Origin of the sequence: Streptomyces sp. NPDC101165 (genome assembly GCF_044768135.1) — a bacterium.
In the GTDB taxonomy this organism is placed as follows: Bacteria; Actinomycetota; Actinomycetes; order Streptomycetales; family Streptomycetaceae; genus Streptomyces.
Genome location: NZ_JBIWPG010000005.1, coordinates 441,012 through 488,526 on the forward strand (window position 1 = coordinate 441,012; position 47,515 = coordinate 488,526).

At 72.6% G+C, this 47,515-nt stretch carries 36 protein-coding genes (1 of these 36 running past the window's edge); 18 read left to right on the forward strand and 18 right to left on the reverse strand.

What is annotated here, in order from left to right; translation table 11 throughout:
- Positions 1-496 carry the 5' portion of a glycerophosphodiester phosphodiesterase gene (locus tag ACIRVH_RS13545; RefSeq protein WP_403951878.1) on the reverse strand. 272 nt of this gene lie to the left of the window's left edge, so the window shows 496 of its 768 coding nt (coding positions 1-496); the start codon lies at positions 494-496; its stop codon lies off the left edge, out of view.
- A complete protein-coding gene (locus tag ACIRVH_RS13550; protein ID WP_403951880.1) occupies positions 493-1,146 on the reverse strand; it encodes a YitT family protein in 654 nt (217 codons plus the stop codon). Before ACIRVH_RS13550 ends, ACIRVH_RS13545 begins: the two co-directional genes overlap by 4 nt.
- 102 nt (positions 1,147-1,248) lie before the next feature.
- Here ACIRVH_RS13550 and ACIRVH_RS13555 point away from each other — a divergent pair, with 102 nt between their 5' ends.
- The gene (locus tag ACIRVH_RS13555) at positions 1,249-2,757 is read left to right on the forward strand and encodes a PLP-dependent aminotransferase family protein (RefSeq protein WP_403951883.1); all 1,509 of its coding nucleotides are present in this window, start codon (positions 1,249-1,251) and stop codon (positions 2,755-2,757) included.
- A gap of 133 nt (positions 2,758-2,890) precedes the next feature.
- Here ACIRVH_RS13555 and ACIRVH_RS13560 read toward each other — a convergent pair whose 3' ends face one another.
- Together ACIRVH_RS13560 and ACIRVH_RS13565 are read right to left on the reverse strand one after the other, a co-directional pair.
- A complete protein-coding gene (locus ACIRVH_RS13560; protein ID WP_403951886.1) occupies positions 2,891-4,480 on the reverse strand; it encodes a hypothetical protein in 1,590 nt (529 codons plus the stop codon).
- Positions 4,481-4,520: 40 nt separating this feature from the next.
- The gene (locus ACIRVH_RS13565; protein ID WP_094220804.1) at positions 4,521-4,715 is read right to left on the reverse strand and encodes a hypothetical protein; all 195 of its coding nucleotides are present in this window, start codon (positions 4,713-4,715) and stop codon (positions 4,521-4,523) included.
- Positions 4,716-4,978: 263 nt separating this feature from the next.
- On the opposite strand from ACIRVH_RS13565, the gene ACIRVH_RS13570 reads away from it, so the two are divergent.
- From ACIRVH_RS13570 to ACIRVH_RS13590, 5 genes are all read left to right on the forward strand, one after another.
- Positions 4,979-5,371, forward strand: a complete 393-nt coding sequence (locus ACIRVH_RS13570) for an ankyrin repeat domain-containing protein (protein ID WP_403951889.1) — start codon at positions 4,979-4,981, stop codon at positions 5,369-5,371.
- A gap of 300 nt (positions 5,372-5,671) precedes the next feature.
- The gene (locus ACIRVH_RS13575; RefSeq protein ID WP_403951892.1) at positions 5,672-7,090 is read left to right on the forward strand and encodes a HEAT repeat domain-containing protein; all 1,419 of its coding nucleotides are present in this window, start codon (positions 5,672-5,674) and stop codon (positions 7,088-7,090) included.
- Positions 7,091-7,287: 197 nt separating this feature from the next.
- Entirely contained in the window at positions 7,288-8,421 is a 1,134-nt protein-coding gene (locus ACIRVH_RS13580) for a glycosyltransferase family 4 protein (protein WP_403951895.1), read from the forward strand.
- Positions 8,418-9,599 (forward strand): glycosyltransferase, encoded by a 1,182-nt coding sequence (locus tag ACIRVH_RS13585; RefSeq protein ID WP_403951898.1) that lies wholly within the window; start codon positions 8,418-8,420, stop codon positions 9,597-9,599. Before ACIRVH_RS13580 ends, ACIRVH_RS13585 begins: the two co-directional genes overlap by 4 nt.
- Positions 9,596-10,564: an SGNH/GDSL hydrolase family protein gene (locus ACIRVH_RS13590; RefSeq protein ID WP_403951901.1), complete on the forward strand. Its 969-nt coding sequence runs from the start codon at positions 9,596-9,598 to the stop codon at positions 10,562-10,564. The genes ACIRVH_RS13585 and ACIRVH_RS13590 overlap by 4 nt, the downstream gene beginning before the upstream one ends.
- On the opposite strand, the gene ACIRVH_RS13595 is transcribed toward ACIRVH_RS13590, so the two are convergent.
- The 5 genes from ACIRVH_RS13595 to ACIRVH_RS13615 all read right to left on the reverse strand — a co-directional run bounded on the left by ACIRVH_RS13595 (position 10,465) and on the right by ACIRVH_RS13615 (position 14,967).
- The gene (locus ACIRVH_RS13595) at positions 10,465-11,334 is read right to left on the reverse strand and encodes a biotin-dependent carboxyltransferase family protein (protein WP_403951903.1); all 870 of its coding nucleotides are present in this window, start codon (positions 11,332-11,334) and stop codon (positions 10,465-10,467) included. The genes ACIRVH_RS13590 and ACIRVH_RS13595 overlap by 100 nt on opposite strands.
- A 40-nt stretch (positions 11,335-11,374) precedes the next feature.
- Complete coding sequence (locus ACIRVH_RS13600; RefSeq protein WP_403951906.1) at positions 11,375-11,992, reverse strand: allophanate hydrolase subunit 1; 618 nt, start codon at positions 11,990-11,992, stop codon at positions 11,375-11,377.
- Positions 11,989-12,747, reverse strand: a complete 759-nt coding sequence (locus tag ACIRVH_RS13605) for a LamB/YcsF family protein (protein WP_403951910.1) — start codon at positions 12,745-12,747, stop codon at positions 11,989-11,991. The genes ACIRVH_RS13600 and ACIRVH_RS13605 overlap by 4 nt, the downstream gene beginning before the upstream one ends.
- Positions 12,748-12,811: 64 nt before the next feature.
- Positions 12,812-13,651 (reverse strand): putative hydro-lyase, encoded by an 840-nt coding sequence (locus tag ACIRVH_RS13610; protein WP_403951913.1) that lies wholly within the window; start codon positions 13,649-13,651, stop codon positions 12,812-12,814.
- Positions 13,648-14,967, reverse strand: coding sequence for an MFS transporter (locus tag ACIRVH_RS13615; protein ID WP_403951915.1), 1,320 nt, complete (start codon positions 14,965-14,967; stop codon positions 13,648-13,650). The genes ACIRVH_RS13610 and ACIRVH_RS13615 overlap by 4 nt, the downstream gene beginning before the upstream one ends.
- 163 nt (positions 14,968-15,130) lie before the next feature.
- Between ACIRVH_RS13615 and ACIRVH_RS13620 the strand changes: the two genes are divergently transcribed.
- The 4 genes from ACIRVH_RS13620 (at position 15,131) to ACIRVH_RS13635 (ending at position 23,200) form a co-directional block, all read left to right on the forward strand.
- Entirely contained in the window at positions 15,131-15,838 is a 708-nt protein-coding gene (locus ACIRVH_RS13620) for a GntR family transcriptional regulator (protein ID WP_403951918.1), read from the forward strand.
- A gap of 96 nt (positions 15,839-15,934) precedes the next feature.
- Positions 15,935-17,464 carry a hypothetical protein gene (locus ACIRVH_RS13625; RefSeq protein WP_403951921.1) on the forward strand — a complete coding sequence of 510 codons (1,530 nt, stop codon included), beginning with the start codon at positions 15,935-15,937 and terminating at the stop codon, positions 17,462-17,464.
- A gap of 133 nt (positions 17,465-17,597) precedes the next feature.
- Positions 17,598-18,488 (forward strand): hypothetical protein, encoded by an 891-nt coding sequence (locus tag ACIRVH_RS13630; protein WP_403951923.1) that lies wholly within the window; start codon positions 17,598-17,600, stop codon positions 18,486-18,488.
- A gap of 41 nt (positions 18,489-18,529) precedes the next feature.
- Positions 18,530-23,200, forward strand: coding sequence for a hypothetical protein (locus tag ACIRVH_RS13635; protein ID WP_403951926.1), 4,671 nt, complete (start codon positions 18,530-18,532; stop codon positions 23,198-23,200).
- 33 nt (positions 23,201-23,233) lie between these two features.
- On the opposite strand, the gene ACIRVH_RS13640 is transcribed toward ACIRVH_RS13635, so the two are convergent.
- Positions 23,234-23,767 carry a hypothetical protein gene (locus ACIRVH_RS13640; protein ID WP_403952006.1) on the reverse strand — a complete coding sequence of 178 codons (534 nt, stop codon included), beginning with the start codon at positions 23,765-23,767 and terminating at the stop codon, positions 23,234-23,236.
- 420 nt (positions 23,768-24,187) lie between these two features.
- On the opposite strand from ACIRVH_RS13640, the gene ACIRVH_RS13645 reads away from it, so the two are divergent.
- The 5 genes from ACIRVH_RS13645 to ACIRVH_RS13665 are packed head-to-tail and all read left to right on the forward strand — an operon-like array spanning position 24,188 to position 32,077.
- Positions 24,188-26,992 (forward strand): nitrate- and nitrite sensing domain-containing protein, encoded by a 2,805-nt coding sequence (locus tag ACIRVH_RS13645; protein ID WP_403951929.1) that lies wholly within the window; start codon positions 24,188-24,190, stop codon positions 26,990-26,992.
- Entirely contained in the window at positions 26,989-27,423 is a 435-nt protein-coding gene (locus ACIRVH_RS13650) for a roadblock/LC7 domain-containing protein (RefSeq protein ID WP_403951933.1), read from the forward strand. Before ACIRVH_RS13645 ends, ACIRVH_RS13650 begins: the two co-directional genes overlap by 4 nt.
- 9 nt (positions 27,424-27,432) lie before the next feature.
- On the forward strand, positions 27,433-27,828 hold the full coding sequence (locus tag ACIRVH_RS13655; protein WP_403951936.1) for a DUF742 domain-containing protein: 396 nt from the start codon (positions 27,433-27,435) through the stop codon (positions 27,826-27,828).
- A gap of 24 nt (positions 27,829-27,852) precedes the next feature.
- Positions 27,853-31,491 (forward strand): hydantoinase B/oxoprolinase family protein, encoded by a 3,639-nt coding sequence (locus tag ACIRVH_RS13660; RefSeq protein ID WP_403951939.1) that lies wholly within the window; start codon positions 27,853-27,855, stop codon positions 31,489-31,491.
- Positions 31,472-32,077 carry a GTP-binding protein gene (locus tag ACIRVH_RS13665; RefSeq protein ID WP_403951942.1) on the forward strand — a complete coding sequence of 202 codons (606 nt, stop codon included), beginning with the start codon at positions 31,472-31,474 and terminating at the stop codon, positions 32,075-32,077. Before ACIRVH_RS13660 ends, ACIRVH_RS13665 begins: the two co-directional genes overlap by 20 nt.
- 87 nt (positions 32,078-32,164) lie before the next feature.
- Here the strand turns inward: ACIRVH_RS13665 and glpK are convergent, their stop codons facing one another.
- From glpK to ACIRVH_RS13690, 5 genes are all read right to left on the reverse strand, one after another.
- A complete protein-coding gene (gene glpK / locus ACIRVH_RS13670) occupies positions 32,165-33,685 on the reverse strand; it encodes a glycerol kinase GlpK (RefSeq protein WP_403951945.1) in 1,521 nt (506 codons plus the stop codon).
- Between the two features lie 34 nt (positions 33,686-33,719).
- Positions 33,720-34,469, reverse strand: coding sequence for an MIP/aquaporin family protein (locus ACIRVH_RS13675; RefSeq protein WP_403951947.1), 750 nt, complete (start codon positions 34,467-34,469; stop codon positions 33,720-33,722).
- 361 nt (positions 34,470-34,830) lie between these two features.
- A complete protein-coding gene (locus ACIRVH_RS13680) occupies positions 34,831-36,480 on the reverse strand; it encodes an EAL domain-containing protein (protein ID WP_403951949.1) in 1,650 nt (549 codons plus the stop codon).
- Positions 36,481-36,614: 134 nt separating this feature from the next.
- A complete protein-coding gene (locus ACIRVH_RS13685) occupies positions 36,615-37,805 on the reverse strand; it encodes a lipid-transfer protein (protein ID WP_403952009.1) in 1,191 nt (396 codons plus the stop codon).
- Complete coding sequence (locus ACIRVH_RS13690) at positions 37,802-38,251, reverse strand: Zn-ribbon domain-containing OB-fold protein (RefSeq protein ID WP_403951951.1); 450 nt, start codon at positions 38,249-38,251, stop codon at positions 37,802-37,804. The genes ACIRVH_RS13685 and ACIRVH_RS13690 overlap by 4 nt, the downstream gene beginning before the upstream one ends.
- A gap of 224 nt (positions 38,252-38,475) precedes the next feature.
- Between ACIRVH_RS13690 and ACIRVH_RS13695 the strand changes: the two genes are divergently transcribed.
- On the forward strand, positions 38,476-39,012 hold the full coding sequence (locus ACIRVH_RS13695) for an NUDIX domain-containing protein (RefSeq protein ID WP_403951953.1): 537 nt from the start codon (positions 38,476-38,478) through the stop codon (positions 39,010-39,012).
- 9 nt (positions 39,013-39,021) lie between these two features.
- Here the strand turns inward: ACIRVH_RS13695 and ACIRVH_RS13700 are convergent, their stop codons facing one another.
- Positions 39,022-41,382, reverse strand: a complete 2,361-nt coding sequence (locus ACIRVH_RS13700) for a glycoside hydrolase family 31 protein (protein WP_403951956.1) — start codon at positions 41,380-41,382, stop codon at positions 39,022-39,024.
- A gap of 214 nt (positions 41,383-41,596) precedes the next feature.
- On the opposite strand from ACIRVH_RS13700, the gene ACIRVH_RS13705 reads away from it, so the two are divergent.
- Both ACIRVH_RS13705 and ACIRVH_RS13710 read left to right on the forward strand, forming a co-directional pair.
- Positions 41,597-43,564 carry an acetoacetate--CoA ligase gene (locus ACIRVH_RS13705; RefSeq protein ID WP_403951958.1) on the forward strand — a complete coding sequence of 656 codons (1,968 nt, stop codon included), beginning with the start codon at positions 41,597-41,599 and terminating at the stop codon, positions 43,562-43,564.
- Between the two features lie 198 nt (positions 43,565-43,762).
- Complete coding sequence (locus ACIRVH_RS13710; protein WP_403951961.1) at positions 43,763-44,659, forward strand: hypothetical protein; 897 nt, start codon at positions 43,763-43,765, stop codon at positions 44,657-44,659.
- Positions 44,660-44,729: 70 nt separating this feature from the next.
- Here ACIRVH_RS13710 and ptsP read toward each other — a convergent pair whose 3' ends face one another.
- Both ptsP and ACIRVH_RS13720 read right to left on the reverse strand, forming a co-directional pair.
- Complete coding sequence (ptsP, locus tag ACIRVH_RS13715) at positions 44,730-46,400, reverse strand: phosphoenolpyruvate--protein phosphotransferase (protein ID WP_403951963.1); 1,671 nt, start codon at positions 46,398-46,400, stop codon at positions 44,730-44,732.
- Positions 46,401-46,477: 77 nt separating this feature from the next.
- Positions 46,478-46,927 carry a PTS glucose transporter subunit IIA gene (locus ACIRVH_RS13720; protein ID WP_403951965.1) on the reverse strand — a complete coding sequence of 150 codons (450 nt, stop codon included), beginning with the start codon at positions 46,925-46,927 and terminating at the stop codon, positions 46,478-46,480.
- Between the last annotated feature and the right edge of the window lie 588 nt (positions 46,928-47,515).

The window sequence follows — 47,515 nt, forward strand, 5'->3', positions numbered from 1 at the left end:
CCCCGCGCGTGCCGAACGAGGTGGCCAGCCGCGGCCCGGCCAGCCGCTGCGCCCGCAGCACCCGCGCCTCGGAGAAGGAGCCCACGCAGACCCGGTCCCAGGCGTTCGTGCGCTCGATCAGCTCCAGGAAGGGCCGCAGCGCCGGCTCCGCCTTGAGGTCCACGTTCCAGCGGACCTCGGGGAAGGTCTCCAGCAGCTCTTCGAACAGCGGTACGGGTTCCCGTCCTCCCACGCGCGCGTGGGACACGTCCTGCCACGGCAGGTCGGCGATGCGGCCCGCGCCGTCGGTTACCCGGTCGAGCGTGCTGTCGTGGAAGGCGACGAGCTTGCCGTCCGCCGTCGTGTGGACGTCGGTCTCGATGTACCGGTAGCCCAGGTCTACCGCGCGCCGGAACTGCGCCACGGTGTTCTCCAGCCCGTCGGCCGCCCCGCCGCGGTGAGCGAAGGCGATAGGGCCCGGGTGGTCGAGATAGGGGTGGCGTATCGCGGTGGTCACGGACGCAGTATCGCCCCTTCGGGTTGCCCGGTGGCAACGACTGTGCTTCGCCCCGGTGCCGAAGGGGCGGCGAAGACGCGCAGGAAGAACTGGGCGAGCGGGCCGATGGACAGCGCGTACAGGACGGTGCCGATGCCGACGGTGCCGTCGAGGGCGAAGCCGGTCGCGACGACGGTGACCTCCACGACGGTGCGGATCAGCCGGATCGAGCGGCCCGTGCGTCGGTTCAGCCCGGTCATCAGGCCGTCGCGCGGGCCCGGCCCGAAGTCGGCGGAGATGTAGAGGCCGGTCGCCATGCCGTTGAGCACGACGCCCGCGAGGAGAAGGGGCACCCGGACCGCCAGGGAGTGCACGTCCGGGAGCACGTCCAGGGTGGCGTCCATGGCGAAACCGATCACCAGGACGTTGGAGACGGTGCCGAGTCCGGGGCGCTGCCGCAGCGGGATCCACAGCAGCAGGACGGCCGCGCCCACGATCGTCAGGACCAGCCCCATGCTGAGTCCGGTGTGCTCGGCGAGCCCTTGGTGCAGGACGTTCCAGGGCTCCAGCCCGAGACCCGCCTTCACCAGGAGCGCGGAACTCGCGCCGTACAGCGCGAGCCCCGCGTACAGCATGAACAGACGTCGGCCGAGACGACTGGGAGTGGACACGAAATACCCCCCTGGGTGGTGGCGGTGGCCTGATGCATGTCACTCTGTGGCTTGGGATGCAAACCCATCCATGGCCAATTCGGGGAAGGTGGACTGATCGTCATGGCGCAGTGGACCTCAGCGGTGGGGGCCGCGCAGCTCGCCCGGCTGCTGACCTCCCAGCAGGACCGCCCGGCCGGCCCCGGCACGCGCCGGCCGCCCGCCTACCGCGCCCTCGCCGACGGCATCCGGCTCCTCGTGCTGGAAGGCCGCGTGCCCGTGGCCGCCCGGCTCCCCGCCGAGCGCGAACTGGCCCTGTCCCTCTCCGTCAGCCGGACGACGGTCGCGGCGGCCTACGAGGCCCTGCGGGCCGAGGGCTTCCTGGAGTCCCGGCGCGGCGCCGGCAGCTGGACCGCCGTACCGGCGGGCAACCCGCTTCCCGCGCGCGGACTCGAACCGCTGCCCCCGGAGGCCCTCGGCTCGGTGATCGACCTGGGCTGCGCCTCGCTGCCGGCCCCGGAGCCGTGGCTCACCCGTGCCGTGCAGGGGGCGCTGGAGGAACTACCGCCCTACGCCCACACACACGGCGACTACCCGGCCGGACTGCCGGCCCTGCGCGCGATGATCGCCGAGCGCTACACCGCGCGCGGGATCCCCACCATGCCCGAGCAGATCATGGTGACGACCGGCGCGATGGGCGCCATCGACGCGATCTGCCATCTCTTCGCGGGCCGCGGTGAGCGCATCGCCGTCGAGTCACCGTCCTACGCCAACATCCTCCAGCTGATGCGGGAGGCGGGCGCGCGACTCGTGCCCGTCGCCATGGCCGAGGGGCTGACCGGCTGGGACATGGACCGCTGGCGCCAGGTCCTGCGCGAGGCCGCGCCCCGGCTCGCGTACGTCGTGGCCGACTTCCACAACCCGACGGGCGCGCTCGCCGACGAGGACCAGCGGCGTCGGCTGGTGGACGCGGCCCGCTCGGCCGGGACCGTTCTCGTGGCCGACGAGACGATGACCGAGCTGTGGCTCGACGAGTCGTTCGGCCAGGGTGCGATGCCGCGCCCGGTCTGCAGCTTCGACCCGGCGGGCTCGACCGTCGTCACGGTCGGCTCGGCCAGCAAGGCGTTCTGGGCCGGCATGCGGATCGGCTGGGTGCGTGCCGCCCCGGACGTGATCCGCAGCCTGGTCGCGGCGCGTGCGTACGCCGACCTCGGCACCCCCGTGCTGGAGCAGCTGGCCGTGAACTGGCTGTTCAGCACGGGCGGCTGGGAGCAGGCCGTCGCCCTGCGGCGGAGCCAGGCGCGCGAGAACCGGGACGCCCTGGTGGCCGCGGTGCGCCGCGAACTGCCCGACTGGGAGTTCGAGATCCCCCAGGGTGGCCTGACCCTGTGGGTCCGTGCCGGCGGCCTCTCGGGCTCGCGGCTCGCCGAAGCGGGGGAGCGGGTCGGCGTCCGTGTCCCCTCCGGCCCCCGCTTCGGCGTCGACGGCGCCTTCGAGGGTTACCTCCGCCTCCCGTTCACGGTCGGCGGAGCGGTGGCGGAGGAGGCGGCTGCGCGCCTTGCGGCGGCGGCGCGGCTGGTGGAGACGGGGGCGACCGGTGGCGGCGAGGCGCCCCGCACGTTCGTGGCGTAGGTGAGACGGTCGCTGCGAGTTCGGCATCGGGTGTGTGGGGCGGGTCGCGCCCACGCGGCGGAGCCGGATGTCGATGCGGCCGGGGGTGGGCGCGGCGGCACCTTGCCGGCGCCCAGCCGCAGCCGACGCTCGCCTACGAACTCTCGGCGGCCAGTGCCTCCGCAGCCAACGGTTCCGTCTCCGGTACGGCCTCGACGGGAGTCGTACGCGGCGGCAGCAACTCCAGCACCGCCTGCCGGTCGGCATCGGTGGTGGCGTCGTCGTAAGGATCAGGAGTCGACGGCACCTGGAGCCGGTGCACCGGCCCCGATCCCAGCCGCGCATACCCCCGCCCCGGTGGCACCTGCGCCGGTGTCGTCGTGCGCGCGCGCATCCCCAGTACCGCCTCCACCTGCTCAGGCGTCGCAGGCCCCAGTACGACACGCGCGCGTGTGTGCTGCCGTACGCCCTCGCTCAACGCATCCACGCTGTCGAACTGTTCGGCCACGGCCACGGTCACGTTCGCCGCGCGGCCGTGCCGCAACGGCATCTGGAGGAAGGTCTGCGGATCCTTGCGGCCGTCCGCCGCCATGAGGTGGGTGAAGACGCTCGGCCGGTCCAGCAGGATCCACAGCGGGCGCCGGGTGTCCTCGGGCGGCGCGTCGCCCGCCTGCCGGGCCCGGTTGATGGCGATGAGCCGCCGCTCGGTCTCCTGCGCGGCCCACTCCAGGCTGGCCAGCGCCCCGGCCGGAGCGCATTCCACGGCCAGCACACCGTCCCGTCCGATCAGACAGGCGTACTCGCCGGTGCCCCCGCCGTCGACGATCAGTACGTCGCCGTACTGGAGGGCCTGCAGGGCGATCGAGCGCAGCAGGGTCGAGGTGCCGCTGCCGGGGTGGCCCATGGCCAGCAGGTGCGGCTCGGTCGAGCGGATGCCGGTGCGCCAGACGACCGGTGGGACGTCGCGCTGTTCCTCTCCGTAGGAGAGGGGAAGCGTCCGTTGGACCTCGCTCGGATCGGTGAACCCGAGCACGGTCTCGCCCGGCGCGGTGACGAAGCGCTGGGCGGCGATGTCGGTGGGCAGCGGGGCGAGGACGGTCACCGTCAGCCGGTTGCCCTCCTCGTCCCACTCGAAGTGGTACTCACGGCCTCGCCCGGCCTTCGCGGTGAGCAGTTGCTCGATCCGCGCGCGGGCCGCGGGCTCGCCGTCCGGGAAGTAGGCGGGGTAGCGGATCACGAGATGACCGAAGCGCCCGCCGTCGTCGAACTCGTGTGTGTCGAAGGCCTTCTCCCACTCCCCGCCGTGCGCGTACAGCGGCGCCGGGTCCTCGGTGGTGGAGAAGTACGGCACCAGTGCCTCGTACAGGGACTGGAGCCGCTCGGTCTGGGACTCGTCCGGCCCTTCGGGGGCCGGCGGGGTGCGGTCGCGGCCCTGCCAGGCCGCCGCCGCCATCAGGGTGATGGCGGCGAGCAGCGGTCCGTACGGCACCAGCGCCACGAACAGGACCACGGAGGCCGCCAGGAACAGCAGCGGCCCACGCTTGTCCTTGGGTGTCTCGGCCCACCTGCGCCGTCCGGCCGAGGCCAGCCGGCGCAGCCCGCGCGAGATGGTGATCAGCGGGTGGAGGACATCGGTGGCACTGTCGGCCGCCGTCCGGGCCAGCTCCCGACTCCGGGCGATCTGCGTCCGGGCGATCTGTGCGCTGTCTTTGCTCAGAATGCGGGGGAGAGGGCGCCGGGCCACTGCTGTCTCCTGTTGGTGCGTACGGGCGGGAGGTGGGGCGTCAGAACTTGATGCCGCCGAGGAGGCTCGCCAGGCTCTCGCCGCCGGCCTTGATGCTGGGGGCGATGGCCGTGCTCGACAGGTAGAAGCCGAACAGGGCCGAGACGGCGGCGTGCGAACCCTTGAGTCCGTCCTTCCTGAAGAAGAGGAAGACGATGATGCCGAGCAGGAGCACGCCTGACAGGGAGAGGATCATTTGAGGTCTCCTGGTGTCGAGAGGGGACAGTCACCATGAGTACTTCCAGGATCACAGGATGTATCTATACGATAAAAGGTGCAACCGGGTGAAATTCGGTTGATTTCCCCCGGGTGGCGGAGCCACCATGGGCCGGTTGAGCAGGGCGCTTGCGTCCGGCGGGGTCTGCAGTGATCTTTACCTCGGGCACTTCGGGTCATGTGAGGCGCGAGCCAGTACCCTTGCGATTCACCTGAACGGTTGTAAGAGAGGCGGTCCGGCCGATGAGTGAAGCCCCCGACCCCGAGGTCGTGGAGCTGGCGACCAAGATCTTCGATCTGGCCCGGCAGGGGCAGACCGAGGAGCTGGTGGCGTACGTCGACAAGGGCGTTCCGGCCAACCTCACCAACGACCGTGGCGACTCCCTCGTGATGCTCGCCGCCTATCACGGTCACGCCGACGCGGTGCGCGCCCTGCTCGCCCGGGGCGGGGACGTGGACCGGATCAACGACCGAGGCCAGACCCCGCTCGCGGGAGCTGTCTTCAAGGGTGAGACGGAAGTGATCAGGGCCCTCCTGGAGGGCGGCGCCGATCCCGCCGCGGGTACTCCCTCGGCCGTGGAAACGGCACGTATGTTCGGTAAGGCGGAACTCCTGGAACTGTTCGGCGCACACTGATGCGGACGTCCTGACCAGGTACGACACAGAAAACGGGGGAGGCGGTACGGGGCCGCCGGAAATACGGTCGCGGCAGCACACACCGCGGGTCATCATGACGACGTGATTCACGGACGCGATGGCTGGGCAGGTGTTGCCGCACCGCGCGGACCGTGATGCGGTCCGCATGGGCCACCAACGAGAGGCAGAGAGAAATGGTCTACAGCAAGCAAGAGACGGCGGGCGCTCCGACGTTGTGTCACGCGGCCAGGTAGTGCGTGTTTCCCGGTTGCGTCGACGCTTGATGTGAGGCTGTTTCCCATGTTCGATCCGGTCATAGCGCCCAGCGGTACGCTGCTCGGCCTGCTCCAGCGCGGCCGTGGCGACGGCACGCTGCACGCGCTCACCGCCCCGCGAGCCGAGGCGCTCGCGGCCCTGAACCACTGTGTGCTGCGGGACCCCCGCCACGACTGGCAGGTGGAGAACCGCTCCCTCTACTACGCCCGGCTCTACCTCGACCTGAACGGTGAGCTGGACGCCATCGAGGCGCACCTCTTCGACCCCGAGGACGTCCTCGACACCGACGAGTCCCGCACCGGCCTGGCCCTGGCGGTCCTCGGGCACCTCGCCTCCTACGGCAGGCGGGACGCACTCGAACTGCTGCGCAGGTACGCCGCCCACGGGTCCAGCTGGGCCTGGGCCCTGGACGAGCTGGCCCTCAGGGACGACGACGCGGGCCTGCGCGCTCTCGCCGCCCCGGTGCTGGCCCGCTTCTCCACCGACCCCGAGGGCGAGGCCGAGCTGGCCGCCGCCGTGCGCGACGCCTTCGAGCCGAGGCCCTGGCGGCTGTGGGCCGAGGATCCGCGCGAATCGATCGCCACGCGCGTGCGTGCCGCCCAGGAGGCCGGCTGCTTCGACCGCTGGCAGCGCCAGATGCGGCCCACCGGGCCCCGCCCCGGGTGGAGCGTGCGAGCCGTCTTCGAGTGGGCCCAGCAGGGCATCGAGCGCGGCGCCGCACTGCATGTCCCGGCTGCCCGCTGTCTGGTCGCCGTGGCCGGCCCCGAGGACCGGCCGGAGATCCTCCAGGCCGCGAGGAACGGCATCGACGGCGCCCGCTGCACGGCGTTGCGCTACCTGGCCGACAGCAACGATCCCGCGGCCCTCGACCTGATCGAGGCCGCCGTCGCCGACGGAGCGACGGTCGTCGTGGAGGCCGCCGTCGACGCCTTCGAACGGATGCGCAGCATCGCCGCCGTGGACCGCGCGCGGCGCTGGGCCCAGCGCCCCGACGCCCTCGGCGCCTCCGCCGGACGTGTGCTCGCCTGCCGCGGCGGAGCCCAGGACAGCGACCTCGTCCTCGGCGCCCTGCGTGAGGCCGTACGGGGTGAGGGTCCCGACGCGCCCACCCTGTGGACCCTGGTGGACGGCACCGGACGCCTCGGCATCGCCTGCGCGGCCCCCGTCCTGCGCCACATCTACCGGGAGACGGCCTCCTCCCATCTCCGCGGCCGCGCCGCCCGGGCCCTGGCCGCCACCGATCCCTCCTTCGCCACCGGCTTCGCCGTCGAGTGCCTGTGGGACTGCGAGGAGACCACCCGGGAGATCGCCGCCCGGCACGCCGAGACCGGCGACGCCCGGGTCGTCGAACGACTCCGCCGCCTCGCCGCCGACCCGGCCGAGGAGGACGAGGTACAGACAGCGGTCCGCAGCCGTTTCGGACCGGACGCACAGGCCATGTGACCCTCGCCGAGCACCGTCACACGCATACGGGACGGGCGGGAGACCGCCCGTCGGGTGAACACCGGATGACCCGCGGGTCAGGCGGACATGGCGGCCGGCTGACCCGCTCGGGTGTGCAGTCCAACGCTCATGGGACGTTCCCCGTTCGGAAAGATCGACGTTGACGCCGCCACGTCCGGCGCGGCGACAACACCCGTATGCGTGTCGTCATAGTGACCGAATCCTTTCCCCCCGATGTGAACGGCGTCGCCCACTGCGCGCTCCAGACCGCCCGGCACCTCGTGGATCGCGGCCACCACCCGCTCGTCGTCGCGCCGGCCACCGCACCTGGCACCAAGGCCGACGCCCTCGAGGCTCCGTGCCCCGTCGTCCGTGTCCCCTCCCTCCCCCTTCCCGGCTACCCCCAGGTCCGCGTCGCGCTCCCCAGCCGGCGCCTCGCCGCGGCGCTCGCCGAGCACCGCCCCGATGTGGTCCACCTGGCCAGTCCCTTCGTCCTCGGCGTCCGTGGCATGGCCGCCGCCGCCCGCTTCGGCATCCCCGCCGTCGCGGTCTACCAGACCGACCTGGCCGGATACGCCCGTACCTACATGGGCGCCGGCGAGGCGGCCGCCTGGCGTCGGATCCGTTCCGTGCACTCCGCCGCCGACCGCACCCTCGCCCCGTCCAGCGCCGCCCTGCACGACCTGGAGACGCACGGCGTACCGCGGGTACGGCTGTGGCCGCGCGGTGTCGACACCGTCCGTTTCCGGCCAGAGCACCGTGACGAGGCACTGCGCCGCGAACTGGCCCCGAACGGCGAGCTGATCGTCGGCTACGTCGGCCGGCTCGCTCCCGAGAAGCAGGTCGAACTCCTGGCCGGTGTGTGCGGCCTCGAGGGCGTCCGGGTCGTGGTCGTCGGCGACGGCCCGAGCCGGGACCACCTGGACGAGGCCCTGCCCGGGGCCGTCTTCCTGGGCCGCCGCACCGGCGACGAACTCGCCCGGATCTTCGCCTCGCTGGACCTGTTCGTGCACACCGGCCCGTTCGAGACCTTCTGCCAGACCGTCCAGGAGGCCATGGCCAGCGGCGTTCCGGTGGTCGCACCCGCCGCGGGCGGCCCGCTGGACCTGGTCGCCCACGGCCGCACCGGACTGCTCGTCCCGCCGCGCGACGCGAACGCGGTCACGGAGGCCGTACGCACCCTGACCGCCGATCCGAACCTGCTGGCCACGTACGGCGCCGCCGGGCGGGCCATGGTCGAGGGCCGCACCTGGGCCGCCGTCGGCGACCGGTTGATCGCGCACTACGAGGACGTGCTCGCCGCGCGCCAGAAGACGGTGGTGACGGTATGACCGGCTCACCCCTGCGCATCGTCCGGCTGGCCAACTTCGTCACCCCGGCCTCCGGCGGCCTGCGCACGGCCCTGCACGAACTGGGCAAGGGCTTCCGGGCCGCGGGCCACGAGCCGGTGCTCATCGTGCCGGGCGAGCGGCACACCGACCGCGACACGGAGCAGGGCCGGGTCATCACCCTGCCCGGACCGGTGCTGCCCGGCACCGGCGGCTACCGCGTCCTGACCGACAAGCGGCGCGTGGCCGCCCTCCTGGAGAACCTGGCCCCGGACCGTCTGGAGGTCTCCGACCGCACCACCCTGCGGTGGACCGGCCGCTGGGCGCGCCGCGCGCGCGTGCCCGCCGTGATGGTCTCCCACGAGACCGCCGACGGCGTGCTGCGCACCTGGGGCCTGTCCGAGAAGCTCGCCGCCCGGACGGCCGACTCCCTCAACACCCGCACCGCGCACGTCTACTCGCGGATCGTGTGCACCACGGAGTTCGCCGAGCGCGAGTTCGTACGGATCGGCGCGCGCAACGTCGTACGCGCCCCCCTGGGCGTCGACCTGATGGAACGCCACCCCGCCCTGCGGGACCCCGCGCTGCGCGCCCTGCACGCGCGCGGGAACGAGGCGCTGCTCGTGATGTGCTCCCGGCTGTCCGTGGAGAAGCGGCCCGGCACCGCCCTGGACGCCCTGGAGGCACTGCTGCGGCGCGGCCGGCGGGCGGTGCTCGTGGTGGCAGGGGACGGCCCGCTGCGGACACGGCTCGAACAGCGCGCGCGGGAGCGCGGGCTGCCGGTGACGTTCCTGGGGTACGTCGCCGACCGGGCCGCGCTCGGCGCGCTCCAGGCGTCCGCCGACGTGTGCCTGGCGCCCGGACCCGCCGAGACCTTCGGGCTGGCCGCACTGGAGGCCATGGCGTGCGGGACACCCGTGGTGGCCAGTGCCTCGTCGGCGCTGCCCGAGGTGATCGGGGCCGCGGGGGCCGCCGCTGCCGACCGCGCGGACGCGTTCGCGGACGCCGTGGAACTGCTCCTGTCGCGCACCGAGCCCGAGCGACGGGAGGCGGCACGCGCGCGTGCGGAGTGTTTCGGCTGGGGAACGGCGGTGGAGGCGTTCCTCGCGGCGCACGACGCGGAAGTACTGAAGCGCGCCGACGCCCCGGCCCGGCCCGGTGCCCGGGAGGGCGTGGCATGAGATCCGTCCGCTTCGTGGCCCTCGGGGACTCGCTCACCGAGGGCGTCGGCGACCCCGCCGGGGACGGCTGGCGGGGCTGGGCGGCGTTGCTCGCCGGCGGCCTCGCCGAGGACGCCGGACAGGTGGAGTTCACGAACCTCGCCGTCAGCGGGGCGCAGACACGGGACGTGCTCGAACGGCAGACCCCGGCCGGTCTCGAACTGCTCCCGGACGTGGTGTCCGTGGTCATCGGCGTCAACGACACGTTGCGCCACACCTTCGACATCCACGCCGTGGCCGACCGGCTCGACCAGGTGTACGCGGCCTTCACCGCCCAGGGCGCCACGCTGCTCACCGCCTGTCTGCCCGACCCCGGCGCGATGCTGGGCCTCCCGGGCGCCCTCGCCCGCCCGCTGGCCCGCCGGCAGCGGGCGGTCAACGCGGTCGTCCACGAGCTGTCCGACCGCTACGGCGCCGTCCACCTGCACGCCGCGGAGGGCACCTGGCTCACCGACCGCGCCCTGTGGAGCGCGGACCGGCTGCACCCGGGCGAGCGCGGGCACCGGCAGCTCGCCGTGCACTTCCACGGCCTGCTCACCGTGGCGGGCCGGGCCACCGGCGCGCCGCCGTCATCCGAACCGGAGTTCCCCGCGCCCACCCGCTCGGCGAGCCTGCTGTGGCTCGCCACCGCCGGCACCGCCTGGGTGATCCGGCGCTGCAACGATCTGCTGCCGCAGCTGCTGCGGCTGGCCGCCGACGAAGTGCGCCACCGGGCGTGGGGCACCAGCGCCCGCCTGGACCTGAACGCCTCCGCCGCGGTGTCCGAGGCGCTGGCCGCGCTGACGAGGACGGAGCAGCCGGACGCCGCCGGTGCCGACGCCGAGGCTCAGCGGCGCCGCACCGCCACGAACCGCACCGTGGTGCCCGGGACCGCCTGCGCGGCCGCCGGGAGATCGGCGCCGCGGACCACCGCGATCACCGGGTAGCCCCCGGTGGTCGGGTGGTCGGCCAGGAACACCACCGGACGGCCGTCCGGCGGAACCTGGACCGCGCCGAGCACCATGCCCTCGCTGGGGAGTTCGCCGGTCCGGGCCCGCTCCAGGGCGGGCCCCTCGGTGCGCAGGCCGATCCGGTTGCTCGCCGAGGACACCCGGTACACGCGCGTGGTCAGATCCCGGACCGCGCGTGCGGTGAACCAGTCGTCGCGCGGGCCCGGCGTCACCCGGAGCACGAGTTCGGCCTGCGGACCCGGCTGCGGGACGGCGTCCACGCGCGCGGGAGGGCCGGCCGGGGTGCCCAGCGGCAGCACCGTGCCGTCCGTGAGCGGTGCGGGGCCGAGTCCGGACAGCAGGTCGGTGGCACGGCTGCCGAGGACCGGCTCGACGGCGATGCCGCCGGACACGGCCACATAGGCGCGCACACCGGCCACGGCCGCGCCCACCTCCAGCAGCGCATCGGCGGGCACGACGACCGGGGCGCCCCAGGCCGCCGGGCGGCCGCCCACGGTGACCGGGCAGGGCGCGCCCCCGACCGCCACGGTCACCGTCGAACGGGGGCGCAGGGCACAGCCGTTGAGGGTGGTCTCCAGGACGGCCGACTCCGGCGGATTGCCGGCCAGCCGGTTGACGAGGGCCGCCGTCTGCGGGTCGAGGGCTCCGGAGCGGGGCACGCCGAGGTGCGCGTACCCGGGCCGGCCGCGGTCCTGCACGGTGGTCAGCGCCCCGGCCCGCACGACGACGAGAGCTCGGTCGGTCATACGGCCCCCAAGGGCGTGAAGCTGTTGCGAGGGCGGCCGGTCATGGCTCTCCCACCGGTACGAAGCGCACGCGCGCGCCCGGTGAGAGCAGCGCGGCCGGTACGCGCGCGTGGTCCCACAGCACCGCCTCCGTCGTGCCGATCAGCTGCCAGCCGCCCGGCGAGGAACGCGGGTACACGCCCGTGTACGGTCCGGCCAGCGCCACGGCACCGGCCGGCACCGCCGTGCGCGGGGTGGCCCGGCGGGGGACGTCGTAGCGGGCGGGCAGCCCGGTGAGGTAGCCGAAGCCGGGCGCGAACCCGCAGAAGGCCACGGTGAATTCGGTACCCGCGTGGATCCGGGCCACCTCGTGCTCGGACACCCGCCAGTGGGCGGCGACCTCGGCGAGGTCCGGGCCGTCGTAGCGCACGGGCAGCTCGATCGGCTCCCGCGCGCGCGGGGGAGCCGGAGGTACCCCGGAGGAGGTCAGTTCGGATGCCCAACGGAGCGGGTCGGCCAGGCCGTCGAGCAGGACCGTACGGGCCGCCGGGACGATCTCTCGGACGGCCAGCGAGCCCTCCGCGCGACGCCGCAGCAACTCCGCGTGCAGGGCCTGCGCCTGCTCGCCCGAGGCGGTCTCCACCAGCAGGGCGTCGTCACCGACGGGAAGTGCCCTCATGCGAAGGCCTCCACCCGCAGGCCCGCCGTCACCAGCCGCTCGCGCACCCGGCGCGCCAGCTCGACCGCGCCGGGCGTGTCACCGTGCAGACACAGTGAGCGGGCGTGTACCTGGATGTGTGCACCGGAGTGCGCCACCACCGCGCCGGAGCGCGCGAGGCTCACCGAGCGCTCCACGACGGCGTCCGGATCGGTCACCACGGCGCCGTCCCGGCCACGCGGCACCAGCGTGCCCTCGTCGGTGTAGGCGCGGTCGGCGAACGCCTCCGTGACGGCCGGCAGGCCCGCCTGCGCGGCCAGCTCGAGGACCCGCGAGCCGGGCAGCCCCAGCACCGGCAGCGAACCGTCGGCCAGGAGGACGCCGTCGACCACGGCCGCGGCCTGCTCCTCGTCGTGCACGACCCGGTTGTAGAGCGCCCCGTGCGGCTTGACGTACGCCACGCGCGCGCCCGCCGCCCGCGCGAACACCTCCAGGGCACCGATCTGGTAGGCCACTTCGGCCGCCAGCTCGGCGGGCGGCACGTCCATCGCGCGCCGCCCGAACCCGGCGAGGTCCCGGTAGGAGACCTGCGCGCCGATCGTCACCCCGCGCTCGGCCGCCAGCTCGCACACCCGGCGCATGGTGGCCGCGTCCCCGGCGTGGAACCCGCAGGCCACGTTGGCGCTGGTGACGACGGACAGCAGCTGCTCGTCGTCGGTCAGCCGCCAGCGGCCGAAGCCCTCGCCGAGGTCGGCGTTCAGATCGATCGCGGTCATGGTCTTCCGTGTCTCCGGTTCTCGTGTCGGGTGCTGCTCGCCGGCGTCGGCCGACGCGCCGGTGTCAGTCGACGCCCACCACGCGGTACTGCTCGTCACGGGCGTCGGTCAGGAACATCCGGCCCGGCGCGTGGGTGATGGCGAACGGCGGTCGCGAAGCCATCACGGCCGCCTGCGGGGTCACCCCGCACGCCCAGAACACCGGGATGTCGTCGGGAGCGGCGTCCACCGGGTCGCCGAAGTCGGGCCGGCCGAGGTCCGCGATGCCCAGGGTCGCGGGATCGCCGCAGTGCACCGGGCCGCCGTGCACGGCCGGCAGCAGGCCGCTCTCCCGGATCGCGGCGCGCAGGTGCTCCGGCGGTACCGGGCGCATGGACACGACCATCGGGCCGCGCAGCCGGCCCGCCGGGCGGCACTGCCTGCCGGTCACGTACATCGGCACGTTGCGGCCCTGCTCGACGTGCCGGATCGGGACGCCCGCCCCGGCCAGCGCCCACTCGAAGGTGAAGCTGCAGCCGAGCAGGAACGACACCAGGTCGTCCCGCCAGTACGCGCGCACGTCCGTCGGCTCCTCGACCAGCTCGCCGTCCTGCCACACCCGGTAGCGCGGCAGGTCGGTGCGCAGGTCCGCGCCCTCCGCGAGGACGGTGGTGGTCGACCCCGCGTCCGTGACGTCCAGCACCGGACACGGCTTCGGGTTGCGCTGGCAGAACAGCAGCATGTCGTAGGCCCAGTCGGCCGGCACCGCGATCAGGTTCGCCTGTGTGCTGCCGGCCGCGACGCCCGCCGTGGGGCCCGCAAGGCCCTCCCGGAAGCGGGCCCGTGCCGTTTTCGCGCTCCACGCGTGCGCGTGCTCGTCGACGAGGGTCACGGGCCGGTCCTCGATACGGTTCACCCGCGTCATGCCAGCTCCTTCCCGCGCGTCTCCGGCAGCCCGAGCAGCGCCAGTGCCGCGAGGCCGTAGCCGATCGCGCCGAACACCAGCGCACCGCCCACGCCCCAGCTGTCGGCCAGGAAGCCCACCAGGGTCGGGAACACCGCGCCCACCGCGCGGCCCGTGTTGTACGTGAAGCCCTGCCCGGTGCCGCGCACCGCCGTCGGGTACAGCTCGCTCAGGTAGGAGCCGAAGCCGCTGAAGATCGCCGACATGCAGAAGCCGAGCGGGAAACCGAGCACCAGCAGCAGGGTGTCGGCGCCCTGCGGGATGTTCGCGTACGCCAGGATGCACACGGCCGAGAGCAGGGCGAACAGCCAGATGTTGCGGCGCCGGCCGAGCCGGTCGGTGAGGTGGCCGCCGGTCAGGTAGCCGAGGAAGGCACCCGAGATCAGGAAGGTCAGATAGCCGCCGGTGCCGACGACGGACAGGCCCCGTTCGGTCTTCAGGTACGTCGGCACCCAGGTCGCCAGTGTGTAGTAGCCGCCCTGCACACCGGTGGACAGCAGGCTCGCGAAGACCGTCGTGCGCAGCAGACCGGGCTCGCCGTCCCTGCCGGGCCGGAAGATCGCCGCGAACGAGCCGCGCCGCGGGTTCTGTTCACGGGCCGCCGTCGCCGCGGGCGCGTCGTGCACCCGGCGGCGCAGCCACACCACGAGCAGCGCGGGCAGCGCCCCGGTCCAGAACATGATGCGCCAGGCCAGATCGTCGCCGGCGAAGGAGAACACCAACGTGTAGACGATCGCGGCCAGCGCCCAGCCGACCGCCCAGGAACTCTGGATCGCGCCGAGCGTACGACCCCGGTGCTTCGCGCTCGCGTACTCGGCGACCAGGATCGCCCCGACCGCCCACTCGCCGCCGAAGCCGAGCCCCTGCAGGGCCCGGAAGACGAGCAGGGTCTCGTAGTCGGGCGCGAAGCCGCAGGCCACGGTGAAGACCGCGTACGTGATCACAGTGATCATCAGGGCCCGGACGCGGCCCACGCGGTCCGCGATCACGCCCGCCACGGCACCGCCGATCGCGGAGACCACCAGCGTGACGGTGGTGAACAGGGCGGTCTGGCCGCTGTCCAGGCCGAAGTACGCGGCGAGTGCCACCATGCTCAGCGGCAGTGTGAAGTAGTCGTATGAATCCAGGGCGTATCCGCCGAAAGCTCCGGCGAAGGCGCGTCGGCCGCGCGGGCCGAGGGCGTGCAGCCAGCCGAACGCGCCGTCCTCGGCGGCGCGTTCACCCGGTTCCGGTCGTACGCCCGCGGTCGCCGACCGGGGCGGAGGGGTCGTGCTCATGGGCACCTCGCAGAGAGAGGACGGAGGGTGCGGGAAGTGAGCAGTGCCGTGCGGAAGCTGTGCCGTGCTGAAGCTGTTGCGTGCGGAGCACCGTAGAGGATCGTTCAACGATCCTTCAATACCCACGTTGTCTCGTTCCGGGGTCTGCGATTGAATTCCGGGCATGGCAGAGCAGCTGACGGGACTGGCCGACGACCGTGCCCTCCTGGGGCGCACCAGCACCGCCGAACGGGTCTCCGACATCCTCCGGAGCCGGATCGCCGAGGGCTATTTCCCGCCGGGCACCCGCCTGTCCGAGGACGCCATCGGCGGCGCGCTCGGGGTCTCCCGCAACACCCTGCGCGAGGCGTTCCGGCTGCTCACCCACGAGCGTCTGCTCGTCCACGAACTCAACCGCGGGGTCTTCGTCCGGGTCCTGACCGTGGAGGACGTCGAGGACATCTACCGCACCCGGGCCCTGGTCGAGTGCGCGGTCGTCCGGGGCCTCGGGGAGCCGCCCCACCGGCTCGACGGCCTGGCCGCCGCCGTCACCGAGGGACAGCTGGCGACCCACGAGAATGACTGGAAAGCACTGGGTACGGCCAACATCCACTTCCACCGGGAACTGGTCGCCCTTGCCGGCAGCGAGCGCACCGACGAGCTGATGCGCAGCGTCTTCGCCGAGCTGCGGCTCGCCTTCCACGTCGTGGACGACCCGCGCCGGCTGCACGAGCCCTACCTCGCCCGCAACCGCCAGATCCTGCAGGCGCTGCAGGACGGGGACCGGCGCGGTGCGGAGCGGCTGCTGGAGACCTATCTCGCGGACTCGCTGGATCGGGTCGTCGAGGTGTACCTGCGGCGGGTCGGCGAGGACGGCACCGGCGCCTCCTGAGCGGCGGACCGGGCCGGCGCCTCTTGAGTGTCTGTGACGGCCGTCGTTTCTGCGCCGTTTTAGTCGTTGTCAGACCGAGGACCTAGTCTGTGCACCGTGACTTCGCCTGCATCGACGGACAGCGTTCCGGCCCAGCTCAGCGCGGGGCCGCGCCCGGCGCCGGGCCCGGCCGCCGACGAGGGGCTGGCCCGTCGGCTGCGCGCGCTCGCCTGCACCGCGCCGCTGCACGACCTCGACGCACGCAAGGCCAATCTTGCCGGCGAGTACTCGGTGTACGGCATGGCCGAGGTGGCCCTGGCCGCCATCGACCTGGTCACGCTGAACATGGACTTCGACACGGGCGCCGACCACGAGCAGATCGTGGCCCGGCTCGCCCCGCGCATCGCCGCCCAGGCCCCGCGCCGCCCCGTCGCCGAGCACGAGCGCGTGGCCCGCTGGGTCCTGGAGAACCTGATCAACGTCGGCAGCGTGGACCGCGGCTTCCGCGCGGTGTACGGCACGTTCGCGCCGGACGGCACCTATGTCCGCCGTGACTACGACTTCAAGCTGATCGAGGAGGTCCCCGGCCCCGGCGGCACGGTCTACCTCCGCACGACGGACGAGGCGGTCAACGTCCTGGTCGGCGCCCTGGACACCGATGTCACCAGCGCGCAGATCGCCGCCGAGGTCAAGCTGGAGGTGCTGATCAATCGCGGCCGCCTCGCCGACGCCCAGCTCGCCGCCGAGCAGGCCCGCTACCGCACCGTGCAGTACTCGGAGACCCTGCGCCGCGCCCTGGAGGCCACCCGGCGCAACGTCCGCGCGGTCGACTGGCTGGGCGCCGTGCCCGACATGATCGCCGAGGCCCTGGACCACGTGGCCGACCGGTACCGCCACGAGAACGCGATCCTCACCAACATCCGCAAGGCCCGCGACGAGACCGAGGACTCCGAGCACAAGCGGCGCGCCGCCGAGCTGGTGGACATCGTCAAGGACTGCATCCGGCGGCACACCCTGCTCCAGTCGCGCCTGCTGGAGGCCGGCCCCCTGTTCCGCGCCGAACAGGACCGGCAGGCCTTCGCCACACCCGCCGCGACCTCCGGGACGGACCTGTACGGCCATGTGGTCGCGCCCGTGCTGCCGTTGCCCCTGGAGCAGGCGATCCGGGTCACGGACGCGTTCTTCGCCAACGGCACGGGGTTGCGTACGCCGGTGTCGGTGCGGGTCGCCGACCTCGTCGACATACTGCTGACGCCGCCGGTGGAGCGGGAGCACCTGGGCGCGGAGATGCCCGAGCCCGACCTGATCGCGACGCCGGACGACAGCCGGTTCAGCGAGGAACAGCTGGCAGCGGCCAAGGAGTTGCTGGACCTGCCGGCGGATGCGCCGCGGAGGTTGTCCGGGCTGCTGGCGGAGGCCAGGGACTCCGGTGGGTTCGATCTGGCGTACCTGGTGGCCCTGTTGGCGGTCCACGCGGCCAGCCCCGCCGTGGGTACGGCGTATCGCCAGGGCGAGGAGACGCTGTTGTTCGCCGTGGACGACGGGACCGAGCTGGACGATCCGGACTTCGGTGGGGCCGATCTGATCGTCGGGACCGCCTTGCTGGATGCGGCGGGGATGGCGGCGGATCGAACGGAAGCGGCGTGATGGTCCAGCCGGTGGGCGAGCACGGATCCGTTGTCGCCGGCCGCGCCCCGCGGCGAAGCCACACATGGATGCAACCCCACGCCCCTCGGGGAGTTGCACCCTCCCTCAGTTTCAAGAACAAGGAGTTGTGTCCGTGAGCGAGCACGTCGAGTGGAGTGAGGCGGAGAGCCCCGCCGCGCCGGCGACCACCGCCGTCACCCCCGCCGACGCCGCCGACGCGGCGCGGCTCGTCGCCTTCGGGCTGCAGCCCAGGCTGCAGCCGGCGCGTGACCAGGAGTACACGGAGCTGCTGCGCCGCTACCGTGACGATCCGGCGTTCGCGCGGCTCGCGGACGCCGTCGCCGCCGGTCTCGGGCTCGTCGTACTGGAGGTGTCCCCGCGCGCGGGGATGGCCGTGACGGCCGCCGAGGACTCGGTGTTCGCCGTCCGCATGGGCGACTACGCGCGTCGCACCGCCGCCGACTCGGGGGACCGGTTTCTGCACGGACTGGCCCATCTCGCCGTGGCCGCACTGGCGTTCCCGCGCCCGGAGGACCTGGCCGACGACTCCTACATCGGCCGGGTGACCGTCAACGGCGTCGACGCCTTCGTACGGCAGGCGTGCCGCCGTCTCGAGGAGCGCGCCGAGGAGCAGGGCGACAACACCGACCCGGCGACCGACGCGCCCGGGCTGGAGGCCGCCTGGCGGATCTGGGCCAGACGCAGCGCGACCGGCGCCACCAAGGACGCCCGCCGGCTCGCCGGTTCCACCACGGGCATCGTCGGCAAGGCGGCGGCCTTCCTCACCGACTCGGGGTTCCTGCAGCGCACCGGCGACGACCACGGCGGCACCTACCGCACCACGGCCCGCTACCAGCTCCAGGTGCGCGACATGGCGGGCAGCGCCGCGATGGCCGAACTGCTGGAGCTGGGCGTCGTCCCGGTCACCGACGGCACGGCCAGCCTGCTGCCCGCCGACGACACCGACGACCTGGACCTGGTGGCCGGCGCCGGGCTGCCGTTCCACGCGCCTTCGCACCCCTGACCTACCTCCCCGATCTGCCAGAAGACTGACGAGAGTCCGCCATGTACGAGCTGTCCCGGGTCCGCCTCTACTCCATCGGGCCGGCCGGTGCGCGCTACGCCGACACCGTTCTCGACCTGCGAGGTGTGGGCGGGCCCGTGCCCGACCCCGCGCCCATGCAGGCGGAGTTCTTTGAGGAGGAGCCGGCCGGACCGCCGCGCCGCCCCGCGCCCGCCGGCGTGCTGTTCCTGGAGAACGGCGGCGGCAAGTCCGTGCTGCTCAAGCTGATCTTCTCGGTGATGCTGCCCGGACACCGCAACACCCTCGGCGGCGCCAGCTCCGGCGTGCTGCGCAAGTTCCTGCTCGCCGACGACTGCGGGCACGTGGCGCTGGAGTGGCAGCACGTGCTGACCGGTGAGTGCGTGGTCGTCGGCAAGGTCAGCGAGTGGCGCGGACGCCAGGTCTCCAACGATCCGCGGAAGTTCGCCGAGGCCTGGTACTCCTTCCGGCCCGGCCCCGGCCTGAGCCTGGACAACCTGCCCGTCGCCGAGTCCACCGCCGTACGGCCGCCCGTCGAGGGCGCCTCGGGCGCCCAGGGCCGCCGCCGCACCATGAAGGGCTTCCGCGACGCCCTCACCGAGGCGGGCAAGGCCTACCCGCATCTGGAGGTGCACTGGGAGGAGATCCACGACCGCTGGATCGAGCACCTCGGCGACCTCGGCCTCGACCCCGAACTCTTCCGCTACCAGCGGGAGATGAACGCCGACGAGGGCGAGGCGGCCGGACTCTTCGCGGTCAAGAAGGACTCCGACTTCACCGACCTGCTGCTGCGCGCGGTCACCGACACCCGCGACACCGACGGCCTCGCCGACCTCGTCAGCGGCTTCGGCAACAAGCTGGGCCGACGCGCCGAGCTGATCGCCGAACGGGACTTCACGGCCGGTTCCGTGGACCTGCTCGGGCGGATCGTCGAGGCCGCCGAGGCACGCTCACGTGCGCGTGACATCCACGCCGGCGCCGAGCGCCGAACCCGCACGCTGGCCCGGCGCCTTTCCGCGCGGGCCCTGCAGGAACGGGTGCGGGCCGCCGACCTCGCGCAGCGCGTCACGGCCGCCGCCTACTCCGTCACGCACTCCGAGGGCGCCCGGGAGCGCAGCGCCCTGATCGCCGCCGAACTCGCCTTCCGGCACGCCTCCCTGGCGCTCGCCGCCGCCGAGAAGTCCGCCGCCGCGCAGAAGCGCGAACTGGCCGACGCGCGCACGCTGCACTCCGCCTGGCAGGCCGCCGAGGCCGTGCTGCGGCACCGCGCCGCCGCCGACCGCGTCGCGCGCGTGTCCGCCGCGATCCAGGAGGCCGAGCGGGACGCGGCGCCCGCGCTCGCCGCCCGCGCCAAGGCCGCCGTGGACCTCGTACGGGCCCTGCACGCGGCCGCCGAGAGCGCCGAGGCCCTCGCCAACGAGGAGGAGGAGCGCTCCGCCGCGCTCCAGGAGGTCAGCGACTCCGCCTACCGGGACTCCACCTCGGCCGCCACCGAGGCGCAGCGCGCCCGCAGTGAGGCCGGGCACCTGCGCCAGCGTCTCGCCGAGGTCGAGCAGGAGACGGCCGAGGCCGTCCGCGCGGGCTGGCTCGACGACAGCGCACCGGACGCCGACCCGGCCCGTGCCGCCCTCGCCGCCAGCGACGCCGAGAAGACCGCCGTGGCCGCCTGGGACACGGCTCGTGAGGCCGCCCGCAAGGCGACCGAGCACGCGCGCGAGGCGGCCACCGCCGAGTCCCGTGCGGAGCTGACCGCGGCCCGCGCGGCGGACGCGGCGACGGCGGCCGAGCGGAGCCACGAGGCCGAGCGGCGCCTCGCCGAGGCCCTCGCCGCCGAGGAACGGCTCGCGGAGCTGCTGAGTCTGCCGGGCGCACCCGGGGCGGCGCGGGCCGGAGTGCCCGGCCCCAGGTCGGGAGCGGCCGACGGCTCGCCCGCACGCGGGGACGACTCGTCCGAGGGCTCGCGTTCCCTCGCCGAGAGCCCGCTCAGCCCCGAGGAACTCGACCGCTTCGCGGACGAGTTGCGCGGGCTTCTCGACGACGCCTTGACGACCGCCGAACGGCACCTCTTCGAACTGCGCACCGCCGCGGCCGACGACGCCCGCATCCTCGGAGCCCTCGGCGACGGCGGACTGCTGCCGCCCGGGCCGGACGTGCTGGCCACCGTGGAGTTCCTGGGCGAGCACGGCATCCCCGCGCTGCCCGGCTGGCGCTACCTCGCGCAGGCCGTCGACCCCGCCGACCATGCGCGCGTGCTCGCCGCCCGCCCCGAACTGGTCGACGGCGTCATCATCACCGACCCGGACACGCACGCGCGTGCCCGCGAGGCGCTCAGCGACGCCGCCCTGCTGCCGCGCTCCGCCGTGGCCGTCGGCACGGCCGCCGCCCTGCTCGCCCCGACCCCGGCGCTCGACGCCACCCCGGGCGACGTCTTCCTGGTGCCGCCGAACCCGGCCATGCACGACGAGCACGCGGCCGACGAGGAGCGGCAGGCGCTGCGCGCGCGGGCCACCGAGCGGGACGAGGAGATCCGCGCCCTCGCCGCCCGCCTCGGCAAGGACCGCGAACTGGCCGCACGGCTCGCGTCCTGGCGCACCGGCTGCCCGGCCGGACGCCTCACCGAACTCGCCGAGGCCGCCGGGGAGGCACGCGCGTTCGCGGAGGAGACCGAGGCCGAGCTGGCCGAGGCGCGCACCACGCGTGCGGAGACCGACGAGGCCGCCGCCGAGGCCACGCAGGTCCGTGACGAGCGGCAGGAGGCCGCGCAGAAGGCCCGCCGTGCCGCCGACGCCCTCGCCGGACTCGCCTACCGGCTGCGCGAGCGCGCCGGCTGGCAGGTCAAGCTCCGCGAACTCGCCGACGAGGCCGCCGAGTCGGAGGCCCGCGCCCAGACCTGCCTGGACCGCGCCCGCGCCGCCGACGAGGACCGCCGCGCCGCCCAGCGCGCCGCCGACGACGCCCGCCGCACCGCGCGCGCCCTGCGTGCCGAGCGCTCGGAGATCGCCGGCGCCCCCGACGACGTACCGGCGGCGGACGAGGACGCCCCGAAGGCGTCCCTGCCGGCCCTGCGCGAGGCCTACCGGGCCGCCTCCCAGGTCTACGAGAAGGTCGGCGTCGGCGCCGACCTGCGCGCCGAGCAGGCCCGCGCGGAGAGCGACGAAAGCTCCTCCCTCGCCGAACTGGACCGGCTCAGCAACAAGGTCCGCACCCGCGCCGAACAACTGCTCCAGTCGCCCGACGGCTCCGACGGCCCGTCCCGGCAGGCCGCCGCCGCGCGTGCCGAGGAGCTGGTGCAGCTCCTGGAGACCCGGATGTCGACCGCGAGCGAACAACTCGGCCGACTGCGCGGTGAGGCGGAACGGCACGCCCCCGAGGACGGCGAGGTGCACACCGACCTGGCCGAGGAACTCGTCCCGCGGGACGCCGAGCACGCCCAGGCCCTCCTGCGCACCGCCACGGCCGAACTCGCCACGCGCACCGAGGCACTGGCCGAGGCCCGGGAGGCCCACGCCGAGCTGCTCGACACCCACCGGGCCGCCGAGGACGCGGCCGGCGGCTTCGACGAGATCGCCGCGATGCTCCGCGACCTGCTGCGCGAGCACACCCCCGAGGAGGACCAGGAGGAGCCGGAGCCGTACCCCGGCAGCCTGGAGGAGGCCCGGCACTCGGCCGCCGAGGCCCGCCGCTCGCTGCGCGGCTGCTCCGCCGACCTGTCCGCCGCCGAGTCGGCCGTGCGCGAGGCGAGTGACGTGCTCGTCCGGCACGCCAACTCCACGCGCTACGAACAGGTCCGGACCCCGGCGCGGCAGCAGATCCGGGAGTTGCCCGCCTCCGCGCTGCCCGAGCACGCCCAGCGGTGGGCGGACGCGTTCGCGCCCCGACTGCGCGTCCTCACCGACGAGCTGGCACAGCTGGAGCGCAACCGGGACTCGATCGTGGACCGGCTCAGGGGTCTGGTCGAGTCGGCCCTCGCCACCCTGCGCTCCGCCCAGCGGCTCTCCCGTCTCCCGGAGGGGCTCGGCGAGTGGTCCGGCCAGGAGTTCCTGCGCATCCGCTTCGAGGAGCCCGACCAGGCCACGCTCACCGAGCGGCTCGGCGAGGTCATCGACGAGGCCACACGCGCAGCCGTCAAGAAGAACTCCGACCTGCGCCGGGACGGCATGTCCCTGCTGCTGCGCGGAGTCGCGGCGGCGCTGCAGCCGAAGGGCGTGGCCGTCGAGATCCTCAAGCCCGACGCCGTGCTGCGCGCCGAGCGCGTGCCCGTCGGGCAGATGGGCGACGTGTTCTCGGGTGGTCAGCTGCTGACGGCCGCCATCGCCCTGTACTGCACGATGGCCGCCCTGCGCTCGAACGACCGGGGCCGCGACAAGCACCGGCACGCCGGCACGCTGTTCCTGGACAACCCCATCGGCCGCGCCAACGCGACATACCTGCTGGAGCTCCAGCGGGCCGTCTCGGACGCGCTGGGCGTCCAGCTGCTGTACACCACCGGCCTGTTCGACACGACCGCGCTCGCCGAGTTCCCGCTGGTCATCCGGCTGCGCAACGACGCCGACCTGAGGGCGGGCCTGAAGTACATCAGCGTGGAGGAACACCTCCGGCCCGGACTGCCCCAGCAGCCCCGGGCCGGAGAGACGGTGCACAGCGAGATCACGGCGACGCGGATGTTCAAGAAGCCGGCAGCCACGACGCCCTGAGGGGCGCGGGGCTGCGGGCCGGCCGCCCGCAGGTCAGGAGTGCGACAGCTGCCCGGAGCCGCCCCGCCGGCGTATCCGCTCCTGCTCCCGCAGGGCGGCCCGCTCCTGACGCCGGCGGGCCCGGCGCTCGCGGCGCAGTGACCGGGCCGTGCTGCTCGGCTCGGAGACCACGCCGTTGCGCTGGTTCCACACCTGGCGGGTCACCCACACGTCGACCACGGCCCACGTGGCCACCACCGTGCCGGCCACGCTGCTGATGACCATCGGGAACGCCAGCCAGGACCCGGCCAGCGTGCAGAGGAACGCCACCATGGCCTGGATCAGCGTCACCGCGATGATCAGCACCGCCCGCACCGCCGCCGTACGCACCGGGTCGGGCATCCGGCGCCGGCGGGCCGGCTCCTCGATCCACAGCGGCGGGTGATACTCCTGCTCCTGCCCGTCGGTGGACTCCCCGGCACGCCCACGCGACGGAATGTCGCGATCCGGCGCCTCGTGCTCCTGCCGCGCCGCCGAGCGCACCGCCACGCTCTCCTCGGACGCCTCGCGCCGCTCCGCCGTGCCCATCACCGTGTCACTCCCCACCGCCGGCACACCGCTCACCCGGTGTCCGCGGACACCGACTCCCCAGTGGCTGCCCGGCTTGCGCTGTTTTACGCCGCCGGGGTGCGGGATGCGACTCCTGTGGCCGATTCCGCCCCCATTTCCCGTAGAGAAAGACGAACAACCACCGGCGAAGATTCCCCACTTGCGAAAAATTCCAGCCAACTGACTGTCCGTGCAGCTTCGGCCCGTCCCGTCGCGGGCACCCAGATCCCGGGTGCAATCTCCCGCAATGCCCGGACAACTCGCCATGTCTCGCCGCCGGTGCGGAAGTTCACCCTCCGGACATGTCTTCGAGTTACCTGTGGGGCGGTAGTAGGCTCGCGCACGTTTGCTGACGGACATGTGTACCCCCGACCGGCGGGGGTCGAGCTGGGGGAGGCCATGCGCTTTCGCGGGAAGTCGATCCGCCGGAAGATCGTGGCGCTGCTTCTCGTGCCGCTGGTGTCCCTGACTGCCATCTGGGGCTTCGCCACGGTGCTCACGGGGCGTGAGGTCGCCCGGCTCTTCCATGTGTCCGACATCGTCCAGAACGTCGCCTATCCCACCGAGGACACCGTCCGCGGCTTGCAGCAGGAACGCCGGCAGACCCTCGTCTACCTCGCCGACCCGCGTGCGGCCGACGCCCTCACGGCGCTGCACCGCACCCGCACCGCCACCGACCGGGCCGTCGCCGAGATCCGCAGGAACGCCAAGGACCACGACGTCCGCGACGCCATGGACGCGGACGACGACGAGCGCCTCACCACGGTTCTGGACGCCTTCGACAGCCTCGACTCCCTGCGCCGCAGCGTCGAGCAGCGCACGGTCAACCGCGCCCAGGCCCTCGATCGCTACAACCGGCTCGTCGACCCCTGCTACACCCTGCTGGACGCCCTCGGCGGCCTCGACGACGTCGACATGGACAAGCAGGCCCGGGCCCTGGTCAATGTGAACCGCGCCCGCGAACTGCTGTCCCGCGAGGACGCCCTGCTCGGCTCGGCACTGGTCGTCGGCACGCTCTCCCACGACGAGACCCGCGACATCTCCGACCTCGTCGCCCAGCGCGCCCTCCTGTACGACATCAGCCTGCCGCTGCTGCCCGCCTCGGAGCGCGAACGGTACGAACGCTTCTGGAAGAACGCCACCACCGCCCCGCTGCGCGTGGCAGAACAGAGCGCCATCGGCACCGATTCCGGAGCCCCGCGCGGTGTCACGGCCCAGAGCTGGGACTCGACCGCGGCGAGCGTGCTCGACGAACTCGGCACCCTGGACGACCAGGTCGGCGACCGCTTCCAGGACCGCACGGAGCCCGTGGCCATGGGCGTGATCGTGCAGGCGGCCGTCGCAGGCGTCCTCGGCCTCGTCGCCGTCCTGCTCTCCCTCGTCCTGTCCGTGCGCGTCGGCCGCAGCCTCATCCGTGACCTGCGGCAGCTGCGCCTGGAGGCGCACGAGGCGTCCGGTGTGCGGCTGCCCAGCGTGATGCGCAGACTCTCCGCCGGGGAACAGGTCGACGTCGAGACCGAGGTGCCCCGGCTGGAGTACGACAAGAACGAGATGGGCGAGGTCGGCCAGGCCCTCAACACCCTCCAGCGCGCAGCCGTCGAGGCCGCCGTCAAACAGGCCGAACTGCGGGCCGGTGTCTCCGAGGTCTTCGTCAACCTCGCCCGCCGCAGCCAGGTCCTCCTGCACAAGCAGCTCACCCTGCTCGACACCATGGAGCGCAGGACCGAGGACACCGACGAACTCGCCGACCTGTTCCGCCTGGACCATCTCACCACCCGTATGCGCCGGCACGCCGAGGGCCTGGTGATCCTCTCCGGCGCCGCGCCGTCTCGGCAGTGGCGCCGCCCGGTGCAGCTGATGGACATCGTCCGGGCCGCCGTCGCCGAGGTAGAGGACTACGAGCGCATCGAGGTGCGGCGCCTGGCACGGGTCGCGGTCACCGGTCCGGCCGTCGCCGACGTCACCCACCTCGTGGCCGAACTCCTGGAGAACGCCACGGTCTTCTCGCCGCCGCACACGGCCGTCCAGGTCCTCGGCGAGCGGGTGGCCAACGGCTTCACCCTGGAGATCCACGACCGGGGACTCGGCATGACGGCCGAGGCACTGCTCGACGCCAACCTCCGGCTCGCCGAGACCCCCGAGTTCGAACTCTCGGACACGGACCGGCTCGGCCTGTTCGTGGTCAGCCGTCTCGCCCAGCGCCAGAACGTCCGCGTCTCCCTGCAGCCGTCCCCCTACGGTGGCACCACCGCTGTCGTGTTCATCCCCGACGCGCTGCTGACCGACGACGTCCCGGACACCAACGGCATCGGCTTCCGCCTCGACCGCCCCTCGAAGGACGCCGAGCCGGCGGCGAGCCTCACCCCCGCCCGCTCGCAGGCCCCGGTGCAGCTGCCCGGCCTGCCGGCCTCCCTGCTGGACGGCCCGGTCGAGCTGGAGGCTCCCGTGGACCTGGACGCCATCGACGACTTCCCGGGTGCCCTGACCGACGAGGAGAGCGAGCGCGGCGGCCTGTTCCGCCCCCGCCGCCCCCGTGGCCGCGCCGAGGACGAGGGGGCCGCCCGGCTGATCGAGCCCCATCAGCCCGCCTCCCCGCGCGCCGACGACACCCCGGCCGGCGACCGCTCCGGCGGACCCGTACCGCTGCCCCGGCGGCAGACGCCGAAACTGGTCAGCTCGCACGGCAGGCCCGTGACCGAACAGCGGTCCCGCCGGGGCGAACCGGAGGAGCAGCCCGTGGCCGGCCCGCGCCGCCCCGACACCGGGGGACTGGCTCCCCTGCCCGCCCGCCGCCGCGGTGAGGCGGCCCGGCGCACCGGACTCGCCGACCGCGTCGACGAGCGCACGGCCACCGCGGCCGGCGGCGGGGACCAGACCTCCGAGGCCCCGGCGCTGCCCAGACGGACCCGGCCCGCGGCGGCCGCTTCCGGTGCCGGCCAGGACGACGGCGTCCCGCCCACCGGCGACGCGGCCTCCGGGCCGCTGCCCCGGCGGGTACGGCAGGCCAACCTGGCCCCGCAGCTGAAGCAGGAAGCCGAACGGCGCCCGGAAGGCGCGGCCCAGCCCGCCGACCGCGACGCCGACGAGGTCCGCAGCCGGATGGCCTCGCTCCAGCGGGGCTGGCAGCGTGGCCGTGAGGAGAACGCCGCGGGCGACGCCCGGAACGGCACAGCACAAGGAACGACTAAGGGGGACGGTCGATGACCGCACCGAAGGCCACCGGCCACACGGAGACCAACAAGGGCGAGCTGAACTGGCTCCTGGACGAGCTCGTCGACCGGGTCGCCAGCATCCGCAAGGCCGTCGTGCTCTCCGGCGACGGTCTGCCCACGGGTGTGTCCAAGGACCTGACCAGGGAGGACAGCGAGCACCTGGCCGCCGTCGCGTCCGGCTTCCACAGCCTCGCCAAGGGCGTGGGCCGGCACTTCGACGCGGGCAGCGTCCGGCAGACCGTGGTCGAGCTCGACGACGCGTTCCTGTTCGTCACCGCCGCCGGGGACGGCAGCTGCCTCGCGGTCCTCTCGGAGGCCGACTCCGACGTCGGGCAGGTCGCCTACGAGATGACGCTGCTGGTCAAGCGGGTAGGTGTGCATCTGGGCGCGGCTCCGCGCACCGATCTGCCCGCAGGCGGGTAGTGGAATGACATGAGCGTAGACGGTCAGGGAAGAAGCCACTGGTTCGACGACGAGGCCGGCCCGGTCGTCCGTCCGTACGCCATGACGCGCGGCCGCACCACCAGTCCGGCCCAGCACCGCCTCGATCTGATCGCGGTGGTCGTCCCGGAACCCGACGCCGGGGATCCGGAGACGGACCCGACGCTCTCCCCGGAGCACGTGGAGATCGTCGGGCTCTGCCGTACGGCACCGCAGTCGCTCGCGGAACTCGCCGCGGAGCTCGACCTGCCCATCGGGGTGGTGCGCGTCCTCATCGGGGACCTCGTGCACGCGCAACTCGTCCATGTGACGCGTCCGGTACCCCCGGCGGAGCTGCCGGACGAGAGTATTCTGCGCGACGTGATCAACGGCCTCCGGGCGCTGTGACCGGCGCGGAAGCGGAGTAGTGACGTGACAGGCTGGCAGTTCTGGGTCGACCGAGGCGGGACCTTCACCGACATCGTCGCGCGTCGCCCGGACGGCCGCCTGCTCACGCACAAACTGCTCTCCGACAACCCCGCCCGGTACGCGGACGCGGCCGTCGCCGGCGTGCGCGAACTGCTCGACGACGCCCCGGAGCCCATCGACGCCGTCCGCATGGGCACCACGGTCGCCACCAACGCCCTGCTGGAACGCAAGGGTGAGCGCACCCTCCTGGTGATCACCGGCGGCTTCCGCGACGCCCTGCGCATCGCCTACCAGAACCGCCCCAGCATCTTCGCCCGCCGCATCGAACTGCCCGAGCTGCTCTACGAACGCGTGATCGAGGCCGACGAGCGCATCGCCGCCGACGGCACCGTCCTGCGAGCCCCCGACCTCGACGCCCTCGCGGGCCCCCTCCAGCAGGCGTACGACGACGGGATCCGCGCGGTCGCCGTCGTCTGCCTCCACAGCCACCTCCATCCCGCCCACGAACACGCCATCGGCGACCTCGCCGCCCGCACCGGCTTCCCGCAGATCTCGCTGTCCAGCGAGACCAGCCCCTTGATGAAGCTCGTCCCGCGCGGGGACACCGCCGTCGTCGACGCCTACCTGTCGCCCGTGCTGCACCGCTACGTCCGGCACGTCGCCGACGAACTCCGCGGTGTGCGGCTGATGTTCATGCAGTCCAACGGCGGGCTCACCGAAGCGGGGCAGTTCCGCGGCAAGGACGCCATCCTCTCCGGGCCGGCCGGCGGCATCGTCGGCATGGCCCGGATGTCGCAGCGTGCCGGCTTCGACCGCGTCATCGGCTTCGACATGGGCGGGACCTCCACCGACGTCTCGCACTTCGCCGGCGAGTACGAGCGCGTCTTCACCACCCGGATCGCCGGCGTCCGGCTGCGCGCCCCCATGCTGGACATCCATACCGTCGCCGCGGGCGGCGGCTCCGTGCTCCACTTCGACGGCTCCCGCTACCGCGTCGGACCCGACTCGGCCGGCGCCGACCCCGGCCCCGCCTGCTACCGTGCCGGCGGCCCGCTCACGGTCACCGACGCCAACGTGATCCTCGGCCGCATCCAGCCCGCCCACTTCCCGACGGTGTTCGGCCCGGACGGCGACCAGCCGCTGGACGCGGACCTGGTCCGCGAACGCTTCACCGCCCTCGCGCGAGAGATCCGCGAGCGGACCGGCGACGACCGCACCCCCGAGCAGGTGGCCGAGGGCTACCTGCAGATCGCCGTCGCCAACATCGCCAACGCCGTGAAGCGGATCTCCGTTCAGAAGGGCCATGACGTCACCCGCTACGCCCTCACCACCTTCGGTGGCGCGGGCGGCCAGCACGCGTGCAGCGTCGCGGACTCGCTGGGTATCCGCACCGTCCTCGTGCCCCCCATGGCCGGTCTCCTCTCCGCCCTCGGCATCGGCCTCGCCGACACCACGGCCATGCGCGAACAGTCCGCCGAGGCACCCCTGGAGGCCGCCTCGATGCCCGGCATCCGCAAGACGGCCGACGACCTGGAGGCCGCCGCGCGCGCCGAACTCCTCGCCGAGGACGTCCCGGAGGACCGCGTCGAAGTCACCCGCCGCGCCCAACTGCGCTACGACGGCACGGACACCACCCTCACCGTCGCGCTCACCGAGCCCGACACCATGAGGCACGCCTTCGAAGAACGTCATCGCGCCACGTATTCCTTCACCCTCGACCGCCCGATCGTCGTCGAAGCCCTCTCCGTCGAAGCCACCGGCATCACAGCACCCCCCGATCTCTCCGCCCTCGCCCCGTACGAAGGCCACCCCGCCGCCCCCGAGACCGTCCGCCTCCACACCGGCGGCGCCTGGCGCGACGTACCCCTCCACCGCCGGGAGGCCCTTCCGCCCGGCGAGACCGTCACCGGACCCGCGGTCATCACCGAGGCCGGCGCCACGACCGTCGTCGACGACGGCTGGCGGGCCGCTGCGACCGACGACGGGCATCTGCTCATGGAACGTGCGGCGATTACGCAGAGTTCCGACCTCGACACAAAAGCCGACCCGGTTCTGCTTGAGGTCTTCAACAACCTCTTCATGTCGATCGCCGAACAGATGGGCGCCCGGCTGGAGTCCACGGCCCAGTCCGTCAACATCAAGGAACGTCTGGACTTCTCCTGCGCCCTGTTCGACCCGGACGGGAACCTGGTGGCCAACGCGCCCCACATCCCCGTCCACCTGGGCTCCATGGGCACCAGTGTCAAAGAGGTCATCCGCCGCCGCGGCACGTCGATGCGGCCCGGCGACACCTACGCCGTCAACGACCCGTACCACGGCGGCACCCACCTGCCCGACGTCACCGTGATCACCCCGGTCTTCGACACCGACTCCGCGACGGACACGGAGAGTGATCCGAAGATCCTCTTCTACGTCGCCTCCCGCGGCCACCACGCCGAGATCGGCGGTATCGCCCCCGGCTCCATGCCCGCCCACAGCAGGACCATCGAGGAGGAGGGCGTCCTCTTCGACAACTGGCTGCTCGCCGAGAACGGCCGCTTCCGCGAGGAGGAGACCCACCGCCTGCTCACCGAGGCGCCCCACCCCACCCGCAACGTCCGCACCAACCTCGCCGACCTGCGCGCCCAGATCGCCGCGAACCGCAAGGGAGTCGACGAAGTCCGCCGCATGATCGAGGAGTTCGGCCTCGACGTCGTACAGGCCTACATGCGGCACGTCCAGGACAACGCGGAGGAGGCGGTCCGCCGGGTCATCGACGCCCTGGACGACGGGGAGTACGCCTACGAGACGGACTCCGGTGCCGTCATCCGCGTCCGCGTGCGCGTCGACCGTGCCGGGCGCCGCGCGACCATCGACTTCACCGGCACCTCCGCACAGCTCGCCACCAACTTCAACGCACCCTTCTCGGTGGTCAACGCGGCCGTCCTGTACGTCTTCCGCACCCTGGTGGCCGACGACATCCCGCTCAACGACGGCTGTCTGCGCCCCCTGGACATCGTCGTACCGCCCGGCTCGATGCTCGCGCCCGAGCCGCCCGCCGCCGTCGTCGCGGGCAACGTCGAGACCTCCCAGGCCATCACCGGCGCCCTGTACGCCGCGCTGGGTGTCCAGGCCGAGGGTTCCGGGACCATGAACAACGTGACCTTCGGCAACGAACGCCATCAGTACTACGAGACGGTCGCCTCCGGATCCGGCGCCGGCGACGGCTTCCCCGGCGCGGATGTCGTACAGACACACATGACCAACTCGCGGCTCACCGACCCCGAAGTGCTGGAGTGGCGGCTGCCCGTCAGGCTCGAGGAGTTCGCCGTCCGGCGGGGGAGCGGCGGCGCCGGACGCCGGCGCGGCGGCGACGGTGCCGTGCGCCGCATCCGCTTCCTCGAATCCATGACCGTCTCCACGCTCTCCCAGCACCGCCGGGTGCCGCCGTACGGCATGGCGGGCGGCGAGCCCGGCGCGCTCGGCGCCAACCGGGTGGAGCGGGCCGACGGCACGGTCACCGAACTCGGCGGAAGCGGATCGGCCGACGTCGGTCCCGGCGACGTACTCGTCATCGAAACCCCCGGTGGCGGCGGCTACGGCCGACCGTCGCCCGACCACCATCAAGCAGGAGAAGAGATCGATGATCCTCGGGCGTACTGAACGCGGCATGCCCCCGGTCGAGCCCGTCACGCTCAAGATCCTGGTGGCGGGCGGCTTCGGCGTGGGCAAGACGACCCTCGTCGGCGCGGTCAGCGAGATCAGGCCGCTGCGCACCGAGGAGTCGCTGACCGAGGCAGGGCGCCCGGTCGACGACACCAGCGGTGTGGAGGGCAAGCACACCACCACCGTGGCCATGGACTTCGGCCGCATCACCCTGCGCGAGGACCTCGTGCTGTACCTGTTCGGAACGCCCGGGCAGGAACGGTTCTGGTTCATGTGGGACGAGCTGTCCGAGGGTGCGCTCGGCGCCGTGGTCCTCGCCGACACACGCCGCTTGGAGGACTGCTTCGCCGCCGTCGACTACTTCGAGCGGCGCGGCATACCCTTCGTCGTCGGCGTCAACTGCTTCGAGGGGGCGGCCCGTTACCCCGCCGACGCCGTCCGCCAGGCCCTCGACCTGGACGGCGACGTGCCGATCCTGCTGACCGACGCCCGCGACCGGGAGTCGGTCAAGGAGGTCCTCATCGGCGTCGTCCAGCATGCGATGGAGTACGCGGCCGAACGCCGCCAGGCCCTCACCACCTGAGCCACGGCACGGCCCGTACCCCCGCCGACAGGGGTACGGGCCGTGGTTCCTGGGCGGGGCCGCACGCGCGCGTGGCGCGCGCGACTCCTATGCTTCGTCGTCCTCCAGCCAGCCGAGGCTCTTCTCCACCGCCTTGCGCCAGTTGCGGTACTCGCGGTCACGAGCCGACGCCTCCATCGCCGGCGTCCACTCCGCGTCCTTCTGCCAGTGCGACTTCAGCTCGTCCAGGTCGTTCCACACGCCCGTCGCCAGGCCGGCCGCATAGGCGGCGCCCAGGCAGGTGGTCTCGGAGACCCGGGGCCGGATCACCGGCACGCCGAGGACGTCCGCCTGGTGCTGCATGAGCAGGTTGTTCTTCGTCATGCCGCCGTCGACCTTCAGGGTCGTGATCCGCACCCCGGAGTCCTGGTACATGGCGTCCACGACCTCCCTCGTCTGCCAGCTCGTCGCCTCCAGCACCGCGCGCGCCAGGTGGGCCTTGGTGACGTACCGGGTCAGCCCGGTGACGACCCCGCGCGCGTCGGAGCGCCAGTAGGGAGCGAACAGCCCCGAGAAGGCGGGCACGATGTAGGCGCCGCCGTTGTCCTCGACGCTCGCCGCCAGGGTCTCGATCTCGTCGGCGCTGCGGATGATGCCGAGCTGGTCGCGGAACCACTGGACCAGCGCACCCGTTATCGCTATGGACCCCTCCAGGCAGTACACCGGCGCCTCACCGCCGATCTTGTAGCCCATCGTCGTCAGCAGTCCGCTCTTGGACGGCACCGGCCGGTCACCGGTGTTGAGCAGCAGGAAGCTGCCGGTGCCGTAGGTATTCTTCGCGGTGCCGACGTCGTAGCAGGCCTGCCCGAACACGGCGGCCTGCTGGTCGCCCAGCGCCGAGGCCACGGGCACACCGGCGAGCTGGCCGACGGCGGTGCCGTAGACCTCGGCGGACGACCTGATCTCGGGCAGGACCGCCTCGGGCACGTTCATCGCGGAGAGGATGGAGGGATCCCACTGGAGAGTCTCCAGGTTCATCAGCATGGTGCGGCCGGCGTTCGTGACGTCGGTGACGTGCCGGCCGCCGTCCGTGCCGCCGGTGAGGTTCCAGATCAGCCAGGAGTCGATGGTGCCGAAGGCGATCTCGCCGCGTTCGGCGCGGTCCCTGAGGCCCGGCACGTTGTCCAGCAGCCAGGCCGCCTTGGGCCCGGCGAAGTAGCTGGCCAGCGGCAGTCCGGTCTGGTCGCGGAAGCGGTCCTGGCCGTCGGCGCCGCCCAGTTCGTTGCACAGCGCAGCGGTACGGGTGTCCTGCCAGACGATCGCGTTGTGCACGGGCTTGCCCGTGGCGCGGTCCCACAGCACCGTGGTCTCCCGCTGGTTCGTGATGCCGAGGGCGCTCAACTGGTCGGCGCGCAGACCGGCCTTGGCGAGCGCCCCCGCCACCACGGCCTGCACCTTGGACCAGATCTCGGTGGCGTCGTGCTCCACCCAGCCCGGCTTGGGGAAGATCTGGCGGTGCTCGCGCTGGTCCACGGCGACGATCGCACCGCCGTGGTCGAAGATGATGCAGCGGCTGGACGTGGTGCCCTGGTCGATGGCGGCGACGTACTTCTCGGCGGAATCCGTCATGGCTGTCCCTGGGTCGCTGGGTCGGGTCGCTGGGTCAGAAGGCCACGTTGTAGACGAGGCCCGCGAGTGCCCCGCCGATCAGCGGGCCGACGACCGGGATCCATGCGTAACCCCAGTCGGACGTGCCCTTGTTCGGGATCGGCAGGAAGGTGTGCATGATGCGCGGGCCGAGGTCACGGGCCGGGTTGATGGCGTATCCGGTCGGCCCGCCGAGGGAGAGTCCGATGCCCACGACGAGCAGTGAGACGATCAGGACCGTGATGCCGGACTCGCCGAGCCCCTTCGTCAGCCCGAAGGCGAGGATCGGCAGCACGAGGGCCATCGTCGCGATGATCTCGGTGACGAGGTTGGCGACCGGGTTCCGGATCTCCGGGATGGTCGAGAAGATGCCGAGCGTCGCCACCGGCTCGTCGGTGCTCCCCTCGGCCGTGCCCTCCCTGCGGACGTTGGCCTGGAACTGCGCGAGATACACCAGGTAGGCGAGGACGGCGCCCAGCATCGCGCCGACGATCTGGCCGAGCAGATAGATCCAGACCTTGCCCCACTTGCCCGTGTCCACGGCGATGCCGATGGTGACCGCGGGATTGAGCTGGCCGCCGGAGAGGGGAGCGGCGGTGTACGCGCCCGCGAGCACGCCGAATCCCCACCCGAACGCGATGACGACCCAGCCGGACGCGCGTGCCTTGGAGTGTCTGAGAGTGACGGCGGCACAGACACCGGCACCGAACAGGATCAGGATCGCGGTGCCGATGACTTCGCCGATGAAAATGTCTCCGTTGCTCATGGCGGCTCCCTTGGCGCCGGTCCGGGGCGAGCGCCCCGGCCCTCCAGCAGGAACGGTTCCTTTGGCGACTTCAGCCGAAGGCAGGGAGGGCCCCGTGCCCCGCCCGGCGTCCGTGACGAGCGTGCCTTCGCAGCCGGATCGCCTCTGGGGGACGGGCCGCAGAGCAGCACAAGGCCCGTGGCGCAGTGCCTGATTACGCCGAGAATGTACGGCGATGTCGGCTGACACCCGGAAGTGTTCACCGGCACCACGGGACCGTCAAGGTTGCTGACGGCAACGGTGACAGCGGTTACCCGGGAACGGCGGCCGACCGCTCCCTTCCCGCAGGTGGACACTCAACGGCTGTATACGGCAGGTCCGTTCACCCGAGGGGCTCGACCGTCGCGTAACCCGCCTGGGCCGGGGCCGCCCCGGTGCCGCGCCGGATCTCGTGTCCGGGCAGCCCCGCGCGCGCGAGCACCCAGCTGGAACCGCGCAGCGCCTTCGCCGCCTTCTTCAGCGGAGCGAGATGGGCGGCGGCCTGCCGGTGGTCGGACACGCTACCGGGCCGGCAGACGACGGTCGCCAGTGACAGCGTGACGGGGCGCCCGCCCGCCGACCAGGGTGCGTCGAGCACCTCGGCGACCAGTGGATCGAGCGCCTCCTCCTCGGCCAGCAGCAGGAAGTCGTCACCGCCGATGTGCCCCACGTGCGCGTGCCGTGCCGCCGCCTGCTCCAGCGCCCGGCCCACCGAACGGATCAGCTCGTCACCCGCCGCGAACCCGGCACCGTCGTTGACCTGTTTGAAGTGGTCGATGTCCAGCCAGCTGAGCGCGAACGCCCGCCCGTCGCCGATCTGCCGGTCCACCTCACTCGTGATCGCGTCCGAACCGGGCAGCCGTGTCAGCGGATTGAGCCCCGCCGCCTCCTCCACCCGGGTCTCGGCCAGCGCCCGTACGAGGTCCGCGAGCCGTACGACGCCCACGCACCGGCCGCGGTGGTCGACGACCGCCACGTCGTCCGAGGTGCGGTCGCGGCCGCCGATCGCCACCACGTCCAGCACTTCCCAGGCGGTGGCGTCGACACCCACCGTGCGCGGCGCGTCGCTCAGCTTGAAGGCAGGCCGGTCCGCGTACAGGGCGTGCCCGTACCGGCCGGACATCGACAGCAGGAAGCGCGACCGGTGCACCGACCGGACCGGCACCCCGGCCTGGTCCACGAGCAACACCCCGGAGACCTCCGGTGAGCCGGTCAGCAGCGCCCGTACCTGCCCGGCCGAAGCGGTGACCGGCAGCACGGCGGCGGGCCGCACGAACTCCCGTACCGACGGCCCGGGCCGGTGCACGGCCAGGCCGCCGGTGGAGCGGGGCGGAACGTATACGTCCGCTGCCGGGATCCGGGCCGGCGGCGCGAACAGCTCGCCCTGGGCGAGCTGGGCACCGGCCGCCAGCGCGGCCGCGCACTGCAGCTCGGTCTCCACGCCCTCCACCGCCACCAGCGCGCCCAGCTGCTCGCACAGCGTCCGCATCGCCCGCACCATGGCCGGCCGGGACAGCAGAGAGCCGTCGAGCTTGATCAGGTCGGGAGAGAGGTCGGTGAGCAGCCTCAACGGCACGTCCCCGTCCCCGATGCCGTCCGCGCTGATCCGGAACCCCTGCTCGCGCAGCGAGGCCACCGCCTCCAGCAGCGCCCGCTGCGGTACGTGGGTGTAGGGCGGCACGATGTCGAGGGTCACCTCCCAGGGCATCCGCCCCACCGCGCGAACGGCGTCGCGCAGCGGGGTGAGGCCGCCGAGGTCGGCGAGCGTGGCAGCGAACACGTTGACGTGCAAGGGCAGCAGCGTCTCCTGGCGCATCGCCGCCCGAAGCGCCAACACGGCCAGCCTGCCGTCGAGTTCGGGGTCACGACGGGCCTCGGCCAGGATGTCGCCGGTCTCCGGGCGTGCGAGTATCTCCAGTGCGGCGACCGCGCCCGTCCTCAGGTTGACCACTGGCTGGAAGGCGAAGCGGAGAGTATCCGTCCAGGAGTGCACGGGAGCATGATTGCGCTGCCCGCGTACGCCCAGGGGCAGTTCATGAGACGTTCACGCAGGATTCCGGGGTGGTCACACAGCGTGGACAGCCCCATGGGTCTCTCCCGTTGCACGCTGCCCGGGCAGGGCTCCGCTCACCGCACCACGACCACCGACGAACCGTGCCCGAACAGCCCCTGGTTCGCCGTGATTCCGACGCGCGCCCCGGCGATCTGCCGATCGCCCGCCGCCTCCCTCAACTGCCAGGTCACCTCGCAGACCTGGGCGATGGCCTGGGCCGGTACCGCCTCACCGAAGGAGGCGAGCCCGCCACTGGTGTTGACGGGTATGCGGCCGCCCGGGGCCGTCGCGCCCTCCCGCAGGAGTTTCGCGCCCTCGCCCTCGCCGCACAGTCCCAGATCCTCGTACCACTGCAGTTCCAGCGCGGTCGACAGGTCGTACACCTCCGCCAGGGACAGGTCCTCGGGGCCGATGCCCGCCTCCTCGTAGGCGGTTCGGGCGATGGACGCCCGGAAGGTCTCGTCCGGGGCCGGCACCGCGACGGCGGAGTCCGTGGCGATGTCCGGCAGGTCCAGCACCGTGTTCGGGAACCGCGGGGTCACCGTCGACACGGCCCGGATCCGCACCGGCCGCGCCGCACCGTGCCGGCGCGCGAAGTCCAGGCTGGACAACACCAGCGCGGCGCCGCCGTCGGAGGTCGCGCAGATGTCGAGCAGCCGTAGCGGATCGGCGACCACGGCGGAGGCTGCCACCTCCTCAGCGGTGACCCGCTTGCGGTAGCGCGCGTACGGGTTGAGCGCCCCCAGGGTCGCGTTCTTCACCTTGACCAGCGCGAAGTCCTCCGGGGTGTCACCGTGCACCGCCATCCGGCGGCGTGCGTACAGCCCGAAGTACGTCGGGTTGGTCGCGCCCAGCAGGCGGAAGCGCAGCCAGTCCGGATCGTCGGGACGGTCGCCGCCCGCCGGCCGGAAGAACCCTTTGGGCGCGGCGTCCGCCCCTACAACGAGCACGACGTCCGCGAGCCCGGCGAGGATCTGCGCCCGCGCCGTCGCGATCGCCTGCGCGCCGGAGGCGCACGCCGCGTAGACACTGGCGACCCGGGCTCCCTGCCAGCCCAGAGCCTTGGCGAACGTCGCCCCCGCCACATACCCCGGATATCCGCCACGCACCGTGTCCGCGCCCACGATCGAGCCGACATCCGGCCAGTCGAGACCGGCGTCGGCGAGGGCTGCGCGGGCCGCCGCCGTCCCGTACTCGACGAAGCTGCGTCCCCGCTTGCCCCAGGGGTGCATGCCGACTCCGAGCACCGCCACGTCCGCCTTCATGCCGTCACCCCCGTCGGCCGCCACTGCCAGATCGTCCAGGTCGTCTCCGCGTCCTCGTCGAGCACCCCGGGGACGACCTCCACCTCCATGCCCACCGCCAGATCGGCGACGGTGACCCCGGGGACCGTCTGTCCCAGCACCACGATCCGCTCGGCCTCCAGCTCCACCGCGATCAACGTGTACGGCTCCCAGGGAAGTTCCGGATTGCTCACATAGGGTGACGGAGGGCGATATCGGCTGTCCGTGTACGACCAGATGCGACCTGTTCGTGACAGGGGAACCTCCTCCAGGGCGGCGCCGCCCGCGCAGTGCGGATTGCGGCAATGGACGTCCTCGCGCGGAAAGAAGACCGAGGTGCAGGACGTGCAACGGGTGCCCAGGAGCCGGAAGTCGCCCCCCTCGCCGGTGAACCAGTCGGAGACCGCGGGTGTGCGTGTGCGCGTCAATGTTCCTCCCGGCACAGTTATCTGACGATGCGTCAGGAGTCTGCCACGGGTATCCGGAAATGGGCAGGCGTCCCGGCGAACCGGACGGCCCCTTCCGGCGTCGTGGTATCAGGAGGGGCGGCCGGGGCCGACGGGGGTGGTCCCGGACGCCCCTCCACATCCAGCCGCCGCACTGCTCGCCGCTGGCGGAACACGTCCTTCCTCTGATCGGATACAGTCCGCGCGTGTCCGAAATCCAGCACCCGACTGCCAACTCCGCTCCGGACTCCCACTGTTCGAGCTGCGGAGCGCCCTATGGAGAGGGCGCCTCCGGTTGGCCGCGCACGTGCCCGTCCTGCGGGACCGTCGCCTATCGCAATCCTCTGCCGGTCGCGATCGCGCTCCAGCCCGTGTACGACACCAAGGGCACCGCCCTGGTCGTCATCACCCGCACCATCGCCCCCGCGCGCGGAGGCACGGCACTGCCCGGCGGCTACATCGACGACCGGGAGGACTGGAGGCACGCCGTCGTCCGCGAGCTCAAGGAGGAGACGGGCATCGACGCGGCCGTCCGCGACGTGCGCCTCGTGGACGCCATGAGCTCGCCCGACGGGCATCTGCTGCTGTTCGGACTCCTCCCGGAACGCCCGGCCGAAGGACTGCCGCCCTCCGACGCCACGGACGAGACCGAGGGCTGGCACCTGCTGCGCAGGCCCGAGGAACTCGCCTTCCCGCTGCACACCGTGGCCGTGCGGGCCTGGTTCGAGGGCCGCTACATCTGAGCGGACCGCTCAGCCGAGTCCACGAATGCGCACCGGGTGGGACGGTTCACCGGCGCCGTCCTCCCGCTCCCGGGTGACCACCACCCGCCGGCCCTGCCAGCGGGCGGTGTACCGCTCCATCTCCGACTCGTCCCACCCGTCGCCCGCGTCCGGCACGACCAGCCCGCCCCCGGTCCGTCCCCGGGCGGGCGCCCAGACCTCCAGCTCGAGCCCGCCGTCCTCGCCGCGCACGGGAACGACCGCACCCGCGCGCGCGAGCACCGGAATCCGCGACAGCGGCGCGTCGACCAGAATCTGTGCCGGACCCTCGTACGCCTCCTCCGTCATCGTGTCGTACCAGCGGCCCCGCGGCAGCTGCACCGCACGCCGGTCCGCCCCCGGGTCCAGTACGGGCGCCACCAGGAGCCCGTCGCCGAGCAGGAACGCGTCCTCGCAGTCGCGCAGCGCGCGGTCCTCCGGCGCCCGCCACCACAGCGGCCGCACATAGGGCGCGCCGGTGCGCCGGGCCAGGTGGGCCAGCGTCATGAAGTACGGCAGCAGACGCCGGCGTTCGAGCAGCGCCGCGCGCGCGTGCTCCAGCACCTCGGGGCCGAACTCCCAGGGCTCCCTGCGCCCCGCCCGCATACTCGCGTGCGTACGGAACAGCGGCAGGTACGCGCCGAGCTGGAACCACCGCAGATACAGCTCGGGCGACGGCGACCCGTCGAAGCCGCCGATGTCCGGCCCCGAGTACGGCACGCCGCACAGGCCGAGCCCCAGCACCAGCGACAGCGAAGCCCGCAACCCCGGCCAGCCCGTCGCCACGTCTCCCGACCACGTCCCCCCGTAGCGGTGCATGCCTGCCCAGCCGGACCGTGAGAACAGGAACGGCCGCTGCCGGGGCGACAGTTCGCGCAGTGCCTCGTAGCCCGCTCTGGCCATGCACAGCGCGTACACGTTGTGGGCCTCCCGGTGGTCGCCGCCGCGCCCCTCCAGGGCGTGCCGGGCCGAACGCGGCAGCGTCGGCTCACCGAAGGCGTTGAACGACGTCGGCTCGTTCATGTCGTGCCAGAAACCGGCGAAGCCCTGCCCCAGCCGCTCCTCGTAGAGACCGCCCCACCACTTGCGCACGCGCGCGTGCGTGAAGTCCGGGAAGACCGACTCGCCGGCCCACACCTCGCCCCGCACCGTCCGCCCCGAGGCGTCCCGCACGAACGCGTCCATCGCCGTCCCGCTGTCGTAGACGGCGTTGCCCGGCGCGGCCTTCACCGCCGGGTCGACGATCGACACCAGCCGGATCCCGTCCCGGCGCAGCTCCTCCGCGAGCCCCGGAAGCTTCGGAAAACGGTCCTGGTCGACGGTGAACACTTGGTGGTCCGCGTAGTGGTCGATGTCCAGGTGGACGGCGTCCAGCGGCAGACCGCGCTCCTGGTACCCCGCGACGATCCGGCGCACCTCCTGCTCGCTGCCGAACCCCCAGCGCGCGTGATGATGACCGAGCGCCCACGCGGGCGGCAGTGCCGGCGCCCCGGTCAGCGAGGCCCAGGTGTGCAGCACGCGCGCAGGGGCGCCCACCATGACCCAGCCGCGCAGCGGACCGCCGTCCATCCGCAGCTCACAGCGCCCCGCACGGTCGTGCCCGGACCCCGCGCCCTCCTCGCCCTCCCGCAAGGTGACCGTGCCGTCCCACGAGGTGTCGTGGAAGACCAGATGGGCCGCGGCATCGGCCACCACGAGCTGCACCGGCATGGTGAGGTACAGCGGATCGTCCCCGGGACCGAACGCCCGGCCCGGGTCGGTGTTCCACAGCCGGTACGTGCCGTCCCGCAGCCGCGGACCCGCAGCGCGCCCGCCCAGGCCGAAGAAGCGGGCGTCCGCGGCCACCTCGGACCGCTGCATCCACCGAGCCCCGCCCCCGTCGACCGGCTCCCACCAGCGCGGCGGCATGTCCCGCCGCAGCACCACGCCGCCGGGGGTGCACACCTCCAGCGCGCCGTGCCGGGAGACGACGACCGTCACCCGCTCGGCCACCACCCGCCAGCCGCCGTCCTTGTCCGGTTCCAGCACCACCCGCGGATCCGGCTCGGGACAGCCCCCGGCGAGCGCGTACGACGGTTCCGGACCCGCCCCGTCCCAGCCCCAGAAGACGGCCCCGTTGACCGCGACGGTGATCCGCAGCTCGGACCGGCTGAACCGGATCAGACCGCCCCCGGGACCCGGCTCCACGCCCTGCACCTGCCCCGGTACCCGCGCGCGCTCGGCGCCGCGCGGCGGCAGCGCCGCGGCATCGATACGCCTCCTGCGCCATGCGGCGCGCACGGTACGCAACCCCTGAGCCGCCCTCCCCGAACCGATCACACTCACCGAACGCACCAGGTCACGACCGTCCATGCTGCTCACCCTGCCACTGACCGCCCCACACGCGCGTGTCGTTCAACTGCCGTTCACCCGTGCCAGGACCACATCTTCACGACACGGACTATGTGGGGCGCACCCTGGTGTAGAAGTCGATCACATGGCATCGTCCCTGTCAGCCGCGTCACGCGCACACCCCAGCTCGTGCGCGGACCGACGCACACGACGCGCACAGCCCGGGAGCGACCCCATGTCGACAGCGAACCCCCAGCCGCTCTGGCAGCCCGATCCCGAGCGGATCGCCCAGGCACGCATCACCAAGTTCCAGGCATGGGCCGCCGAGCACCACGGTGCCCCGGCCGAGGGAGGCTACCCGCAACTGCACCGGTGGTCCGTCGATCAGCTGGACACCTTCTGGAAAGCTGTGACGGAGTGGTTCGACGTCCGGTTCTCCACCCCCTACGCGCGCGTGCTGGGCGACCGCTCGATGCCGGGCGCCCAGTGGTTCCCCGGAGCCACCCTCAACTACGCCGAGCACGCCCTGCGCGCGGCCTCCGACCGGGCGGACGAGCCCGCCCTCCTGTACGTCGACGAGACCCACGAACCGCGCCCGGTGACCTGGTCCGAGCTGCGCCGCCAGGTGGGCTCCCTCGCCGCCGAACTCCGCGACCTGGGTGTCCGCCCCGGCGACCGCGTCAGCGGCTACCTCCCGAACATCCCCCAGGCCGTCGTCGCGCTCCTCGCCACGGCCGCCGTGGGCGGCGTATGGACCTCCTGCGCCCCCGACTTCGGCGCCCGCAGCGTCCTCGACCGCTTCCAGCAGGTCGAACCCGTCGTCCTGTTCACCGTCGACGGCTACCGCTACGGCGGCAAGGAACACGATCGCCGCGAGATCGTCGCCGAGCTGCGCCGTGAGCTGCCCACCCTGCGCGCCGTCGTCCACATCCCGCTCCTCGGCACCGAGGCACCCGAGGGCGCCCTGGAGTGGTCGGCGCTGACGGCCGCCGACACCGAACCGGTCTTCGATCAGGTCCCCTTCGACCACCCGCTGTGGGTCCTGTACTCCTCCGGCACGACCGGCCTGCCCAAGGCCATCGTCCAGTCCCAGGGCGGCATCCTCGTCGAGCACCTCAAGCAGCTCGGCCTGCACTGCGACCTCGGCCCCGAGGATCGTTTCTTCTGGTACACCTCGACCGGCTGGATGATGTGGAACTTCCTCGTCTCCGGCCTGCTCACAGGCACGACGATCGTCCTGTACGACGGCAGCCCCGGATACCCGGACACCGGCGCCCAGTGGCGCATCGCCGAACGCACCGGAGCCACCCTCTACGGCACCTCGGCCGCCTATGTCATGGCCTGCCGCAAGGCGGAGGTGCACCCCTCCCGCGACTTCGACCTCTCCCGGGTACAGTGCGTCGCCACCACCGGCTCCCCGCTGCCGCCCGACGGGTTCCGCTGGCTGCACGACGAGGTCCGCGAGGACCTGTGGATCGCCTCCGTCAGCGGCGGCACGGACGTCTGCTCCTGCTTCGCCGGAGCCGTACCGACCCTGCCCGTGTACATCGGCGAACTCCAGGCGCCCGGCCTCGGCACCGACCTGCAGTCCTGGGACCCGAGCGGCAAGCCCCTCGTCGACGAGGTCGGCGAGCTGGTCGTCACCGACCCCATGCCCTCGATGCCCATCCACTTCTGGAACGACCCCGACGGCAGCCGCTACCACGACAGCTACTTCGACACCTACCCGGGCGTCTGGCGCCACGGCGACTGGATCACCCTGACCTCACGCGGCTCCGTGATCATCCACGGCCGCTCCGACTCCACCCTCAACCGGCAGGGCGTGCGCATGGGCTCGTCCGACATCTACGAGGTGGTCGAACGCCTGCCCGAGATCAAGGAGTCCCTCGTCATCGGCATCGAGCAGCCCGACGGGGGCTACTGGATGCCCCTGTTCGTGCACCTGGCGCCCGGCGCCGTCCTGGACGAGGCACTCCTGAACCGCATCAAGCAGGCCATCCGCGAACAGCTCTCGCCACGCCACGTGCCTGACGAGATCATCGAGGTCCCGGGCGTCCCGCACACCCTCACCGGCAAGCGCATCGAGGTCCCGGTCAAGCGCCTGCTCCAGGGCACGCCTCTGGAGAAGGCCGTCAACCCCGGCTCCATCGACAACCTCGGCCTGCTGGGCTTCTACGAGGATCTGGCCCGCAAGCGCGCCTGACCCGCCGACACCCTGCCCGTCCACCGCTGGCCTCGGACTCGCCGAACACGGCAGCGAAGTCCGAGGCCAGCTGTGCGCCATCGCCCTGACCTGCGCAATCCAGTGCCGTCTGGTCCGCGACCGCCGCCGGCCGAGCCCGTTGTCAGTGCCGCCGGTTACTGTGAGTGAGCATTGATCGACTGCGCATTGGGGGAAGACATGGCGCACACCGACCACCAGACCCTGCGACGCGTCCTGCGCCGCGAAATCGCCGGCACCATCGGCCTGCTCACCGACGACCACGACTTCCGGGCCATGCGGCGCTACCGCAGCTTCGCCTTCGACGACCACACCATCTACCTCCAGCAGGTGGAAGCGCTCCTCAAGAGCCGCGCGGCACAGGGCAGCCACACCACACTGGCCCTCTTCGACCCCGAGGAGTACGCCGAATTCTGCGCAGACACCGGCCTCGACCCGGAAGCCCCGGCCAGCCGCACCCGCTTCACCGCCGAACTCGCGGCCACCGGCCCCACCATCCCCTACGACGGCAGCCCCCTCGCCACCCTTGTGCCCGCCCTCGTCGACGAGGCCGTACGCCAGGCGACCTGGGAGTACGCCACCACCCTCCTGACCCGCCTCGGCCCCTGCCGCACCTGCGGCGAGGACATCGGCCGCGCCGCCTTCACCTGCGCCTCCGACCTGCTGTCCCGCATCCTCGACACCGCCCCGCCCGGCGACCGGCACCTCGTCTGCAGCGTCTTCGGACCACCGGAAACACTCGTCTCCGTCCTCCACGCCGACGAGAACACCGACGGCACCACCGAACTCGACGAGGCCGAAGCCCTCGAATTCACCAGCGTCCTCGCCCTGGGCCTCGCCACCGACAGCCCCGGTGGCCTCGTCATGCGCATCACCGCCGCCGAAACGGCCGACCGCGTCTACGGCTGGCGGCTCCGCGGCGGCGGACTCGAACCCCTCACCGCGTCCGAGGTCTTCGACGCCTACTGCACCGACGTCGAATCCGGCGATCTCATCTCCCCCGAACCAGGCGTCGACTACTGCACACCACCCCACCTCGGCGGAGGGGAGAGCACGGCACAGGGACACCGCCACTGAACGCGTCAGGGGCGCCCCACCCGAAGGTGGGACGCCCCTGAACCCGACACACAGCGAGCGGCCGGCCGGACTACTCGCCGGACAGCACCGCCTGAGCCGCGCTGCGCGCCTCGTCGGCGCTGTCCGCCGCACGCGCCGCCGAGGCGGCCCGCTCGCACTGGGCCAGCGTGTACTTCGCCAGCGTCGCCCGGACATAAGGAATCGACGCCGCACCCATGGAAAGGGAGGTGACACCCAGACCCGTCAGCACACAGGCCAGCAGCGGATCGGACGCGGCCTCACCGCACACACCGCAGCTCTTGCCCTCGGCCTTGGCCGCCTCGGCGGACAGCGCGACCAGGTCGAGCAGCGCGGGCTGCCACGGGTCCTGGAGCCGCGACACCGCACCCACCTGCCGGTCCGCCGCGAACGTGTACTGAGCGAGGTCGTTGGTCCCCAGTGACAGGAACTCGACCTCCTGCAGGATCGAACGCGCCCGCAGCGCGGCCGACGGGATCTCCACCATCGCGCCGAACTTGGCCCGCAGCCCCGCCTCACGGCAGGCGTCCGCGAACGCCTTGGCGTCCGCACGGTCCGCCACCATGGGCGCCATGACCTCGAGGTAGACGGGCAGCCCCTCCGCCGCCTTGGCCAGCGCGGTCAGCTGCGTACGCAGGATGTCGGGGTGGTCCAGCAGCGTCCGCAGTCCCCGCACGCCCAGCGCCGGGTTCGGCTCGTCGGCGGGCGTCAGGAAGTCCAGCGGCTTGTCGGCGCCCGCATCCAGCACGCGCACGACCACACGGCCCTCGGGGAACGCCTCCAGCACCTGACGGTAGGCCTCCACCTGCTTCTGCTCGGACGGCGCGTTCTTGCTGTCGTCCAGGAACAGGAACTCGGTACGGAACAGACCGACACCCTCGGCCCCGGCCTCCACGGCCGCCGGCACGTCCGCCGGTCCGCCCACGTTGGCCAGCAGCGGCATCTTGTGCCCGTCGGCCGTGGCACCCGGGCCGGTCGAAGCGGCCAGCGCGGCCTTGCGCTCGGCAGCCGCGGCCTCCAGCTGCGCCTTCTTCTCCTCGCTCGGGTTCACGAAGATGTCGCCGGTGCTGCCGTCGACCGCGATCACCGTGCCCTCGGCCAGCTCACCGGCACCCGGCAGGGCCACGACGGCCGGAACCCCCAGCGCCCGCGCCAGGATCGCGCTGTGACTGGTCGGCCCACCCTCCTCGGTCACGAAACCGAGCACCAGGGTCGGGTCCAGCAGCGCAGTGTCGGCCGGAGCCAGATCACGCGCCACGAGTACATAGGGCTCGTCACTGTCCGGGACACCCGGCATGGGAACTCCCAGCAGCCGGGCGACGATACGATTCCGCACGTCGTCGAGGTCGGCCACGCGCCCGGCGAGGTACTCCCCGGCACCGGCCAGCAGCTCGCGGTAGGCAGCGAACGCGTCGTACACCGCACGCTCCGCCGTGCTGCCGACGGCGATCCGCCGGTCGACGTCCGCCATCAGCTCGGGGTCCTGCGCCATCATGGCCTGCGCCTCGAGCACGGCCTGGGCCTCGCCCCCCGCCAGATTGCCGCGCGCCATCAGGTCGGCCGCCACGGCATCCACGGCCTGGCGCGCCCGCCCCTGTTCGCGCTCCGCCTCCTCCGCCGGGATCTGCTTGGCCGGCGGCTCGAGCACCGCCGTTCCCATGTGCCGAACCTCGCCGATCGCCACACCGTGGCTCACGCCGACGCCTCGCAGCGTTGTCTCCATCTCACCCGTCTCCGATAGTGCGGCGGGTCCCGCCGCCGCGGTGGTTGTCCGGACGCCGTCCTGCGACGGCACTGTCGTCAGTTCCAGGAGAAGAGGCTGTCGCCGGCCTTCACATCGCCGCTGTCACGGAGGTCGGTGAGGGACTCGGCGCTGGCCTCGAGCGCCACGACGGGGCATACCGGCGACTTGCCGGCGGCCTCGACCGCGGCCGGGTTCCAGCGCACGATGCTCTGACCACGCGTCACGGTGTCGCCCTTGTTGACGAGCAGCTCGAAGCCCTCGCCATTGAGCTGGACGGTGTCGATGCCGAGGTGGGTGAGCACGCCGTGCCCGTTTTCGTCGACCACCACGAAGGCGTGCGGGTGCAGGGAGACGATGACGCCGTCCACCGGCGCCACAGCCTCGGAGGGCTCACGCACGGGGTCGATCGCAGTGCCCGGGCCGACCATGGCCCCGGAGAAGACCGGATCCGGCACGGCGGCCAGTCCGATGGCGAGTCCAGCAAGAGGGGACGTCACGGTGGACATGGGAAGCCTCCCAGGGGTGGGGCTGCGTGCGGGCCGTCACTGCCTGTCCCGGACGGCACTGAGCAGCAGCGTATGTCAGATGAAGCGGCGGTTCCGTATGGAAGCTACCAGGTAGTGGTCTAGACCACCAGCTCGGTCGATTTGCACGCGCTTCCGGCGCCCGTGTACAGTCGTACTCCTGCTTGAGGGAGAGTGACGCGAAAGCGGCTCCGTCAAGCAGCACCCAAACTCGTCAGATCCTTTCTCGGGATCACCTTCTGCATGTCTGCAGGATGGTGGTCAGGGAGACGGAAAAACCCTGATAGAGTTTGGAACACCGAAGGGAAGCCCGGAGGAAAGCCCGAGAGGGTGAGTACAAAGGAAGCGACCGTTCCTTGAGAACTCAACAGCGTGCCAAAAATCAACGCCAGATATGTTGATACCCCGTCTCCAGCATCAGCTGGGACGAGGTTCCTTTGAAATAACACAGCGAGGACGCTGTGTGCGAGGGGACTATTCCTCCTCTCGCACCGCTCTCGTGGTGCTCACCGGATTACCGGTAAACATTCACGGAGAGTTTGATCCTGGCTCAGGACGAACGCTGGCGGC

What these genes read in the sequence shown, in the direction of transcription:
- ACIRVH_RS13555 (WP_403951883.1), top strand. Translation starts at nt 1,249, where the DNA reads ATGGCGCAGTGGACCTCAGCGGTGGGGGCCGCGCAGCTCGCCCGGCTG.
- ACIRVH_RS13565 (WP_094220804.1), bottom strand. Translation starts at nt 4,715, where the DNA reads ATGATCCTCTCCCTGTCAGGCGTGCTCCTGCTCGGCATCATCGTCTTC.
- ACIRVH_RS13570 (WP_403951889.1), top strand. Translation starts at nt 4,979, where the DNA reads ATGAGTGAAGCCCCCGACCCCGAGGTCGTGGAGCTGGCGACCAAGATC.
- ACIRVH_RS13575 (WP_403951892.1), top strand. Translation starts at nt 5,672, where the DNA reads ATGTTCGATCCGGTCATAGCGCCCAGCGGTACGCTGCTCGGCCTGCTC.
- ACIRVH_RS13580 (WP_403951895.1), top strand. Translation starts at nt 7,288, where the DNA reads ATGCGTGTCGTCATAGTGACCGAATCCTTTCCCCCCGATGTGAACGGC.
- ACIRVH_RS13585 (WP_403951898.1), top strand. Translation starts at nt 8,418, where the DNA reads ATGACCGGCTCACCCCTGCGCATCGTCCGGCTGGCCAACTTCGTCACC.
- ACIRVH_RS13590 (WP_403951901.1), top strand. Translation starts at nt 9,596, where the DNA reads ATGAGATCCGTCCGCTTCGTGGCCCTCGGGGACTCGCTCACCGAGGGC.
- ACIRVH_RS13595 (WP_403951903.1), bottom strand. Translation starts at nt 11,334, where the DNA reads ATGACCGACCGAGCTCTCGTCGTCGTGCGGGCCGGGGCGCTGACCACC.
- ACIRVH_RS13600 (WP_403951906.1), bottom strand. Translation starts at nt 11,992, where the DNA reads ATGAGGGCACTTCCCGTCGGTGACGACGCCCTGCTGGTGGAGACCGCC.
- ACIRVH_RS13605 (WP_403951910.1), bottom strand. Translation starts at nt 12,747, where the DNA reads ATGACCGCGATCGATCTGAACGCCGACCTCGGCGAGGGCTTCGGCCGC.
- ACIRVH_RS13610 (WP_403951913.1), bottom strand. Translation starts at nt 13,651, where the DNA reads ATGACGCGGGTGAACCGTATCGAGGACCGGCCCGTGACCCTCGTCGAC.
- ACIRVH_RS13615 (WP_403951915.1), bottom strand. Translation starts at nt 14,967, where the DNA reads ATGAGCACGACCCCTCCGCCCCGGTCGGCGACCGCGGGCGTACGACCG.
- ACIRVH_RS13620 (WP_403951918.1), top strand. Translation starts at nt 15,131, where the DNA reads ATGGCAGAGCAGCTGACGGGACTGGCCGACGACCGTGCCCTCCTGGGG.
- ACIRVH_RS13635 (WP_403951926.1), top strand. Translation starts at nt 18,530, where the DNA reads ATGTACGAGCTGTCCCGGGTCCGCCTCTACTCCATCGGGCCGGCCGGT.
- ACIRVH_RS13640 (WP_403952006.1), bottom strand. Translation starts at nt 23,767, where the DNA reads ATGGGCACGGCGGAGCGGCGCGAGGCGTCCGAGGAGAGCGTGGCGGTG.
- ACIRVH_RS13645 (WP_403951929.1), top strand. Translation starts at nt 24,188, where the DNA reads ATGCGCTTTCGCGGGAAGTCGATCCGCCGGAAGATCGTGGCGCTGCTT.
- ACIRVH_RS13650 (WP_403951933.1), top strand. Translation starts at nt 26,989, where the DNA reads ATGACCGCACCGAAGGCCACCGGCCACACGGAGACCAACAAGGGCGAG.
- ACIRVH_RS13655 (WP_403951936.1), top strand. Translation starts at nt 27,433, where the DNA reads ATGAGCGTAGACGGTCAGGGAAGAAGCCACTGGTTCGACGACGAGGCC.
- ACIRVH_RS13665 (WP_403951942.1), top strand. Translation starts at nt 31,472, where the DNA reads ATGATCCTCGGGCGTACTGAACGCGGCATGCCCCCGGTCGAGCCCGTC.
- glpK (WP_403951945.1), bottom strand. Translation starts at nt 33,685, where the DNA reads ATGACGGATTCCGCCGAGAAGTACGTCGCCGCCATCGACCAGGGCACC.
- ACIRVH_RS13675 (WP_403951947.1), bottom strand. Translation starts at nt 34,469, where the DNA reads ATGAGCAACGGAGACATTTTCATCGGCGAAGTCATCGGCACCGCGATC.
- ACIRVH_RS13685 (WP_403952009.1), bottom strand. Translation starts at nt 37,805, where the DNA reads ATGAAGGCGGACGTGGCGGTGCTCGGAGTCGGCATGCACCCCTGGGGC.
- ACIRVH_RS13700 (WP_403951956.1), bottom strand. Translation starts at nt 41,382, where the DNA reads ATGGACGGTCGTGACCTGGTGCGTTCGGTGAGTGTGATCGGTTCGGGG.
- ACIRVH_RS13705 (WP_403951958.1), top strand. Translation starts at nt 41,597, where the DNA reads ATGTCGACAGCGAACCCCCAGCCGCTCTGGCAGCCCGATCCCGAGCGG.
- ACIRVH_RS13710 (WP_403951961.1), top strand. Translation starts at nt 43,763, where the DNA reads ATGGCGCACACCGACCACCAGACCCTGCGACGCGTCCTGCGCCGCGAA.
- ptsP (WP_403951963.1), bottom strand. Translation starts at nt 46,400, where the DNA reads ATGGAGACAACGCTGCGAGGCGTCGGCGTGAGCCACGGTGTGGCGATC.
- ACIRVH_RS13720 (WP_403951965.1), bottom strand. Translation starts at nt 46,927, where the DNA reads ATGTCCACCGTGACGTCCCCTCTTGCTGGACTCGCCATCGGACTGGCC.